Consider the following 57,671-nt stretch of genomic DNA (forward strand, 5'->3'; position numbering starts at 1 on the left):
ATAACTTACCAAAATTGGAAAATCTCTTTTCAAATCTTTGCAGACATATTGTTCATAGTATTGTTTGAAATTTTTGTAGTGAGAGTAGTGATAAAAAATCAAAATGGTCATAATCTCACCCATAGACATACAGCCAATTTTACGCTTGGGATACCAATTAATATTTGAGGCGAACCCTGCAATTTTTTCTAAGTAAAGTTGGTTAAATTCATCAACTTCGTAGTATATTTCGTCAAGCATAGCGATTCGATGGTTATTTGTTAAGTTTTGCAACTCTAAAATAGTCCCATTTGCAATCCTATGCTATTTTTTACCCCTAAAATCTGAAAAGCTCACGTTAAAAGAACAAGTTTCAGAACTTGAACGAAACCTTTTGGAAGTAAGAAAACGTGCATCAACGTCGATGGAAGGAACAAATTTGTTTACAAAATTTGGTGGCGATGAGAAGACAATGAAACTTAAATTCTCTTTCGAAATCAATCGTTTGCGAAAAAATACTAAAGAATTAGAACAAAATATTGCGGTACTTCGTGGACAAGAAAGTATGCGTAGATTTTTAAAAGATTTTGATAACGATTTTTATAATTAACCTAAGAAAATGACTCGTAAAGCCACCGAAGCCGACCTTGATTTTATCTACGATTTGTATATGCACCCGCAGGTAAATCCACATTTATTATACGAAAAATTGCCTTTGGAAGAATTTAAACCCATTTTTCAAGATTTACTGAAAGATGAAGTGAAATATATTTTTGAAGATAATCAACAAGCGGTGGGAATGTTCAAATTGATTCCACTAAAACATCGTAATGCTCACATTGCTTATTTGGGAGGCGTTGGTATTCACCCAAATTTTAGTGGACGTGGTTTGGGTGAAAAAATGCTTACAGAAGCACTGAATTTAGCTATTCAAAATGACTTCAAAAGAGTTGAACTGAGTGTTGGAACAGCCAATCAAAAAGCCATTAAGTTATACAAAAAAGTAGGATTTGAGGAGGAGGGAGTGCTTAGGAAATTCACGCACCTAAAAAGCGAAGGACGATTTATTGACGAAATGTTAATGAGTTATATTAGGGGTTAAATTGCTTAACGTTGGCAGGGTTTCAAAATCCTGCCAACGTTGAATATTCACCAATCGCTAATAACCACTCTATAAACTACTCAATCATATCTGCCTGTTCCAAGATGTAATTCATCTCATAAATATCGTCGGCATTGAGTTTTAATTTTCCTGTAAAAGTGTGCATTTCGTCAGTTTTATACTTTCTTACTTCACTTTTCTTAGGTTTCAATGACATGACAGATTCTGGCCCAGCACCGCCACAAAAGAAACATTGGCTATACGGAAATGCTGATAATACGTACATATTCGTAGCCACATCCACAGGAATTACATAGCCCTTAATGGTTACTTCTTTATTTTCTAATTTCTTTAATGGAGCTCCAAAAGTTGGGTATAACATAAAAATAGATTCTTGCGGATACCATTTTTTCTTGAAGGAAACGTCTTTCAACATATCCCAAGTGAGTTTTTCAGCAGGAGCGTTTTTTGCCGAAATAAAAGTTGAAACTATCAAACCTAATAAAATAAATGTCTTAATTTTCATGTGTTTATGATTTTAGTAGCACAGACTTTAGTCTGTGCTGATAACAGACTGAAGTCTGTGTTACTCGTCTGCTAATGTTTTTGAAATGTTGATGTTGTAAATTCCCAAAGAAGGAATGGCTGCGGCTAATATTCCGATGAATAATCCACCTAAAAACAACCAAAATTCTTCTTTGAGCAAAGATAAAACGTTGAAGTCGTAATGAAAATTTTGTTCTATATTTTCTGACATAATCCAAAGTCCTAAACGGCTCAAAATGATACCGATAACAAACCCCAAAACGCTGATTATCAATCCTTCTAATAAAAGTAATAGAAATAATCTCGTTCTACTCGCACCCATCGAAAGCATTAACGCCATTTCATATTTTCGTTCTTTCAGAGAATTATATAAAGATACAAAAACGCTCAATCCTGAAACGATAATAATCACCAAAGCAATCAATTTTAAGGCATCAATTCCGAAGCCCATCAAGGCAAATAAACGATTAATTTCGATAGCTGGTGTAGCTGTTTGCAGCGTAGAATTCAAATTGATACTTCTCGCCATCATCATTCCCATTGCTGGATTTCTGAATTTTACCAACATCGAAGTGATTTCTTTTCCTTCGTCCATCGGGCTATTCGCCTCTACGTTGTTGTTGTCTTCTTCCAATAATTTTAACGCATTTGCCCCTTTACCCACTTCTTCTTCATGATGTCCTTCGTCGTGAACTTCCCAAACACTTTCTAAAGGCGTTACCATCATTTGGTCAAGTACCGAATTGGTATTTTTCAAAATTCCCACCACCTTAAATTTCTTAGCATCGTGGGCGTGTCCTTCTTGGTCGTAACCATGTTGTGAGGCAAAACTATCTCCAACTTTTAAGCCTAAATTTTTAGCGACTTTTGCCCCTACCACAATTTCCATTGGGTTTTCAAATACTTTTCCTTGTTCGAATTCTGCTTGAAAATGCTCCAGATATTTAGGATTTGTTCCCACAATTCGGTAACCCTGATAATTATCGCCCATCGAAAGCGGAATGACAGATTTTACCAAAGGACTACGAGTTAAACGATTGGCTTCTTCCATCGAAATATTGCCCGTTGGTGCATCAATCTGGTAAATACTCGAAAGAATCAGTTGTAAAGGACTTCCTTTTGCCCCAACCACCATGTCGATTCCTGCTACATTTCGGGTAAATTTTTCTTCAATTTGTTTTCCTGCCAAAAGCAAGAGTGAAATAATGGCAATTCCCAAAGCCATCAATAAAATGCTCAGAAAACTGGTTAGTGGCTTATCTTTTAAATTGCTTGTTGATATTTTTAGTAAGTTCATTTTATAAATTATGAGTTATGAATTATGAGCAAATAAATATCATAGTTCAATTCGCTTTTCAACTACATCTTTCAATCGTTGGTCGTGTGTGACAACTACCAAACTTGCTCCGATTTCTTGGGTTTGTTTTTTGAGTAATTCAATCACTTTCAGACAATTATCGTCGTCCAAACTTGAGGTTGGTTCATCTGCTAAAATTACGGACGGACTGTTCATCAAAGCCCTTGCAATACTCACACGTTGTTGCTCTCCTTGCGAAAGTTGCGTCGTTTTCTTCGATAAATGTTCCGCAAAACCTAAACTTTCTGCCAAATGTTTGGCTTTATCTTTTGCCTGATTTTTCCCTGCTAAATAATTGGATAACAGCAAATTATCCAGCACCGAAAGAGCATGAACAAAATGGGGCTTTTGATAAACGATTCCTACGTTTTTGGCTCTAAAATCAGCCGCCGCCGAAACCGATAACTCACTAATTTCTTGATTGTTGATTTGAATTTTTCCGCCCGTAGGTTTTAGCAAAAGTGCCATTAAGTGCAGGAAAGTGGTTTTCCCTTTGCCAGATTTACCCAAAATGAGCATGGTTTCACGGTCAGCACAGGAAAAATCAGGGAAAGTAAATTGCTTATCAGTAGCGTAGGCAAAGCTTAGGTTTTGCGTTGCAATCATGGGTTTAGTTATCAGTTATTAGTTTTGACGAAAATCTGTTTCACAAATATACACAAAAACCTTCCTTCTCATGTCTCCTATTTCCTGTCTCCTCCGCCTGGTGTTTTGCCAAATTTCTCTTTGAAGGCTTTTATAAAATGTGAAACACTTTCATAGCCAATTTCCATGCTTATTTCCGACACGTTTTTATTGGTTTTCTCCAATTGCAAATAAGCGTATTCGAGGCGTTTATTTTTAATCCAAAGAGCTGGAGAAGTATGGAAATTATCTTGGAAATCTCTTTTAAAAGCGGATAAACTTCGCCCCGAAAGTCGTGAAAGTTCTTCTAATGATAGTGGTTTTAAGTAATAAGAATTCATTAAATATTCTAAATCAACTTTTTCACCTTTGTAAAGACGGAATAAAATGCTTTTAAAATGCCCAGAACCATCAATTTCAAGAATATGGAGTAATAATTCTTGCAATTTTAACCGTAAAAAATGGTTCAAATATTTTGTTTCATGGTGAAAATACGGAAAAATAGAGTCCGTGAATTTATTGAGGCTCTCTGTTATTTCAAAAACTAAAAGTGCAGAGGAATTTTCGTGGTTAAGTGGCACATTTTCAAATAATTCTAAATGTTGTCCCACAAATTCTTTTAACAGTTTTTCGTTAAAGAAAAACACCAAACTCCTATAATTGGTATCAATGGTTTCCTGCATGAGGTAATATCCCCGACGAATAAACACGATGTGTCCCTTGCGTACATGAATGGTTTGAGTAGGAGATACGAATTTCTTTTCTCCCTCTAAAACAAAAATAACAGCGTGTTCTTCAAAAAAAACTTCATTCTTTAACGGAGGGTCTTGATTTCGATACGCCACAAAAGTCATATCCTGAATTTTCAAGGACTGAAACTCGCCTGCGTGTATAAGAGAAGGGACTCGAATCATAATTTTATGATTTTTAGACTTTCATATTTAAGCTAAAGTTGGTAGCTCAAAGTCAATGACTTAGTGATTATTTTAAACAAAAGTATGAATTAATAATGAATTTTTATTGCAACGTTATTGCATTAACAGGAACTCTATTTATATTTGCAACATAATTGCATTAGTAAAACTCTAAAATATGGAATCAACAAAAAAAAGCCTTTTGATGGCAATGTTAGTAGTAGGATTAATGGGTGCTTGTAAGAAAGATGAACCTGCTCCAGTAGAAGACAATGAAAATTTGACGACTTTAAAATTGAAGTTTACCGAAAGTGGCACAACCTCAACTTTTATGTTTCGTGATACAGATGGTGACGGTGGAAATGCCCCGACGATTGATAAAATTGCTCTAAAACCGAATAAAACTTATACGTTGGCTGTGGAAGTTTTAGATGAAACGAAAACGCCTGTGGCTGATATTACAGCAGATATTGAGGCGGAAAAAGACGAACATCTTTTTGAGTATGTTACTAATCCAAGTAGTTTGTTGACCATCACACCAACTGATAAAGACTCTCGTGGATATAATGTAGGTTTGAAAGGTTCTGCTATTACTACGGCAACAGGAACAGGGAAATTACGAGTTGTCTTGCATCATCAACCACCAGTAGGAGGAGTTGCAGTAAAAAATGGTTCTTTTACGGTTGGAAGCACAGATATTGACGTTAGTTTTGATGTAGAGGTAAAATAAAAGGAAATTAAGATAGATAAGTGAATAATTTTGGGTGTAGTTTTGCGTTAGAGTTCAATAAATCTAAACAATTAAATAAATACATCTCGTGAAAAAAATTACTCTTACACTATCACTTTTTTGTCTCCCGATTGTTTCATTATTTTCTCAAAACCTTGCAGGAAAACGTATTATTAATGGAAATTTCTCCATGAATTTTACCAATATTAGCACTGAAGGAAATCCCGTTTTAGCTTCGGCAAAAAATTCTGATTTCACCTTAAATGCTACTTTTTTAACTGGAAAAGTCAGAGAAAATAATACCTACACAGCTTATGGGTTTAATGTTAGTGCTAATTCAAGAACTGTTCCTCAAACGATAGGAAGTACCGTTTTGAACATTTCGAGTTCGTTGTATTCGATAGGTCCTGCCATTCAGTTTGGTAAATTTGTGAAAGTTTTTGACCAGTTTTATTATGCTCCAAATTCAACTTTTAGTGTTTCTGGAACATTTGGTTCGACTGAAGCATCAAATGCTTCTGGTGCTTCTTTGAGTACGGGAGGTTTTGGGGCGAGAGCTAATATTTCTCCACTCAATTTTATTTATCAGGTGAATAATAATATCTTACTCAGTATGAATTTGGGAGCAGCAGGGTTGAGTTATGACTATTCAAAATCGTCGTCTGATAACTTAAAAATGACGACCAATAACCTTTCAGTTTATGGAAGTGTGACAAACTTCTCAGGAATTGGAGCTTATTATTTGTTCTAAAATTTAAAAGAAAATAGAATTTCTAAACAAAGTCAGCGTTCAAAACGCTGACTTTGTTGTTTTACCACTTTACAGAATCTCCTTTTTCAATTCCTTTTCTTTTACAATAACCTGCATTAACTTCCAAAACGTATTTGGCATTTTCGTAAGATGGAATTTGCTCTTCCGAAAACGGCGTTCTATTGGCTTGAATGGTTACAATTTTCTTGGATTCATCTAAAAATAAAATATCCAAAGGCAGATAGGTATTTTTCATCCAAAAATTGCGTGGTTGATTGTCTGGAAAAATAAATAACATTCCGCAAGAATCAGGCATGGAACGTCTGTACATTAATCCTTGCATGGTTTCTTGGTCATTATCGGCAATTTCTATGCTTAGTTTTTGTTGATTTTTCGTAAAAGTCAATTCTCCTTCCTTTTTGAATTGAGGCTCTTCTACCTTTGCTTCTTCGGTAGAATTGTTGGAAATTGGCTCTTCTGTTTTCTTAGAAAAATTTAAAATTCCTGTTGAAATCAAACCTCCGAAAAGAAGAACAACTACTAAAATGATGGCGACTATTTTTTTCATCTGATTATTGAAGATTATTTATGTAAATTTACCAATCTTCAAACTACCATTTATCATTCCATGAAAAAACTATTACTGCTTCTTATTTATTTGTTTGTTCAAAATACTTCAATCGCTCAAAAAATCTGTTTTTACAATGGCAAAATCTACACAGTTGACGCTCGGAGTTCAGTTGTCGAGGCAGTTGTGATTGAAAATGGAAAGATTTTATTCGTGGGTTCAACCCCAGAAGCACGTGCCGCATGGTCTGATAGTCGGACGAAAATGGTGAATTTGGAAGGTAAATTAATGCTTCCTGGATTTATTGATAATCATACACATTTTGCTGATGGTGGAATGTATTTGTTGGGAATTAATTTGAGAGGAGCAAAATCGACGACTGAATTCAAAGAAATCATAAAAAAATATGTTGAAAGTCATCGAGGAGAATGGATAAAGTCTGGAAATTGGGACCATGAATCTTGGGAAGTGAAAGAATTGCCAAGCAAAGAAATGATTGATGATTTTTCAAAAGATACGCCTATTTTCATCGACCGCTTTGATGGACATACGGCTTTGGCAAACTCAAAAGCTTTGTCTTTGGCAGGAATTACCAAAGATACGAAGTCCCCTGATGGTGGAGAAATTGTAAAAGACCCCAAAACGGGTGAGCCAACAGGTGTGTTAAAAGACGCCGCCATGAATTTGGTTTACAGTATTATTCCGCAATTAACGCCTGAGCAAAAGTTGAAATGTGTGCAACGTGCTTTGCAGGAAGCTCGTGAAAACGGGATTACTTCGGTACATGATATTACGTTTAAACCTGATTTGGTAGCATATCAAACTTTGGAAAAAGAAGATAAGTTGACTTGCCGTTTTTACACTCGTTTGCCCTTAGATTCTTACCAAAATTTAGTTGGAGCGGGTATTCAAGCGGGTTTTGGTTCTAATAAAATCAAATTGGGTTCGTTGAAAGCTTATGCGGATGGTTCTTTGGGAAGTAGCACCGCATTGATGTTTAAACCTTACGACCAAAATCCCAACACAAAAGGTTTAGCGAGTGATATTGTGATTAATGGAAAGTTGAATAATTGGGCAATGGATGCCGATAAAAATCATTTACAATTGTCGATTCATGCCATTGGAGATTCTGCTAATTATTTGATGCTTAAATTGTTTGAAGAAATTACCAAAACGAACCCGAAATGGGATAGACGTTTTAGAATTGAACACGCTCAACACGTCAGATTAGAGGATATTCCATTATTTGCCAAATTGGGCGTAATTGCTTCGGTGCAGCCTTATCATTGTATTGACGATGGTGTTTGGGCAGCAAAACGCATCGGGAATCGAGTTGATTATACGCACCCGTACAAGTCATTTTTGGACGCAGGAATCAAACTTTGTATGGGTTCAGATTGGTCAGTTGCTCCGCTAAACGCCATTTTAGGAATTTATGCGGCGGTAACTCGTCAAACGGTGGACGGTGGAAATCCAATGGGCTGGATTCCAAAACAAAAAGTATCCGTAGCAGATGCCATCAAAGGTTATACTATTAATAATGCGTATGCAGCTTTTGAGGAAAAAGAAAAAGGGTCGATTGAACCGGGGAAATTGGCGGATATGGTTGTCCTTTCAGACGATATTCTGACCATTAAACCAGAAAAAATACAAAACGTAAAGGTTTTGATGACTATTTTTGATGGAAAAATTGTTTATGAGAAGAAGTAGAAGTTAGGTTTTAGGGGTTGGGGGTTAGGTTTTAGTAGAATAGTGCCTAATTCTCAAATAATCCACTCTACTAAAACCTAAAATCAAATACCTAAAACCTTAAAATGGAAATATCCGAAATTATTAAATATCTGTCTGACTCAAAGGAAATTATTGGTTTAGGACTTTGGGCGGTTACTTTTGTGGTTTATGCCGAAAATGGGTTGTTTTTTGCCTTTTTTCTTCCTGGCGATTATCTCCTTTTTCTCACGGGTGTTTTTGTGGGAACGGGCTTTTTGAAATATACAATTGCCACAGTGCTTTTATACCTTTTTGTTGCGGCAGTTTTGGGTTCATTGACGGGATTTTTATTTGGTAGGTTCTTTGGAAGTACCCTCGAAAATCGTCCAGACCGATGGTATTTCAAGAAGAAACATATAGAGTCAACGCATGATTTTTTTGAAAAATATGGTAATCAAGCACTTATTATCAGTCGTTTTTTACCTTATATCCGTACCTTTGCACCCATTTTAGCAGGTATTAGCAAGATGAATTATCCTAAATATTTGTTTCTGAATGTATCAGGTGCAACACTTTGGGTGGGTTCATTAGTAGGTGGAGGTTATTTTTTTGGCGTACAATTTCCATGGATAATCAATTATGTTCACTACGTAATTTTGTTTTTCTTAGCCATTACGACTTTCACGGTTATAAAGGGTTATCTAAATATTAAAAAGTCTTAATTCGGCGGACAAGGCTGTCCGTGTTAAAGGGTTATCTAAATATTAAAAAGTCTTAATTCGGCGGACAAGGCTGTCCGTGTTAAAGGTTATCTAAATATTAAAAAGTCTTAATTCGACGGACAAGGCTGTCCGTGTTAAAGGTTATCTAAATATTAAAAAGTCTTAATTCGGCGGACAAGGCTGTCCGTGTTACATTTCATGCTTACAGATTTTGGTTACATATTACTTTTTATTATTTCAGCAATTGCTTTTACGGCATTGATGCTTTTTGTGGCGAAACTCATTCGTCCAAATCGCCCAAACGCTGAGAAATTATCAACTTACGAGTCAGGAGAAGAACCCGATGGAAATGCCAATGTGCGTTTCAATTTACGCTTTTATGTGATTGCCTTGATTTTTGTACTTTTTGACGTTGAGTTGATTTTCCTTTTCCCTTGGGCGACCGTCTTTGGTAATCAGCATTTAATAGAAATGACTGATGGTGTTTGGGGCTGGTTTTCAATCATCGAAATGTTCATTTTTGTGGGAATATTAGTGCTTGGATTGGCGTATGCGTGGGTAAAAGGGCATTTAGATTGGGTACGTCCCGAAATTCAAAAGTCTGATTATGAATCGAAAATTCCTGTTTCTCTCTACGACAATATTAATAAAAAATACAGTAAATAGTTATTCTTATCAATCCTCATTGGAACTTAATCTGCTTTCTTAATTTCCTTTAGGCATTTATCCTTTACCTTATTGGTATATTTACAAGGTATCTACGCTTATCAAAATATTATTAAACGGTTTGATACACGTACATTTATTATCTAACTTGCACTGAAATTAATAGTCAATCTATAAAATTACACTTAATGAACCTTCAACCTCTACGACCAGCTCCGTTCGGAAATTTCACCGTTAAAGTCATCAATCTTCTTGGGAAAAAGTATTTATTAGTACCTGACCAAGCCAAAATGCGTCGTGTATTATTGAAAGACATTGTTCGTTTAGAGGGTGTCCGAAATTATACATTAATTCATCTTACCAATGGCGAAGTAATGATTAGTTCAAGAACATTGAAAGTATATGATTATGTGCTGGAAGGTGCTGATTTTTTAAGAATTCACAAAGCCCATCTTATCAATATGAAATGTCTGCATCGCTATGAAGCAGAAGGAATGTTTGCCGTGATGCAGAACAAAGATAAAATCAGTATTTCGAGAAGAAAAAGGAAAGATTTTCAAGACAGAATAGCTATTAAATAGCTAAACAAGAATGGTTGATATATGGTTGAAAGTTTTTAAATTGACCCCAAAAATCAATCTATGTTGTCTCGTTTTCGCTTTTTTATTGTTCATCTACCTTTCATGCGTGTAAACGGCATGGCAATTTTTCCGTTTTTATTAATCAAACATAAATCTCCATCGAAGGTATTAATCAATCACGAAAGGATACATTTTAGACAGCAAATAGAATTATTAATTATTCCCTTTTATTTATGGTATGTCATTGAATATCTACTAAATAGACTGAAAGGACAAACCGCTAATCAAGCCTATCGAAATATCAGTTTTGAGCGTGAAGCTTATCAAAATGATGATGATTTGGAATATCTAAAGAAAAGAAAAATCTGGGCTTTTTTGAAATATGTTTAATTAGAGGATAGATTTTAGAGAATAGATTTTAGAGAATAGAGAATAGATTTTAGAGAATAGAGAATAGATTTTAGAGATTAGAGGATAGATTTTTCCCTTATTAGAATAATTACGGCAAATTGAGATAATTTGAAAAAAAAATATATATCGAAGGAACTATCCCAGCCAAATCGCACTTCCCTTTACCTCATACCTCATACCTCATACCTCATACCTCATACCTCATACCTCATACCTCATACCTCATACCTCATACCTCATACCTCATACCTCCTTACCACAAATTCTGAGGGCAAACAATACGGTGACGATTGTTTAGCATAATTCCCACTACAATTTCGTGCGAACCTTTTGAGCGTTCACGAAGGTCAGAAAGCGTATAATCATAAGAATATCCCAAATTGATAAACGAGCTAATATTTACGCCCAAAAGCCCAACAGCAGCATCTTTATGACGATACGAAGCTCCAAACCAAAAGCGGTCTTTATGTACAGCTTTGAGGTTAATATCAAAACTCATTGGAGCTTGATTTACCCTTTTTATTAACGTAGAAGGAATAATAACCCAATCTTCATTGATTTCAGCACGATAACCTGCCGTCAGGAAGTAGTGTGGATAAGCAGTTCCAATCCATGAATAGGTGCTGACACTTTTATTAGGATTTTCATAATTGTAGTTATCAAACAATAGTTGATTGGCAGATAAACCTAAAAAGAAATGTCGAGAATATAGCCACGCCCCTAAGTTGATGTATGGTTGCATGGCTGATAATTTAGAAACATCTACAATGGCTTGGTCTGGGTTATCCCTCACTTGAAGGTTGCTAAAATCTACGCTGTATTGTGTAATTCCACCAGAGCCACCAATCGCTAATTTTACATTTCCAGATACAGGAATATGATAAGCATAGCTGGCTGTAATGCTATTTTGCGTATTTGCCCCGACGTGGTCGCTAACAATGGCAATGCCTACGCCATGATGACCAGGTACACGTGGAGCTCCTCTAAATTCGGTTGAAAGTGAAAGTGGGCGACGAATGGTTTTGCTAATATTGGGCGTTGCTCCTGTGCTGGTACGGTCGGGCTTACCAATGGGCATATTAGCAGAAACATAATACGTTACAGGTGCTCCGGGAAAATCTGTCCATTGATTTCTGTAACCTGTCTTTATATCAACATAATCTTCAATACCCGAAATAGCGGGGTTAATCAGATAACTATTCATCATATATTGACTGTATTGGGGCTTGCTTTGGGCAAATCCAATCAACGCAAATGATGTCAAAAATATAATCAGTATAGTTTTTTGCATAGCTTTTTTGTGGTCATTTCATCAGCGACTATCCCACTAACGAAAAAACGAACCATAAAGATAAGTAGAAACGCTTTTTTTTTTGAATTTCGAGTATGATAATTATTATCCGTGTGCATTCTTTGGCTTTTTCTTCCCTACCAAATATTAATTCGTAATTTTGTAGTCTAAAATCAAAATTAAAGAAATGCGTAAAACATATTTTACCCCAGGCCCTGCTGAACTATTCCCAACTGTCGAGAGACACTATCAAGCTGCTTTTGAGCAACAATTAGGCTCAATTTCGCACCGTTCGCAGAAGTTTAGGGATATTTATAAACATACGGTTGAGCAGTTAAGAATTTTGATGAACGTACCAGAAACAAATGGTATTTTCTTTACAGGTTCGGCTACGGAAATTTGGGAACGCTTAATTCAGAATACCGTTGAACATGAAAGTTTTCACTTAGTAAATGGCTCATTTTCAAAGAAATTCTACGATTTTTCTGTTGATTTGAACAAATTTGCCCACAAATTTGAAAAGCCGTTTGGTGAAGGATTTGATAATGCAGAGGTGACAGTTCCAGAATATGCAGAATTAATTTGTACCACTGCCAACGAAACATCGTCGGGGGTACAAATGCGTCCTGCTGAAATTCATAAATTAAAAAGAGCCAATAAAGACAAGTTTATTTGTGTTGATATGGTGTCATCAGCTCCATATCCAGATTTAGATTTTAATATCATTGACTCTGCTTTTTTCTCAGTACAAAAATCATTCGGAATGCCCGCTGGTTTAGGTTGTTGGATTGTCAATCCTTCAATGTTAGAAAAGGCAGAACGCATGAAAACGCACGAAAATCAGATTGGAACATATCATAATTTACCTTCGTTGTTCAAAAACTTTTCAAAATTTGAAACGCCCGAAACACCAAACGTAATGGGAATTTATGTTTTAGGAAAAGTGGCGGAGGACATGAATAATATCGGTATTGAAACTATCAGAAAGCAAACCGAGAAGAAAGCAAAAGTGCTTTATGATTTTGCTGAAAAATGTGATTTCTTAGATATTTTCGTGAAAAACCCAGACCATCGTTCGCAAACCGTAGTTGTGGTAAATGTAAAAGAAAAATCAGCCGCAGATATTATCAAACAAGTACAAACAGACGCTAATATGGTGATTGGTTCTGGTTATGGCGACTTCAAAGCGACACAATTACGAATTGCCAATTTTGCTGCCGTGAATTTGGAACAAGTTGAGACGTTGGTTGAGGCTTTGCGTAAAGTATGAAAAGAGACGATGCCCTTTGGAAAGGAATTTTAGAAGACCTTTTTGATGATTTTCTACGCTTTTTCTTTAATAATGCTGATGAAATATTTGATATGAATCGCCCATTTGAGTTTTTGGATAAAGAGCTTGAACAGTTATTTCCAACGTCAGAAGATGAATTTTTCCCAAAGTACGTTGATAAATTAGTGAAAGTTTTTACCAAAGAAGGTAGCGAGCAATGGATTTTGGTTCATATTGAAGTACAAGGAGCAAAAGATAAAACATTTGCCCAACGTATGTACACCTATCATTATCGAATTTGGGATAAATATCAGAAACCAATAACTGCTTTTGCCATTTTAACGGATTCAAATAAGCACTTTTATCCTACTTTTTTTGAACAAGAGTTACTTGGAACTAAAATTAGATATGACTTTAATGCTTACAAAGTGTTATTTCAAAATGAAAAGGATTTAGACCAAATTGATAATCCTTTTGCTATGGTTATACTCACAGTTCTTACGGCTTTACAAAAAGGAAAAGTAAGTAATGAAGAATTGTTTAATTTGAAGATAAACTTAGCTAAAAGGCTGTTGTCTAAGAATATAACAAAAGAAAAAATCAGAGGTTTGATGAACTTTCTGAAACTATATGTGCGTTTTGGAAATGATGAATTTATTAGTAAATTTGATAAAGAAGTAGATGTAATTACAAATAAACCAGTTAAGACAATGGGAATCGAAGAATTTGTGTTAGACAGAGAAAGGAGAGTTGGCTTGAAAAAAGGCATTGAAATTGCCAATAAGAAAAAAGATACAATTTTTGTCAAAAACTTGTTAGAAAAAACTGATTTTAATGACCAACAAATTGCAGATATTGCCAATGTTACTTTAGAGTTTATTGCCAAAATCCGAAAGAATAAATAAGCCATAAGCGAATAATCGCTTTCTTTTAACAATATTTAATCCCCGAAAAAAACCTCTCTAACGCTGAGAGGTTTTTTTATTCGTAAATTTGTGGATTGTTCTTCATAGATACACAAAAAGAGAAAATGAAAATCCTTGATTTATACATTATTAAGAAATTTTTGACAACGTATTTCTTTGCGGTACTAATCATTGTTACCATCATTATGGTGATTGATTATACCGAAAAGATTGACAATTTCATTGATAATAAAGCTCCTTTGAGAGAAATTCTGCTTGACTATTACCTCAACTTTATACCATATTGGGCAAATTATATTAGTCCACTGATGGTATTTATTGCGACGGTTTTCTTCACGGCAAACTTGGCGGCTCGTACCGAAATTATTGCTATTCTGAGTACAGGGGTTAGTTTTAACCGCTTTCTTCGTCCATATATTATTGGCTCGGCTATTATCGGAATACTGACTTTTTTGATGGTGGGTTGGGTTATTCCAATCGCTAATAAAACTCGTATTGCTTTTGAGCGTAAATATGTGGAAGGTGGCTCGTATTATTTTAGTGGACGTGATGTTCATATTAAAATTGGACCAGAAGATTATGCTTATCTTCAAAGTTATGATACGGGAACAAATACGGGTTATAGTTTCGCTTTAGATAAAATTTCGGGGAATAAATTGACCTATAAATTATTAGCAGACCGTATCGTTTGGGATTCTACTCGAAGAAAATGGACAATTCAAGATTATAGAATTAGACGTTTCTTGGAAGATGGCAAACAAAAATTATCTTATGGCGTAAAATTAGACACAACGTTAAACCTTCTTCCGAAGGATTTTGACAGTAAATATCAATTGCACGAAACCTTCACCATGCCCGAATTGGAAGAAACTATCACCAAAGTACGAAGCAGAGGAGCGGATGGAATAGAGGTCTTTTTGATTGAAAAATATCTACGTTTTGCCAATCCATTTGCAGTGGTAATTCTTACGGTTATAGGCGTAATTGTGTCCGCACGTAAAGCACGTGGAGGGGTAGGTTTTCAGATTGCCTTGGGTTTTATGTTGGCGTTCTTATACATTTTATTTTTCATGATGAGTAAAGGAATTGCCCAATCGGGAGGAATGCCACCACTTTTAGCGGTTTGGCTACCCAATATTGTCTTTACATTAATCGGAATGGTTTTATATAGAGCTGTGCCGAGGTAGTTATTGGTTATTGGTGGATTGGTTTATTGGTTACTGGTGGATTGGTTACTGGTGGATTGGTTATTGGTGGATTGGTTATTGGTGGATTGGTTATTGGTATATTGGTTACTGGTGGATTGGTTACTGGTGGATTGGTTACTGGTGGATTGGTTACTGGTGGATTGGTTACTGGTAGATTGGTTACTGGTCTATTGGTTACTATTTAGGTCATGTTATAAAATACCAAATTCCATAACCAATTCTCAATAACCAGTAACCAATTTCCAATCTACCAATAACCAATTCTCAATAACCAATAACCAATAGACCAATAACCAATCCACCAATAACCAATCCACCAGTAATCAGTAACCAATTAACTAATAACCATTAACGAATAAGCAATGCAAAATCACAAATCAGCAATCACATTTAAAGATTATCTAACCTTACATTTTGTAGTGTTGATTTATGGTTTTACGGCAATTCTCGGACAACTGATTACTATTCATACACTTGGATTAGTATTTTTTCGTACTTTTTTAGCAACGGCTGGATTTTTTATCTACTTCAAAATCAGAGGAATATCCGTTAATATTGACACAAAAGGGAAATGGCAATTGTTGGCAACAGGCGGAATTGTGATTGCTTTACATTGGTTTACATTTTTCTATTCTGCGAAGATTTCAACGGTGGCAATTAGCTTAGCGGGGATTTCTACAACCTCATTGTGGACAAGTTTGATTGAACCATTCCTTAATAAAAAACGAATTAAACCCATAGAAGTTATGCTTGGTGGTGTGGTTGTGTTTGGGCTTTATCTTATCTTTTTGTTTGAATTTAATCATGTTTGGGGCTTAGCCTTAGGAATTGCTTCGGCAATAACGGGAGCTATATTTTCCGTTTTAAATGGACAATTTGCTAAAAGATATTCGCCTCAAATTATTACTTTTTACGAAATGTTTGGCGTGGCTATTACTACAATTATTCCCGTTTTATATCTGTTTTTCTTTGGAGATTCTACCATCAAAATAATTCCTGAAGGTTTAGATTGGCTCTGGATTGCCATATTGGCTTTTGTGTGTACAGTGTATGCTTATTCAAAATCGGTAGATTTAGTCAGGATTTTTTCGGCATTTACTTTCACTTTAACCATAAATCTTGAACCAGTTTACGGAATAATGCTCGCTTACTCAATTTTTGGTGAAAAAGAACGCATGACATCGGGTTTTTACCTTGGAACTTTGGTAATTTTGGGTTCAGTTTTGATTTATCCCATGTTACGAAAATTTAATGTATGAAATATAACCCACAGAAATACTTTTCACTCCTTCTTATTATTGCCCCCATTTTATTTTTTGTATTTTATGTTTGGCAATACACCATCAATGTTCCTTTCTTGGACGATAGTCTTTATTATACAAAATGTTTAGTTGATGTTGAGAAGAGTAATTCTGCGGTTGATTCGTTCTGGATTTTCATGAAGCAACATACCATTACAGAACACCGAACGCCCATTTCTAAGTTTACGGCTTGGCTGATTTATAAATTTACAGGTAAGTTTGACTACGTGATTTTGGCTCATTTGGGTAATTTAGCCTTGTTCGGAATGCTGTTTTTGTTTTGGAGATTCTTCAAAAAACATGGTTGGAGTTTACTGTATTTTACACCGATTCCATTCTTGATTTTTCAAATGCAGACTTACGAAAATCAATTTTGGACAATTTGTAACTGGACATATTACCCCATCGGTTTGTTACAAATGGTTGTTTTGTATTTTCTGAGCTACCAAAAACGCAATAATTTACTTTATGCCATCATTACGGCAATTTTGGTGACGTTCACTTTTAGCAACGGGATGTTTGTGTTTTTGCCTGTGGGTTTGTTGCTGATTTACCAAAAAAGATACAAAGCATTAGGCTTATTTATTATTGTTGGCATTGCCTGTGTAGCTTTGTATTTTAGTAATTATAAACCGTCGCCAATTGCTCCACATGAATTTTCTTTAACGCATTTATTAGGCGGTTTTGTCTTGATGTTAGGTGCGTATGTGGACGTACAAGGTTTGCATAAGTTTTCGGCAGTAACAAGTTCTATTTTTGGTATGATTATCTTGTCGCTAATGACTTGGGGAGGCATTACCTTATTGAAAGATTATTTTGAATCTGAAGAAATACCAAACAAAAATACAGAGAATAAAGACTTTCAATTTATTATTTCTTCGATGATTGTGCTGTGTATGTCGGCAGGTGCGGTGGCATATTCACGCTACTCGGGCGAGTTTGGTTTTGAAGAAATGTTTGTCAGTCGCTACCGTTTTATCAGCGTTACGCTTTTGTGTTTGGCTTATTCATTTGTGCTTTTATTAATTAAAAAAGACTCCATAAAACGCCTAATTTTAACCTTTTTCTTACCAATAACAGCCTTCTTGTACATATATTCATATTACTACATTCATGAATATAATGTCAATTTTCGGGAGAAATTAGTTGCCGCAACTTACAATTTTAAGCATCATAATAGTTGGGTTTTGTATCCTTTTGATAACGACTGGACGTACCAAGTTGATGTGGAAAACGTAGCAGCAATCAAAATGGGAATTTACCAATTACCAACTTTGCCTTTTACTGCCTTTCAAGAAGCTATCAATAAAGATTCGGTTCAAAATGTGCGTAATTTACCTTTGACGTTAGAAGAAAATAAAGACCGTTTTGTCTTGAAAAATGAAACCCTAAATGTTGAAAATCCTTTGATTGTGGAACAAAATGTGGTTTTGAAATCTAAACGAAATACCTATTTATTGCCACTAAAACGCCAAAGAAATAAGAGCCGAAGAGATTATCTTTTTCACCAAAACTATTTCTGGAAAGGCTTTGAAACAGATATTTTAAAAAATACTTTCATTCCTGACGAATACACAATTGGACTTTTGAAAATTCAGGATGGAAAATATAATATTCAATATAGTAATCTGAAGTTAAAATTGTAATCATTAGGAGTTGATGAGCGTATTAGTTTATGAGTAAAGAGTTTATGAGTAAAGAGTTTATGAGTAAAGAGTTTATGAGTTAAGGGTTTATGAGTTAAGGGTTTATGAGTTAAGGGTTTATGAGTTAAGGGTTTATGAGTTAAGGGTTTATGAGTTAAGGGTTTATGAGTTTAAAGTTTATGAGTAAAACAGATTTAATTACTCTCAACTTTAGACCTATAAAATTTTTACTCAAATACTCAAATACTCATATACTCAAATACTCATATACTCATATACTCATATACTCAAATACTCAAATACTCAAATACTCAAATACTCAATACTCAAATACTCAAATACTCATATACTCATATACTCATATACTCATATACTCAAATACTCATATACTCAACATTCTCAAATACTCATATTCTCAACATTGAAAAACTTTGCCAACATAGCCCTGTGGCTACTATTTTTAATTACCATTGTTCCAATTGGGATTTTGGCTTTTTATAATCATCCTTCCGTAGCAGACGATTATTGTTTTGCCTACATGACTCGTGATGTAGGATTTTGGCAAGCCCAAAAATTCTATTATGAAGGTTGGTCAGGTCGCTATATTTCCAACATGATTTTTCATGCTACGCCTTTGGCTTTTGGCGTATTTTGGTTTGTAAAAGTGATACCATTTTTGATTTTGGGCTTATTGTATCATGCCATGTATTGTTTGGTTGGCGAGATTTTAAAACCTTCACGTCAAAATCAATTATTAGTTTCGGCTACGCTTTTAAGCCTATTTGTGATATTTTCATCGAGTGTCGTTGATACTTTTTATTGGTACACATCGGTATTTATTTTCCCGACTTCCCTTTGCTATTTTCTGTATTTGATAGTTGTGATTTTAAGATATTATCAGCCTCAATATCAGAAGATTAAATATCCAATTGCTCTTTTGGCAGCCACTTTGGTATTTTTCATGGTGGGTTCAAACGAAGTAATGATGCTATTCATTCTTGTTTTTTTAGGAATGATTTGGTTATATATTTTGGTGTTTGAAAAACGATTTGACGGATTTATTTTCTTCTTAATGGTAGTCGGAGCATATTTTGCTTATTTCTGGGTAATTAAAGCAAAAGGAAATGAAATCAGAATGGCAGCGGCAGGTGGACAGGTTTTTGGCGGTGCTATTGTGCAGTCACTCATAAACGCCTTAAAATCAACCATTAGCAGTAGTATAAAATGGTTGAGTGCATGGATATTTTTAGGAGCAATGTATAACTCATTTCTTCATAAATTTATTCCAGAACGTCCACAAGCCATTTTTAAAATCAATATTTGGATAGCCATTTTAGCACTACTTATTTTAATTTTCTTCATGTTCTTTGTGATTCATTATGGCAATGATATGGGAGTGCCAGAACGTGTAAATAACATTATTTTTGCCATTTATTTAATTGGTGTTTTTTATATTGTTACGATTGCTCATTATGATTACCCTAATTTATTCCCTGTAAATAACCAAGTAAATAATATTGCTTCGATTTCGATATTATCCATTCTATTTGGTAGTTACATATTCATGTTTAATGGGAATATCAAAACCATGTATGCTGATATTCGTTTAGGAATTGCCAAACGTTATGACCAAGAAATGACGCAACGTTACAACCACATTATGACTTCAAAAACAGATACGATTTATGTAGCTCCATTGAAGAATATTCCAAAATCACTTTGTTTTGACGAAATAAAAACCAACGAACAACACCTTTGGAATAAATGTTATGCCACGTATTTTGGAAAGAAAGTGATAATTTTGAAGGAAGAAAAGTAAAATCAGACTTCTGTTTTCAATAATAGTACGGAACTATCAACTATTTGTCGCAGACAAATTTAGACCACAGGTTGAACTGATTTTACAGATTTACACTGGGACTCACAGTCTGGGACTCACAGTCTGGGATGCACAATCAGATAAAATAAAGAAAATCAGCGAAAATCAGTATAATCCGTTTCATCAGTGGTCTATCGTTTGTCTTGTGACAAACCCTTTATAAAAGGCTGATTGCCGTCTGCCGAAAGCCATAAAACAATGACAAATAAAGACTTATACATATCCATCATTATTCCTTGTTTCAATGAAGAGCAAGTAATTTTGCACACCTACGAGCGTGTTCATAAAACGATGAATAGCTTTGAGCATCGTGGTTATGAACTCATTTTTATTAATGATGGAAGTAGAGACAAAACGCTTGAATTGTTGCGAGGGATTGCCAAAAATGATTCAAACGTGAAGATTTTAAGTTTTTCTCGAAATTTTGGACATCAACCAGCCGTGACCGCAGGCGTTAATGCTTGTACAGGCGACGTTGCGATAATTATTGATGCTGACCTTCAAGACCCACCAGAATTATTTCCAGAGATGGTAAAAATCCATTTGGAACAAAATGCCAACGTTGTTTATGGATTGCGTGGTGAGCGAAAAGGAGAGACGTTTTTCAAGAAACTTTCAGCTAAATATTTCTATAAATTGATAAACTTCTTGTCTGATACACCACTTCCTGTTGACACAGGAGATTTCCGTTTGATTGATAAACACGTTATTGAAGCCTTCAAAAGTTTACCTGAGAAAAATAAATATATCAGAGGTTTAATCAGTTGGATTGGTTTTAAACAAGTACCCATTATTTACGTGCGTGAAGAACGTTTTGCGGGTGAGACAAAATATCCATTGTCAAAAATGCTAAAATTTGCTTCTACAAGTTTACTTTATTTTAGTAAAAAACCGCTCAAATTGGCTCTCAGCTTAGGTTTAGTGAGTGTTTTGGTGGGTATTGGCTTGGCAATTTGGGTGATTACAGGGCTACTTTATCGTCCTGATAGTTTAGTACCGGGTTGGGCTTCAACGATTATTGCTCTTATCTTTTTTGGCGGTATTCAGTTGTTGACGATTGGTGTTTTGGGCGAATATTTAGGAAATATGTTTGAGGAAATCAAGAATCGCCCAGAGTACATTGTTCACGAGAAAATTAACTTTTAAATTAGGATTTAGGGGTTGGGGTTTAGGATTTAGGGAACATTCCCTAACCCCTAAATTCTAACCCCTAACCCCTGCCTTTTCCCTTGAAAAAGACACTAACTCAGATAGGTATTATTTTACCTATCTTTTTTTTCATCTTAATGCTATTCACTTATGCCGTGAATGTGCCTTGGATGGACGATACCGATGCTTTTCCTGATTTTTTAGGACGATTTTTAGAAGCGAAAGACTGGAATGAAAGAGCTTGGCTATTGTTTAAACCCAATAATGAACACCGTATTGTGTATGCCAAATTGATGAATTTGTTGCATTACGCACTCACGGGTACGCTCAATATGCGGACACTCACGATAATGTCCAATATTACGCTTTTCGGGATATTATGGCTTTTTTGGCGAGTTGTCAAAGAGCAAAAAATCGCTCCAATGTATTTTTTGCCTGTTCCGTTTTTGCTTTTACAGCCTCAATATTACCTCACAAGTCTTTGGACGATTACAGGTTTTCAGTATCAACCCGTTATTTTCTTCGGATTATTGGGCGTTTATTTATTGTCGAGAAACACGCTTTTAACCTTCTTTGGAGCCGTTTTAGCCGTTTTCTTCGATAGTTTTACCATGAGTAATGGTTTATTCTATTGGATGGTCGGATTGGTAATTTTGGCTTTGCAAGGACGCTATAAAATGTTAGGCGTTTGGGCAGTTTTTGCGGTAGCAACTTTCAAATTATACTTTTACCGATTTGACACCGAAGCCAACGACCAAGGCTTCCAATATTTCTTCAAACACCCACACGAAAGTTTCTTTGGATTTTTTACTCATTTAGGAGGAAGTCTTGATTTTCAAACACTTAGTCCAATTCTGATTCGTTCCATTACTCCAACAATTGCGGGTTTTATCCTAATTGGCATTTGTATTTGGTGGATATTTTTGAAGGTAATAAACACAAAGGAAAAGTTCTCAATAATAAACTTTTGGGAGAAATTACAGTTACGATTTAATACCGAACCTTCCAATTATATCATTTTAGGTGGTCTTTTGTTTTTAGTCATTAACGCTTTAGTCATCGCTATTTTACGTCCAAGATTTGGATATTTTGTGATGATTGTGGGTAATTACAAGGTTTATCCTGCTACCATGTTGGTAGTTGTTTATTTGATGTTATTGACGGGTTGGTTGAAAAATATCAAAAATCAAACGGTATTTAGAGTATTATTGATTGGTAGCATTCTTTTCAATTTGGCTTCTTATATTAAGTTTTTGCCCGAAATTCACGAAAGAAGAAAGGATTTACTGGTTCGTGCTTTCAATCAGGAACATAATAAAATAGGTTTTGGACCTCACGTTGGCTCAGATTTTGACCAATATGTACAAAGCTCATTGGGGAGATTAATTCCGAAGGGAATATATCAATTTCCGACAAATACGGTTTTTAAGACCTCAGAAAAGGAAATTTTGAGTAATTTTGCTGATAATCAAAACCTTAAAGTCGATGTTTCAACGGTAAATAAGGAAATTTTCATTGCAAATAATGATTTACCAACAGGTTTTGGCTTGAATGATGGAGCATATTTGATATTGAAATCGCCCACAAAAACGTATTTGATTTACGAAAAACGTTTTTTGTATAATTTCAAAGACAGTGGCTTTTTCATCAAAATTCCAGAAAAATATTTAATCCCTGCGAATTATCAAGTAGGCGTTTTTTGGGTAAAAGGAAACGAACACAAAATTTATAAAACGGATAAAACGGTTGAGGTGAATTATTGATTGGGTTTTAGATAATTTGAACAAAAATAAAATTATGGTACATTCTCAAAAACTTACTAATCTTCAATTAGAGTTAATAAAACTTTTTAGCTACAAAATAGCTGAAAATCAGGTGCTTGAAATCAAACAATTATTAAGTAATTATTTTGCCGACAAAGCAACAGAAGAAATGGACAGACTTTGGGAGGAAAATAATTGGACAGAAGAAACCATGAAAGAGTGGTCAAATGAACATTTAAGAACGCCTTACAAATGATGCGAATCCTTTTAGATACAAATGTTCTATTGGTTTCAATTGGAAAGAAATCTCAATATAGACCTATCTTTGACGCATTCTTACAACAAAAATATACATTGATTATTAGTAATGATGTATTATTGGAATATGCTGAAATCATTGAATTTAAAACCAATGCTTTGGTAGCAGATAATATCATAGAATTATTACTATCAAAATCTAATGTAGAGAAAAGTGAAATTTACTTTAAATGGGAGCTTTTGAAAATAGATTATGATGATAACAAATTTGAGGATACGGCAATAGTTGGGAATGTAGATTATATTGTGACCAATGATAGACATTTTAAACCACTAAAAGAGGTTGATTTTCCCAAAGTAGAAATTATCCATATAGATGACTTTTTAGATATAGTGAAGAAATTAATTTAAAAAATAAAATGCAAGTTTGGAAATTTGGAGGTACTTCAGTCGGGAAGCCCGAAAGAATGCACTCTATCAAAAATTTGATTACCGAAGATGGTAATCGTAAAATTGTTGTATTGTCGGCTCTTTCGGGTACGACCAATGCCCTTATCTCCATTGGAGAATCTTTGAAAGCCAATAATGATGCAGATGCAGTTGAAAAAATCGACACTTTGTACGCTCATTATGAGGAGTTTATTGAAGAATTATATTCAACGCCAGAAGGATTGGCAGAAGGAAAATCGATAATTGAAAAGGAATTTTCATTCATTCGTTCTTTGGTAAGCATCAAGCCATTTTCGGTAAAACAAGAAAAAGAAATCGTTGCAGAAGGTGAATTACTTTCTACGCAAATGTTTGAGGCATATTGCCGTGAACAAGGTGTGAAATCTGCTTTATTACCAGCTTTAGATTTTATGTTGATTGATGCTGATAACGAGCCAGTTCTGAAATTTACAGAAGAAAAATTAGGCTCTATTTTGTCGCAATTAACTGATAAACAATTATTTATTACGCAAGGATTTATCTGCCGTAACCCACGTGGTGAAGTTGATAACTTAAAACGTGGTGGGTCAGATTATACGGCATCATTAATTGGTGGAGCAATTGTAGCAGAAGAGGTTCAAATTTGGACTGACATTGACGGAATGCACAATAACGACCCAAGAATCGTTAAAAAAACCTTCCCAATTCGTGAATTGACGTTTGAAGAAGCGGCTGAATTAGCGTATTTCGGAGCGAAAATTTTGCATCCAAGCACCATTACGCCTGCTAAAATGAAAGGCGTTCCAGTTCGTTTGAAAAACACGATGGAGCCATCAGCTTTTGGTACATTGATTGCCGATAAAACGTCTGACCGTGAAATTAAAGCCATTGCAGCCAAAGATAATTTGACGGCAATTTACATTCACTCAACCCGAATGTTGAATGCTTACGGTTTCTTGCGTAGAGTATTTGAGGTTTTTGAAAAATACAAAACGCCAGTTGATATGATTACGACTTCGGAAGTTTCCGTTTCTGTAACTATCGATAACGATGAGCATTTAGATTCTATCATGGCAGAGTTGCGTCAATTTGCTGATTTAGAGGAAGTTGATAAAGACCAAACTATTGTTTGTATCGTAGGAAATTTCTCGGCAGACAAAGAAGGAATTGCCTTGAAAGTATTAGAAGCGATGAAAAACATTCCAATTAGAATGATTTGTTACGGAGCTTCCGAACATAATATTACGCTTTTGATTCACGGTAAAAACAAAGCAGCGGCATTGAATGCCTTGAATGAAAGATGTTTCTTGTATGAAGATACAATGAAAGAGATTTTCTCGGCACCGTGATAATAAGCAACACCGTTTTAAAAGCCGTGTTGTAATCTGCAACACGGCTTTTTGTTTATCTTTGTGGGAAATAAACGATAAAAATATGCAAGCTGTAAAACAACCAATGACAAATTTGCAATTAGAACTCCTGAAACTATACACTCGTAAAGTCTCGGAACAAGATTTGCAATCCATCAAACAAATGTTAGCCCAATATTTTTCTAATAAAACGATGGATTTGGCGGATAAAATTTGGGAGAAAAATAATTGGAATGATGAAGATGCTGAACGTTTTTCAAACGACCATTTGCGTAAATCCTCCTAAAATATGAAAGTAGTTATTGATACTAATATTTTATGGGTTTCTATTTCTCGAAAATCAAAAACGCATTGGATTTATGAAAGTTTACTGCGAGGAAATTTCATTCTGTGTGTAACTACTGATATTTTAGAAGAATATGAAGAAATAATTGGTCAGAAAATGGGGGAAGAAGTTGCAGAAGCATTTATGCAAACGCTCATATATTTGCCAAATGTTGAGTTTATTACAAGATATTACGAATGGAACTTACTGAATGATATTGACCCTGATGATGATAAATTTGTAGATTGTGCCGTTGCTTCAAATTCCGATTATTTAGCTACGAATGATAGACATTTTAATATTTTAAATGAAATAGATTTTCCCAAAATTAACCTTATTAATTTAGACGATTTTAAGAAGATACTTGGTGTGTCTGATTTATAGAATATGCTACAAATACAACAAATAAAAGAAAACAAAGCCGCAACCATTGATGGCTTGAATAGAAAATATTTCAAAGGTGGAGAAGAAGCCGTTGAGCAAATTTTGGGTTTAGACGAAAAACGTCGTGAAACTCAGGTTGAATTAGACAATACTCTTGCTAAATCAAATGCTCTTGCCAAAGAAATTGGCGGTTTGATGAAGGCAGGTAAAAAAGAAGAAGCCGAAACTGCTAAAGCGGAAACGGGAACTTTGAAAGCTCGTTCTAAGGAGTTAGAAGAAGTATTAAAAGGCTTAGAATTTGAACTTTATGAGGTGTTGGTGACTTTGCCAAATCTTCCGCATTCAAGTGTGCCAGTAGGAAAAACACCTGAGGAGAATGAAGTTGTTTTGGAAAATGGTGCTATTCCAACGCTTCCAGAAGGAGCAGTTCCTCACTGGGATTTAATCAAGAAATATGATATTATTGACTTTGAATTAGGTAATAAAATCACAGGTGCGGGCTTCCCTGTTTACAAAGGAAAAGGAGCAAGAATTCAGCGTGCTTTGATTAATTTTTTCTTGGATGAAGCTATTAATGCGGGTTATATGGAAGTTCAACCACCGATTTTAATTAACAAAGAATCTGGTTTTGGAACGGGACAATTACCCGATAAAGACGGACAAATGTATCACGCAACGGAAGACGATTTATTCTTGATTCCAACTGCTGAAGTGCCCATTACCAATATGTACCGTGATGTAATTTTGCAAGAAAACGAATTACCTATTAAAAATGCGGGTTATACGCCTTGTTTTCGTAGAGAAGCGGGTTCTTGGGGGGCTCACGTGCGTGGCTTAAACCGTTTGCATCAGTTTGATAAAATAGAGATTGTCCGCATTGAAAAACCAGAAAATTCTTATGCAGCTTTGGAAGAAATGTCTCTTCACGTACAAAGTATTTTACAGAAATTAGAATTGCCTTACCGTGTGTTGCGTTTGTGCGGAGGTGATATGAGCTTTACGTCTGCTCTCACGTATGATATGGAAACGTATTCAGCGGCACAAGGGCGTTGGTTGGAAGTAAGCTCGGTTTCTAACTTTGAAACTTATCAAGCGAACCGTTTAAAATTGAGAATGAAAACCGAAGGGAAATCTCAATTATTACATACGTTAAACGGCTCAGCATTGGCTTTACCACGTATTTTAGCGACTATTTTGGAGAATAATCAAACGCCAGAGGGAATTAAAATTCCAAAGGTTTTAGTGCCTTATTGTGGATTTGATATGATTTCGTAAAAATTAAAAGGGTAAAAGACTTCAATCTTTTACCCTTTTAATTTTTCAAATTATGCCTAAAATTCGGTCTAATTCTCCATCAGAAATATCTGTTTGGTCTGATTTATCGTAAATTGAAACTAAATAGACTGTCTCTAAAACCACTTTCACACAGGTAATAACTCTTGCTCCTCCACTTTTCCCTTTTCCTTTGGATTTTATTTTTAAACGAATTTTGTAGAACCCATCTCTCATTGCTGTACCTAAAAATGGATTTTCTTCGAGGTCTTCAATCAAATCAAGAATTTCATCTTTTAAGGAAGGATATTTTTTCTTTAATCTTTTTGCTTCTTTCTCAAAGTTTTCGATACTTTCAACTTGATAACTCATAGCTCATTCAAAAATTCTCTCGCAGGTCTTGACTTCTTTATTCCCTGTTCAATTTGTTTCATTTCTTCAAGCCCATTTTTAATATTTTCGATAACTTGTTTATCTGTATCTTCTCCAAAACCATCTTCTTGCACACGAACAAAAGGGAAGTTTTGAATCAAGTCTTTGAAAAATTTAAGTTTTTTATTTTCGATTTCTAATGTTAGTATTGCCATTGAATTAATGTTTATGAAACAAATATAAACAAATTTCAGAAGAGACTTAATATCTGATATTTTAAATGCTCAACAATTTCATCTACAAAACATTCAATCTCAACTTCAAATACGTACTCGCCAATAAAACCATTTTTTGGAAGTCTGGGACTCTAATTCTTTCGTTTTGGATTCTTGAAGCGGGGCAATTTTTGATTTTATCGAATAATCTCAAGTAATATTTATAAGCTAAATAAACGCCTCCTTTTGCTTCTTTGGGTAATGCCATAATTCCACGAAGTGCCGCATCAAAATCCGCTTGAATATCATCTTCAATGGCTTTTTTATCAGCTAAGGTGAAATTCTGAAAATTTACATTTGGAAAATAAGTGCGTCCTCTTTCTTGAAAATCTGATTTAATATCTCGCAAAAAATTCACTTTTTGAAAAGCCGAACCTAAACGTTTAGCATCAGCTTTTAAAGCATCATATTGTTCTGAATTTCCATCACAAAATACTCTTAAACACATTAATCCCACAACCTCCGCTGAACCATAAATGTACTCTTCGTAACCATCTTGATTGTAGTCGGCGAAGTATAAATCCATTTCCATCGAATGCAAAAATGCCTCAATTAACTCATGGTCAATTTTATATTGATTGACAATCATTTGAAAAGAATGTAAAACTGGATTTAGACTCACGCCTTCTTCAATTGCCGTATAAGTATCTGCTTTGAAACGAGCCAACAAGGCTTTTTTATCAAAGCCATGAAAAGTATCCACAATCTCATCTGCATAGCGTACAAAGCCATAAATAGCATAGATAGGCAAGTGAAATTTCTTGTCTAAAGTCTTGATACCCAATGTAAAAGATGTGCTGTAATGCTCCGTGATGAGCTTACTACATTCAAGTGTTGTTTTGGTATATAAATCCATTTTTAAATATTAGATAATAGAGGTCAGAGTATAGATTTTAGATAATAAAGGTCAGAGCATAGATTTTAGACTTTAAACGAAAGGAATTAATCATAAATCTATTCTCTGTAATCTAATCTCTATTCTCTAATAAAACTTCTCCTGCTACCAAAAGCCCCGAAATTAAAGACGGCGGAACTCCGGGACCGGGTACAGTCAATTGACCTGTATAATACAAATTCTTTACTTTTTTACTCTTTAAAGTGGGCTTTAAAATTGCCGTTTGCATCAAGGTATTTGCTAAACCATAAGCGTTTCCTTTGAAGGCGTTATAGTCACTCTTAAAATCGTGGTGAGCATAACTTCTTTTGTAAATTACAGAATCTCTGATATTTTCGCCACAATATTTTTCCAAACGTTCCATGATAATATGGTAATATTTCTCTCGAATTTCTTCGGTATCTTCCAAATCTGGGGCAACAGGAATCAATAAAAACAAGTTTTCACAACCTTCTGGGGCAATGCTATCATCGGTTTTTGATGGAGCAGAAGCATAAAAAAGTGGTTTAGAAGGCCATTTTGGCTCGGTATAAATTTCGTGAGCATGAACTTTAAAATCTTCATCAAAGAACAAATTATGATGCTTTAATTTTGAAATTCGTTTATTTACGCCCAAATAAAACAACAACGACGACGGAGCCATTACTCGTTTATCCCAATATTTTTCGTCGTAATTTCTGTATTTTTCTCCCAATAATTTATCTTCAACGTGATGATAATCAGCACTTGCCACTACTACATCTGCCGTAAATTCTCCGTCTTCGGTAATAATTTTATTGGCTTTATCACCTTGAACTTCAATTTTTTGAACGTTTTTATTCAATAAAATTTTTATGCCTTTTTCTTCTGCCAAAGACACCATTCCTTTTACAATTTCGTGCATTCCGCCCATCGGGTACCACGTTCCCATTTCCATCTCGGCGTAATTCATTAGGCTGTACATGGCGGGTGTATTTTCTGGTGTTGCTCCTAAAAATAAAATGGGAAACTCCATGATTTTTAGGATTTTTTCATCCGTAAAAAACTTCCTGATATGAGATGAAAAAGACTGAAATACGTCTAATCGGGTTACGTCGTACAGTAATTTTACGCTCAAAAATTCGGTAATACTTCGTGAGGGTTTCCAAACAAAATTATTAATGCCAACATCATATTTATATGCTGCCTGACGCATAAATTCTTGAAATTTTGCCCGACTTCCTTCTTCCATGCTTTCGAATAAATCGCCTAATTTCTCCACGCCAGCAGGTAAATCAATCGTTTCATTTCCTTGTAAAATAACCGAGTAAGAAGGATTGAGGCGGACTAAGTTATAATAATCGGAAGTTTTTTTGCCAAAGGTTGCAAAGTAATTATCAAAAACATCGGGCATCCAGTACCAACTTGGTCCCATATCGAAAGTAAATCCTTGTTCGTAAAAAACTCTTGCACGCCCACCTGCAACGCTATTTTTCTCTAAAATAATAACTTCATGTCCTTTATCTGCCAAACTGGTAGCTGCTGCCAATCCCGAAAAACCTGAGCCGATTACGATTATTTTCATCTGTAATTGTTGAATATTTCTATGCGAATTATACGTAAATGTTTAACAAAGATAAGCAGGCTTTGTTTGATAAAAGCGTTAAGAATTTAGATAGAAATCTTGATTTTTAATGATATTTCTCTATTTTTGACTAAAAAATGATACTAAAATGGTAGCAACAAAAGATACATTAGCTCTACCCAAAACCTTAGAAGAGTTCATGGCTTGGGAACCAGAAGATGGTTTTAAGTATGAATGGAACGACGGAGAAATAATCAAATTTATCGGCATGAACAAAACACAAGTCTTTATCTACGAAGCACTTAATCAATTATTTATTGAAAAGGGATTATGGAAATTAGGTACATTTATCTCTGAGTATGATGTTCAACTAACTGGTATTCAGATGAGAAGACCAGATATTGCTTTTCTTTCAAAAGAGCAGATAGCATTAACAAAACAAGGTGAAGACGAAATTCCTGAGTTTGTAATTGAAGTAATTTCTGGTAATGATAAAGCCAATAAAGTAGAAGAAAAAACGGTTGAATATTTTAAAGCGGGTGCGGGCGGCGTTCCGCTGAAAGTTTTGTGGCTAATTTATCCAGATAATAAAACAGTTCAAGTTTACACATCTCTAAAACAAGCTCAGATTTGCTATGATGACGATATTTGTTCTGCCAGTCCCGTTTTACCAGATTTTGAAATTAAGGTGAATGATATTTTTGCATGATTTTTAGGTAGAGACGTTGCCCGCAACGTCTTTTTGAAATGCAACCAACGTCTTTTTCAAACGCAACGTCTTTTGAGAATATATCATAAAACAAAACCCCACAAGATATTAAAATCTCGTGGGGTTTTGTTTTTTATAAGTGTTGCAGGCAACATTTATAAAAAGACGTTGCAGGCAAATATGTCACAGGCAACATTTATGAAAAGACGTTGCAGGCAACGTCTCTACGCTAATGCCACTTTCAAATTCTCATCAATTGCTGCTAAGAATTCTTCTGTATATAAATAGTGTTCGCCATGACTCACTTTATTTCCGTGAATACAAACAGCTAAATCTTTTGTCATTTTTCCAGACTCAACCGTAGCAACACAAACTTTTTCTAAAGTTTGGCAGAAGTTGATAAGAGCTTCGTTTCCGTCTAATTTACCACGGAATTCTAAACCACGTGTCCATGCGAAGATAGAAGCGATTGGGTTAGTTGAAGTTGGTTTTCCAGCTTGGTGGTCACGGTAGTGACGTGTTACTGTTCCGTGAGCAGCTTCAGCTTCCATTACTTTTCCGTCTGGCGTAATCAATACTGAAGTCATTAAACCTAATGAACCGAAACCTTGAGCAACTGTATCTGACTGAACGTCTCCGTCATAGTTTTTACAAGCCCAAACAAAGTTACCATTCCATTTCAAGGCAGAAGCAACCATATCATCAATTAAACGGTGTTCGTAAACAATACCCGCTGCATCAAATTGTGCTTTGTAGTCTGCTTGGTAGATTTCTTCAAAAATATCTTTGAAACGACCATCGTATTTTTTCAAGATAGTGTTTTTCGTAGATAAATATAAAGGCCATCCTTTGCTCAATGCCATGTTGAAACATGAGTGAGCAAAACCACGGATAGACTCATCTGTGTTATACATTGTTAAAGCTACACCGTCGTTTTTGAAGTTGAATACTTCAAAAGTTTGTGCTTCAGAACCGTCTTCTGGCGTGAAAGTAACTGTTAATTTACCTTTTCCTTTTGTTAAGAAGTCAGTTGCTCTGTATTGATCACCAAAAGCATGACGACCAATCATGATTGGTGCAGTCCAGTTTGGTACTAATCTTGGAACATTTGTACAAACGATTGGCTCACGGAAAACAGTACCATCTAAGATGTTACGGATTGTTCCGTTTGGAGATTTCCACATTTGTTTCAAATTGAATTCTTTAACACGTGCTTCGTCAGGAGTGATGGTTGCACATTTGATACCTACGCCATACTTTTTGATAGCTTCAGCAGCATCAACAGTAACTTGGTCGTTAGTTTCGTCACGGTATTCCATTCCTAAGTCGTAGTATTTAATATCTACGTCTAAGTAAGGAGTAATTAATTTATCCTTGATAAATTTCCAGATAATTCGAGTCATTTCGTCGCCATCAAGTTCAACGACAGGGTTTGCAACTTTAATTTTTTCCATTGTGAAATATGCTAATTTTTGTATTTCGTGAGCAAGAATGCTCTGTTTTTTCAGATTTTAAAGTATCTGAGATTATTTTATTAAAATAATTTGGGGCAAAGGTACGGAATGAATTAATACGGTGTATTTCATTTTTTATCCCATTCTTCCCGAACCGTTAAATAAGTTATTAAGAATACATTATTTCCTGATTTAGATAATTTGTATCTTAAATTATTAAACTGTTTGTGTTTCCCTTTCTACTGATAATTCCGACTAAATTTCCGAAGACAAATTTTTCATTTTAAACCCTTTAATTATTAAACTATGAAACGTCCACTGATTATTATCTTCTTACTGTTTCTGATTTTTTCAATTTTCTTTTATTTTTCGTTGGGAACTGAACCTAAGATTGTTGGAGAGGAGGTTGCCAGTCCAAAGGGAACCAATTTTAATCCAATCCTTCAAAAAAATGCTTCGTATGTTTATGTTGAAGGTGCTGGTTACGTATTAAAAGACCGAAAAGTTGTATTATTTGTTGGGCAAGATACCGCCCAAGCTCAGCGGGCAGATGCCATAAAATCCATAGAAAAAGAATTAGAAAGCTATTGGAAGTGGCAAATTTTAATTGGTAAAAAAGATATTGAGGAAATAACGGATGAGGGGCAAAATGATAGAATAAAGACTCAAAGAAGCTACCCTGAAAAGAACTATCCAGAAAAAAATATTTTCAGACGGATTTTAGATGTGTTTAAAGTGGCTGATGCCATCAATGTTGTTCGTGATAATAGTAAAACCTGCGACTGTGATGATGCCTTGTTATTGCTGGCTGGAAAAGATTTACATTTAATCCAAACTACCTTAAATCCTGATGGTGGAGCGGTAGGAAATACCCTTGACGATGCTAAAAACGGGAAAGATATAGCAAGACAAGAGCAAATGTTGAAATTGCCACAGAAAGATACCGAAGTTGGAGGTGATGGAAAAGAAGCTCCTTTTTTAGTTGGAATTATTGATTCTGGATTAAATTTTGGGAATGCAATTGTCTCGCAAAATGAGTCTTTTATTACTCCTTTCGTAAATTCTTCATTAAATTATAATTTCTTGAAAAATAATGTAGATGTGAGAGATACGCTTGAACATGGGACAAAAATTGCCCGTATTATTCTTAGTAATGCAGGCGTAAGAAATGTAAAATTTGTAGGATTAAAAACGTTTGATACTACCAAAGTAAGTAATTTATATGATAATTTATGTGCGATTTTATATTCAATTAAACACAAAGTAAGAGTTGTAAATACCAGTTGGGGAGCGTTTAGTGAAAAACCAATTCCTGTTTTTGAGGAAGTTTTGAGGCGTGCCAAAGCTGCCAATATGGTAGTGGTTTGTTCGGCTGGAAATACTAATGTTGATATTGATTTGAATCCTTATTATCCTGCTTGTTATGCCGACCATCCAGAATTAGGTAGTCACGTAATAACCGTAACCAGTATTTTTAATAAACAGATTTGTCAAAATTATTCATCATCAGGTAAAAAAATAGATTTAACTTTTGATGCTATTAATGAAAATTGTGAACATCCGATTCCTGATAATTTAGGCGGAGCGACTGCCCCAACGGAATCGGGTACGTCGTATGCTGCTCCTTACGTTACGGCAGGAGTAATAAATTATATCAATGGCTCGTCTGCTGGGTATTCAAAAAGTGGATATATTGGGGCTATTCCAACGGGAAGTAAGATTCGTCCGTATTAGTCAGAAAATACAAGTTTTCTTTCTTTGATTCCTCTAAAAGTCTTAAATTGAGATTATTACCTCGTGATTATCTCAATTTAAGACAAAATGCCCAAATTAATACTCATATTTTTCTTCATCCTTCTTACTGATTTCTCTGCATTATCGAATTGCCCAAATTCGAGAGAAATTTGGCTCTCTTTTCAAAAAGTTAAGAATCAATCAGAACTTATTCAACTCAAAAATATTTGTCAAAAATGTAATATTCGAGACTCCACTTACGCCAATATTCTTCAAGAAATTGCCAAAATTTATCATGGAAAGCAAGATTTCTTAGCCGCTACTTTATTGGTTCAAGAGGCAATTGCATTAAATTCTTCGCATCAAAAAAATATCAATAAGTCAAATTTGGTGGACAATTTTAACTTATTAGCTAAAATAAAAGATGGGCAAGGCAACTATCAAGAAGCCCTCATAATCTATAATCGCTGTATTGAATTATCGGCTAATTTTCCAGAAAAAATAATTATTCAGCCGTACATATATGCCCAAAAAGCAAGTATTCTAAGCAGAAAAGGAGACTTTGAACAGGCAATCGCACAAGCTAATATCGGTATTAATTTGGCTCAACAAGGAGGGCAAGACTCGCTCATTACAAAATGCCTCATTGAAAGAGCCAAAGCCTATGTGCTTATGGGAGATGTAACCAAAGCCAATAAAGACTTGGAGACGGCGAAAAATAATTTGAAAAAAGAAAAATTTTCGGATTCATTACCCAAAGCATTTTACTTTTTTGCACAAACGGCTTCCAAAGAAAAGAAATATTTAGAGGCTATTAGTTTCTATGAGCAAGCTCAGCAAATGTATTTTAGAAGCAAAAACGAAGATAAATATGCTCTGAGTTTTGTGGATATTGGCATCAACTACTATTTTTTGAAACAATATGATAAGGCATTAGAAAATTATCAAAAAGGGCTGAAAATCATGAAACGCCCCTTTATGAAAGTTATTTTTTTTGATGATATTGCTGCCGTGTATTGGATGAAAAAAGACTATCCTAAAGCCTTTGAAAACTATCAAAAAGCCCTTTCTGTTGCCCCAATTGGGTTTAATGCCAAAACATTGTTTGATAATCCTACGGTGAATAATTTAAAGGGGGCAGATTTTAAGACTTATTTTCTCACGACACTCCAAGATAAAGCAGAAACTTGGCTCGAATATTACGAAAAAACTAAAGAACCTAAACATTTACAGATTGCTTTAAATACCTATTTGACGGCAGATAAACTCATTGATTTAATGCGGTTTGAACATTCTGGAACGCAATCAAAATTATATTGGAGAAACAAAACCCATCATCTTTACGAACAAGCGATTAAAACCTGTTTTTTGCTAAAAAATTATGATAAAGCCTTTTATTTTTTCGAGAAAAGTAAGGCGATTTTACTCAATGACCGCCTCAATGAACTGACCGCCAAACAACAACTTTCGCCTCAAGATTTGGCTAAAGAAGTTGATTTTCAACAAAAAATATTGGAGCTGAATAAAAAACTGTCTTCTGAACTTGAAAACTCTAAAAAATACGCTGATTTCCAAAGTCAATTGATTGAAGTTCAGGCAAATCAAGAACGATTTATTAAAGGTTTAGAAACCAAAAATCCAACTTATTTTAGATACAAATATGACACTACTTTGGTGACTTTGGAAAAGGTTAAAAAGTATTTGTCTTCAGACCAAACTTTGCTCGAATATTTTGTTGGAGATGAAGCTATTTATGCCTTACAGATTTCTAATCATAAAACAGATTTGTACAAAATTTCTAACGAAAAATATAAAGAAAAAGCTCAATTGTTTTTGTCTTATTGTGCTGATAATCAAAAGGCTAATCGAGATTATAAAGATTTTTTATTGGTTAGTAATCAATTATATCAGCAAATATTTAGATATATCAATATTCCAAAAGGAAGGTTAATCATAGCTCAAGATGGCTTTTTTCTTCCCTTTGAAGCCCTGTCAAAATCAGCGAAAAAAGCCGAATATTTATTGAATGATTATGCCATTAGTTATACTTATTCGGTACAATTTCTGTTGAAAAATTTAAGCGAAAGTTCGTTTTCCGTTGGGCATAAATTTATGGGAATGTCACCCGTTAATTTTAACCATAATTTGAACCAAACATCACTTTTAGGTTCAGATATTTCCTTGTCGGATATTGCCTCTAATTTCTTTTTTGGCAAAAAATATAATCAAACTGAAGCCACCAAAAAAGCATTTTTAAACAATGCTCATGACTATCAAATTGTACATCTTTATACCCATGCACAGGCGGATAGTACCGACCAAGAACCTATGATTTATTTTAAAGATTCTGTCTTGAAATTATCAGAATTATCCAACTTAGAACGCTTCAAAACGCAATTATTAGTGCTTTCTGCTTGTAAAACTGCCGTAGGAAAAAATGCGGTAGGAGAGGGCATTTTGAGTCTTTCTCGTGGTTTTGCTGCATTGGGTATTCCTGCTACTTTGACCACGCTTTGGAGTGTTGAAAATCAAGCCACTTATACACTCAATGAGTTGTTTTACAGATATTTATCACAAGGATATTCAAAAGATATTTCTCTACAAAAAGCCAAATTAGAGTTTCTTCAAAGCCAATCTGGCGAAAAACAATTACCAACCTTTTGGGCTGCTGCCGTTTTGGTAGGCGATGCCGAAGCCATCACTTTCAATAAATTTTGGGTTTATTTGCTTATAGGTTTCATATTGATTTCGGGAGGGTTTTGGTGGTATCAAAAAAAATAATTCATAACAATGCAACCCTTGACTTATTCGTTCTTGTCTAACAGTTGTAGCTGCAAAAAATTATTAAAACTTGATTATTAAAACTCTTGAAATTTAAAACATGAAAAAGCTTCTTTTTATTTGCTCAATGACCTTTGTAGGTTTGTTGACTGGCTGTACCGAAAAATTAGAAACCGTAATTGATTCTTCACAAACGGTTGATAATGCAACAACAGCCCGTATTTCGGCAGTGATTAAAACAGATTATCCATCGGCTACCAATCTTTCAGTTTCAACAATTGACGACAAAAAAGTCTATGGATGTGATTTCTCGGTTTCTGGAATATCTCATGAAGCGGCAGTATCGGCAACAGGTCAAATTTTGAGTGTATATCACTCTACCGATGACGTGACGCTTCCTGACGCTATCAAAACGTATCTTTCAACGACTTATGCAGGTTACAAACTTGAAAAAGTTGGTATCGGAAAAGATGCTTCTGGCAATACTTCGTATAAAATTTTGATTCAATACAACGACCAAAAAATTACGATAGTTTTTGATGCAAAATACGCCGTTGTAGCCACTTTTTCTGAACCCAAAAACAATGTTACGGGAGATAAAAACAAGGTTTTTGCTACTAAATTGGCTGATTTACCCGCAACTATCCAAACTCAATTATCTGGTTATGATTTTATTGGAGCAGTAGTGAAAACTAATTCTGAAGGGAAAAAAACATATTTTGTAACGGCTAAAAAAGATGGAATACTGTATGAATTTACGTATGATAATGAGGGTAAATTAATTAAAACGGTTTCTATCGACCCAAGTAAGAAAATTGAAGATAAGTCCTTGAAAGAAAATGAGTTGCCACAGGTTGTAAAAGACTATTTGCAGATAAATTATAAAGACTGGAAATACGAAAAGGGCGTTGTTTTGATGCAAGGTGGAGTTATCGATTCTTATTCTATTGTCATATCAAAAGATAAGAAAATAGCCCTTTTATTGTTCGATAAAGATGGCAAGTTTTTGAAAGTGGTAGAAACGCCAACTATTCAATTGCCTAAATTTGAAAATAAAGATTTGATTGTGGCAGATTTACCTTCTGTCATTACTGAATATTTAAACAAAACGTATGCAGGCTGGACTTTTACAAAAGGTAGTGTTACGCTGAAAGATAGTTCTCCAGAAGCGTATTACGTTTATATCACCGTTGGAGCTGATAAATACCATGTTTATTTTGATAAAAATGGTAAATTTTTAGCCGCCAAAAGAGGATAAAATACTTTTGGAAACTAAATAATAATCCAAATTTGAGATGAAATTGTGCGGGCTTAATACTTCCCTAACACAATTTCATCTTACAAAAACATGAAAAATGTAGTAAACATATTGATGTTTTTCGTACTGTGTATCTTGGCATCGTGCGATGAAATAAAACAAGTGCCTCCACCAGTGATTGTTAATCCGACTGTTGAAACACCCTTGATTAATACTAAAATTATTTATACACAAGCCAACAACTTTGTCGCCTTTGATACAAAAGATTTACTGTTAAAATCACAAGGATTTACCTCTCTCAAACTTGAAGTTTTGCCTCGATATGGTAAAATAAGTTTCAGTAAAACAGGTTTAATCATGTATAAATCTGATTCTGCAAAAGCTGAAACATCGGAATTATTGATTTATAAAACTATTAATACCGACCCTCTAAAAACGAAACAAGACACGCTTCTAATTATTGTAAGCCCCGACCTTAGTAAAATTCCTTGCAATGCAGGGGCAATTCCTGATTTTTATACGGTAAAAGTCAACACGCCTACCATTTTGAATGTCCTGAAAAACGACCGTTTTTGTAATTCTATTCTTGATTCAACAACACTTGAAATTGTCGAAAAACCAATTTTAGGTTCAGCTTCTGTTCAAAATAATCGTGTTTTATATATTCCTAAAACAGGTTTGAGTGCCGACGATGTCTTTCTCTATCGAATCTGCACAGGTGGCACCACGCCCAAATGTATGATTGCAGGTGTACGCATAGATGTTGAAGGAAATGTCTGTAAAACGTTCTTAATGCCCGATTTGCTTGTTATTAATAAAACCAACACGGCTACTCAGGTTATTAAGGTATTAGATAATGATAAACTTTGTGATAATTACGACAAAAAGAGCTTGAAGATTTCGGCACAACCACGTTACGGAAAAGCAATTGTAAATAGCAATAATGAAATTGAATATACCCAAACGGCAAATAAAACAGCCATTGATGCCTTAGAATATAGTATTGCGGATAAAGACGGGAAAAATCCTTTACGAATGATTGTTGAAATCTATATTAAAGAAGTTCCTGTTTGTAAAGCAGATGCCAAGAATGGAGAGATGGAAGTGTCTGTAAATCAGGCAAAAGAAGCTGAGTTTGAAATTCCATACAGTTTATATCTGACTGCTTGTGTAGAAGTGAAAGACGTAAATTTTGAATCACAACCAACTTTTGGAACATTACGAATTGAAGGCAAAAAAATATTGTATAAACTAAAGCCTTCTGACGGAAAAGAACATAATGACCAGTTTAAATACATTGTGAATACGGCTAATGGAGAGACTTTAAAAGCCAATTTTACCGTTAAGATTAAAAAATAATTATAAGTTTTAGCCATTGGTTTACCCAAAACTAAAACAAAAAACTTCTTTAAAAAGCCAAGCTTAAAGCCAATAGCCGAAAGCCCAAACGCATGGTAAACGAACAGGAATTAGTCAAAGCCTGCCAAAATAATGACCGCAAAGCCCAAACAGCCTTTTACAATTTGTACAAGGGTAAATTGATGGGTGTTTGTCGGCGTTATACCCGCACGCCCGATGAAGCCGAAGACATTTATCAAGAAGCCTTTGTAAAAATCTTCAATAATATCCATACCCTCGAAAAAGCAGGGGCTGTGGGTGCTTGGGTACGCAAAACGGTAATCCATACTGCTATTAATTATTATCACGCAAATCTCAAATTTCAACAGAATACAGATTATGAAAACACTTTACTAAGCAACGATGATTACCCCAATTTGTTAGCGAATCTTTCAAATGAAGAATTGCTGACACTTATCAACCAACTCCCTGACGGCTACCGTATGGTTTTTAACCTCTATGTGATTGATGGTTATAGCCATGCCGAAATCGGGCAAATGTTGGGAGTGAGTGAGAATACGTCAAAATCGCAACTCTCACGAGCAAAAGAACTGCTTAGAAAGCAACTAAAACCAATGGGAATTATCAGCTATGAACGCACTTGATAACGAAAATGACCCTTTTGAGGATGTTTTTAGAAATAGATTCGCCGATTTTGAATCTGAACCAGACTTTCAGCTCTGGAATAAAATAGAACCTCAACTCCCTGTGAAACCCACAAGGAAAATACCGTATTGGCAAATTTCAGCGATAGCATTAATCATGTTATTGTCGGGTTTGAGCGTGTATCATTTCTCACAATCTTCAGAAGAAAATACCACAACTTTGGCGGAGGTTTTACCAAAAGGAATGCCTAAAACTGAGCCTCAATTTGTGCCAACAAAAGGCGAAAAAACAAGCCTCAATAATAACATCGAGAACTCGAAAGGACTACCAATTAACATATCTTCTCCAGAAAAAAATAGAGAAACCTCAGATGATAATCAAACGACTCCACTTTTTGTAGCTCCACAGACTGATAAAATTTTAAAAAATGTAAGAAAAAATATTATTGCCGACAATTTTACGGGAGAAGCTAAAAATGAAATTTTTATAGAGCCAAATTCTGAGAAAAATGCTATTTATGAGATAGAAAGTGAGAATAAGGCAAAAAAATATAATAAAAAGAATAAAGAAAAATTAAACCTTTTTGCCACAAGAACATCTAATAAAGGCATTGTAGAAAATTATCATAAAATAAATGAGAATATTTTTGATGTTCAAGGCAATAAAAGCCCATTGTTTAATGTATTTAATAATAATCAAGGTTTTTCATTGACAACTTTAAACTCAAAAGATTATAGTTTATTATCAAAAGATTTTAGAAAACTAAAGTTGAAATATGTAACTTTGCCGAAAGAAGATAAATATTTTAAAGAATCAAAGCCGATTGATTTGTATTTTAGTGTAATGCCATTATTAAATTATTACACAATTACACCCAATGGCAACGATGCAAATTATGTACATGGAATTGCGGTAAATGATGATGGCGACCGTCTGGGATTTTATACCCAAAGTGGGGTGATTTTTACCCTATCAGAGAGGTTTAAATTACGCACAGGCTTAACATTTACCAATACCAATCATAGTATCAATTATCAGATTAGAACGGACTCATTGGTTGTGCAATCTCCTGACAATAAAGGAGTTGATGTGAGTTTTGCAGAAATAAATCAGACATATTCGCAGTCTGCCAATTATTTAGGCACAAAAATTGAGTTACAATATTTATTCCTGAAAGGAGAGGAACTCACACATTATGTGAATGTAGGAGTAGAGGGAGCTTATAGGCTCAATGGCAATCATCAGCTTAACGGTTTTGCCAATTTTGCTTATGGCGTAACTCGTCAAATTGGAGACAATGCTTATTTATTTGTTGAGCCAACCTTTAGTTATTCGCTCAACCAACAAAGTGATAGCAACGCCTTCTTATTAGTTAAACCTAATAAAATCGGTTTTAATATCGGGGTTAATTTTAAAATTAAATAATATGAAAAATCTATTGAGTTTTTGTTGGAAAACATTCGCTTGTGTGGCACTGATATTTGTGGGGTTAGCAATTGCTATTTTTGATGGAGATATTCATAAAATGTAAAATAACTGAGCCAACTTTCAAAAGATTTAGCAATTGCTACTTTGCTTAAAGAGTTTGGTCAATCCTATATCAAATTAACCAAAAAAGGCGAATGGAATACATTCGCCTTTTTCATTTCGGAACTATCTACTATTTGTCGCAAGACGAAATTAGACCACAGATAACACGGATAAAACAGATTTATACTGATTTTTCTTTAATTTTTCCGTGTAAATCTGTTAAATCAGTACAATCCGTGGTCTAATTTTATTCTACGTCAAATTGTAGATAGTTCCGTTTCATTTTGTGGTACTTCCTTTCTGAAGCGTCGGTTAATCCAACAACTAAATCCTAATCCCTACCTACTTGGAATAAGATTGCTTTATGATGATGTAAGGTATGATAAATAGTGAAATATAGCATTTCTCTGATTGTTAATTTCCCTAAAAGTGGGTGAGGTAAAAGATATTTGTCTAAATCTTCCTCTGTAAAATCATTAACCTTTTTCAAAAATATTTCATTTACCTTTCTGAATTGCCCTATCAAATCTTCTCTGTTTAGGAGTTCTTTTTTAGGCGTAAATTGCTCCGTTGAAACGCCACCTTCGGCTAATTTTTGATGGTATTTGTTAACCATTTCTTCATAGTTTCTTGGATTTCGATTCAATTTCCCAAAAAATAAAAGAGCAAAATTGGGTAAAGTGAAAGCAAGGTTCAAGGGTTTTACAGATAAAATCAAATGTTGAACATTTTGTACGGCAGACCATTTATTATCTTTTTGTTGAAAAATAATGTCATTAGATGATTGATTAATAGTCGTTTCAACAATATTAAACCCTTCTGAAAGTTTCTGGATGATTTCTTGTTTTGTCATGTTTTGAGATGGTTATGGATTGAAAAAATTGGGCAAATCCAACGAATTCACCCAGTTTACACTATTAATCATTGTATAAATTTTTTGATATATCTAAATTTATGTTTTGCCAAACGATTGTTTGGTAAAAGTGATAAATGATTTTGAAGAAAGCAAATTTTGCCGATAAGATTTTTTAGTAAGTAATTGTTTATTAGCATGATGCTCAAATTATTTATGTAGGTGAAACAACCGTTTTTTGCTATATTTCGTCCTTTATGTAACAATTTTTATCATTTAATAACTCTACAATGAAGAACCACCTAAAAATTTTGAGCGTATTTCTACTCGTAATTTGCAGTATTATGGGATTTTTGGCACTTTATTTTTGTGCAATCTGTGAATAGACTTCCTGTGAAAGTGTTTTAAGTCGTAATACAACATCTTTTCGGCTACAAATAGCGAAAATTTTTCAAGATTGGGCATCCCCCCATTTCTCTGCTATGCTTTCAAAATTCCCGCTATTTTCACTCGAAAATATACCATTTTTCAATCATAAAATACTTTCACAGGAAGTCTAATAAAACAAAAAGCTTCTGAGTATAGTACCCAGAAGCTTTTTTATGCAATAATATTTGACATTTGGTAGGAATCTTCATTTTCATCTTTTATTTCAAAACCTAAATTTTGATAAAATTGAATGGCTCGTTTATTGACTTTCAGCACCTCCAAACGTATTTCGGAATGCTGTTTTATTAAATCTTCAAGAATAATTTTTCCGATACCTTTTTCTTGAAATTCCTTCAAAATCATAATATTTGACAGAAAAATATGGTCAATTCGATTTTCAGTTTCAAGATAACCAATCGCTTTTTCTTGCAGTTCAATAATTTGAAAATGTGCTTTTTTGTAGTGTTCTCTGTGAAATTCATCTTGTGCTTGTTCGTTCCAACCCCAAAGCATTTCCAGATATTCATATAAAGCATTTTTCTTGATTTTATAAGTTAAATCAAGGTCATTTTCAGTTGCTTTTCTTAGTGAAAATATCATATTAAATGGTCATTCCTATTTGTCTAAGGTGGTGGTCGAGGTGGCGAACATAGTCGTTTGCAACAAATTCAAGCGTTACCAAATCATCTTTAAGCATAGGAGTGGTGGCACTGCCCCAATTGGTGATAGTTTTGTAATTTTCCAATGGTAAATTTCTTAGAATCTGACAAAAATGTTTGTTCAATAATACCCAAAAATCAAGTAAATCTTTTGAGGTATAGTTTTGATAATCAGCCGCTTTAACCCATTCGTTTTGATGATAAATGATATGGGCATTTTCCTGATATTGTCCAACAACCATTCTACGGATATTACTTTGGGCGGAATCAATTAAATGTCCTAAAATCTCCTTTTTTGACCAAACTTCGGCATTGTTTTTAGCTCGTAAATCTTCTTCTGAAAGGGCAGAGATGTAAGAATTTACTAATGAAATTCGATTGTTTAATTGATTGATTACTTCATTCATATTCATAAAATTTTGTGCTACAAACTTACACTAATTTAACCTCATTTACAGTTATTTTAGTTTATAAACTGAAGTCTGAGAAATTATCTTTGTTTCAAAAAAGTATATCTATAAATTTACGTAAGCCCGAATTGTAGAGTGTTATCTTTTTTAGCAAGGTGTAAAACCAGTCAGTTTGAGTACAATATTCATTAAAAGCTATCCAATTAAATTTATGAGTGTAATTTTCACGACCATCACGACAGACCGAGAAATCCAACAATTATTGGATTTACAACAAGTAAACTTAACCAAAAATATCTCCGAAGACGTAGCCAACGACCAAGGATTTGTTACCGTAGTTCACAATTTTGAATTGCTTTCACGCATGAATCAGGCTTATCCACAAATTATTGCCAAAGACGGCGATAAAGTGGTGGGTTATGCTTTGGTAATGCCCGAAAGTTTCAGATTTGACGTTCCCGTTTTGACGGCAATGTTCGAGATGTTGGATAAATTGGAATACAAAGGCAAGTTGATAAAAGATACCAAATACTATGCAATGGGGCAGATTTGCGTAGCGGAAGGCTACCGAGGACAAGGTATTTTTGACGGACTTTACGCCAAACATAAAACAGAATTATCCGACCGTTTTGAGCTTTGCGTAACCGAAATTGCCAAGCGAAATCTCCGTTCATTAGCCGCTCATAAACGAGTAGGTTTTGAAATTATCCACGAATATTTTGATACTACCTATCCAGAATTATGGGAAGTGGTGGCTTGGGATTTTTCGTAAAATAATTGGAACGCAGATTAAGAGGATTTTTAGATTTTGAAAATTGATAAAGTATATCAATAAGTTTACTAAAATCTGTTAAAATCTGCGTTGCGAAGCATCAGCGTAATCTGCGTTCCTTCATCCTCGCTGACCTTAGCGTCTTTGACGCATTTTAGGCTCTAAAATCAACAAACATGAACATCTCAAGAAATACCCTTTTAAAGTCCTTATTGGGTGGGCTGATTGCTTTGCCAAGTTTTGGAAAAAGACAAATTGAAAAAGACCTTTTGGGTTTTAAAGATGAATTTGCAACGGCTTGGAAACGCTCGGAGGAATATACTTTGACGGTTTTTAATCAGATGCCCGAGGAAAAATTGGAGTTTCGTTATACTCCCGAATCGTTTTCGTTCAGAACGCAATTTGTACATTGTATCATTTACACGGCTATGCAATTGTCTGGACGTTTGAATATTGCTAATCCTTATGAGAAAATCCCGCCATCTTTCTGGGCTAAATTATCAAAATCCGATTTAGAAAAAGAACTTCAAAAGTTTTACGCTTGGGTTTTGACGGTGGTAAATAATACTAAGCCAGAGCAATTGCTGAAACCTGAAGATTATGCGGGTGGAAGTCTGCCCGTTTGGCGATTTTTCTATGCTATGGAAAACCACATTATTCATCACCGTGGACAAGCAATTTGTTATCTGCGTCTCAATGAGATTATTCCAGAAGGATATGTTGGTTGGTAATTTGTAGCACGGGAATCTTTCCCGTGTATCTTCATTCAATGCACAGGAAAGATTCCTGTGGTACATGAAATCTCAATTTGCGAATTTTCGCTAAATGTAATTTTGCAATATTTGTAAAAATATTTTCTCTTGAATCTAATCTTTTTTTCAAAATAAAAAACACCAAATTTAACTATTTAAAGAATTATCTTTTGAATTTTAAGCATAATTCAAAAAATAATCATTGGCGAAAATGCCTATTAGTGAAATATTATTTGGTTTTTCTTTGCAATTAAGAAATAAACTCCTGTATATTTGTTCAGTATCGAATGATAATACAGCGAATTTTCGCTGTTAAATAATATAATTAATTGAGATGCTTCAAAATTCTGTAAATATTATTGTAGTCTTAATTCTGCTCTGCTAAAATGAGTGGGAGATAGGGCTTTGTATATATTAAAGACCTTTCTCTATTCGAGGAAGGTCTTTTGTTTGAGTTGTAAGACAGGTTTTCAACCTGTTATGGCTCAATTGACAGGTTGAAAACCCGTCTTACTATAAAAAAAACATCAAAACAATCAATCATGAGTACTGAAAATCAACTTAACAAATTCTCTCGTACACTTACTCAAGAAGTAACAAACCCTGCTGCAAAAGCGATGCTTTATGGTATCGGTCTGACAACAGAAGATATGCAAAAAGCCCAAATTGGTATTGCCAGTACGGGTTATGAAGGAAATACTTGTAATATGCACTTGAACGGACTTTCAGTTCATGTTAAAAAAGGTATCCAAGACAATGGAATGGTTGGTTTGATTTTCCATACGATTGGGGTTTCAGATGGGATGACAAACGGTAACAACGGTATGTCATATTCATTACCTTCTCGTGATTTAATTGCAGATTCAATCGAAAACGTAGTGGGTGCTCAATGGTACGACGGCGTAATTGCCGTAGTTGGTTGTGATAAAAATATGCCGGGAGCGATGATGGCAATTGCACGTTTGAATCGCCCAGCGATGTTAGTTTATGGTGGAACAATTCGCTCAGGAGAATACAAAGGGCAAAAATTAGACATCGTTTCGGCTTTTGAAGCATTAGGAAAGAAATTCGCAGGAAATATTTCTGATGAGGACTACGAAGGCGTTATCAGAAATGCAATCCCCGGAGCAGGTGCTTGTGGCGGTATGTACACGGCAAATACAATGGCAAGTTCGATGGAAGCAATGGGTTTGACTTTGCCAAATTCATCATCATATCCAGCAACGCACGAAGGCAAAAAAGCGGAATGTTTAGCGATTGGTGCTGCTATGAAAAATATGTTGGAGAAAAATATCCTTCCACGTGAAATTATGACTCGCAAAGCATTTGAAAATGCTCTAACTGTTGTAATGGCAATGGGTGGTTCTACCAATGCGGTGCTTCACTATTTGGCAATTGCACGTGCAGCGGAAGTTGATTTTACCTTGAAAGATGTTCAAGCAATTTCTGACCGTACTCCATTATTAGCAGACCTTAAACCTTCTGGTAAATATTATATGGAAGATATGTTGTCTATCGGTGGTGTGCCTGCGGTAATGAAATATTTGTTACAAGAAGGATTATTGCACGGCGACTGTATGACAATTACAGGAAAAACAATTGCAGAAAATTTAGCAGATGTTCCTTCATTAGATTTTGATGCTCAGAAAATAATCATGCCTTTGTCTGCTCCAATTAAAGCGACAGGTCACTTACAGATTTTATACGGCAACTTAGCAACAGGCGGTGCCGTAGCGAAAATCACAGGAAAAGAAGGAGAGAAATTTGAAGGGGTCGCTAAAGTTTGTGAATGTGAAGAAGAAGTAATTGAGTTTTTATCGAAAGGTGAAATTGTAGAAGGACAAGTGGTAGTAATTCGCAACGAAGGACCAAAAGGCGGACCGGGAATGCCAGAAATGTTGAAGCCAACTTCGGCAGTAATGGGTGCAGGTTTAGGAAATAAAGTAGCGATGATTACCGACGGACGTTTCTCGGGTGGTACGCACGGTTTTGTGGTTGGACACGTTACGCCAGAAGCTCAAGTAGGTGGAAATATTGGTTTGGTAAAAGACGGAGATTTAATCACGATTGATGCCGTAAATAATATTCTTCATGTACACGTTTCTGACGAAGAATTGGAAGAAAGACGTAAACTTTGGAAGCCAATTGAGTCTCCATTTAAGCAAGGAGTTTTGCGTAAATACGTGAAAAACGTAAGCTCTGCAAGTGAAGGTTGTGTGACGGATTTGTAAGAAGAAAAATATCTCAATTGGTTATGATGTTGATTTTTAATCAATTGAGATATTAATAAATATTAAAAATGGAAAGAATCGCTAAATGTGAAGATTTTATAAATGTGAGGTGAAATCAACAAACAATAAAGATAAAATTTATGAAATTCCTTAGTTCGAGCATTTTTACCTTTTTAGAGATTGTCATTTTTGCCTCATTGATTTTATATTTATTGGTTACCCAACTCAATGTTCCAACCATTGATGAATGGGAATTGGCAGGTTTTGTAAAACATTATTATGAAGGAACACTCAGTATTTCAGTTTTAAATGCTCCTCATAATGAGTGCAGAATGTTGTATCCGCACTTGGTAAATTTGTTCATTATTTTAATTAGTAAATGGCAATCGTTTTATCTGGTTTCGTTCAACATGGTACTGCTATTTGGGTTTTACCTGATTTTTAAAAGGAATATTTTTAGTGTTTTTACGAATAAAAGCACCGTCAGCCATATTATTTTAGTGATGTGTATGGTGATGATATTTTCATTTAAGAATTATGAAGGCATTATTTCTGGATTTATTCTATGTCATTATCTGATGATTTTCGCTACATTTTTATCATTAATTATTTTACAAAAAATTACATGGAGAAATGTTTTGATTAGTTGTTTATTGGCTCATATTGCTACTTTATCTTATGCAACGGGCTTCCTGACGTGGGTATGTATTCTTACAATAATTATATTAAATAGCTTAGAAATAAAGAATAAAATTGGTTTTATCTTATTTGTTTCGTTGTGTATGTTGGTTCAAGTGTTCTTTTACTTTAGTGATTATCATTCGACCAGTATTTTGACGGAAAGGACTTTGAATCCCTTAAAAATCGTTCCTTATTGTTTGAGTTTTCTTTCTAATAATATTACATCAAATAGTACGTTGGGAATTGTTTTTACCATTGGGCAATTAGGCTCAATTTGTGGAGCAACTTACCTGATTTTCAAATTTGATAGAGAAAAACTAAAGCATTTAATTCCTTATTTGATATTTGGATTGTTTGGTGTTTTAATTGGTTTAATGACCGCTTACGGAAGAGCATCGGAAGGGATTGAACAAAGTTTGGCGAAGCGATATTGTATTTTGAGTTTACCTTTTACGCTATTATTCTTTGTTTCAATTATCATTCATTTTGAATATTTAAATCGTTGGAATAGCCTAAAATTTGTCAAGAATGCTTTTGTATTATTAGTGTTGGCTTTTTTCTCCTATTTGATTTTTACACAAGGACGATACATTAAGCTGGCAAATGAGAAAAATACGGATATTCTTGTCGCCAAAGAACTGGTTTTACAGTCGGATTACTCAAATATTATGGTGAAAAATTTCATTTATCCATATCCAGAAAGACTAAAAAGCCACGTAGAAGTTTTGAAAAAATATAAATTTAGTTTGTATTATTCTGGGAGTAGTAAGTAAAGTGATAACCATCTACTTTTTTTAAAATACATATTCCACTATTTCTTAAATACTGTAAATCACAACATCTGATAAAACAATTATGAAAAAAATACTACTATTCTTTAAATTATTTTTATGTGTTATTTGCCTTATTAATACGTCAGCTTCTGCACAAAAATGGACACCGTTTTATAGTAATCTTTCAACAAATGCCTTTATTGAATATAGTGATGGAACTGTTTGGGTGGCAACTGAAGGCGGAGTAGTCTCGTACAATACTAAAGGAGATGTTCTTGCGAGTTATTCAACTAAAGATGGACTTCCTTCAAATTTAGTTACTTGTATTGCCGAAGATAAAGAAAAGAACATTTGGGTTGGAACTCCCAATGGAATTGCAAAATTTAATGGCAAAATATGGACTGTATTTAATAATAGTACAAGTGCTGAAATCAGAAATGGTATTAAATCAATTTTATGTGATAAAACAGGAGTAATGTGGTTTGGCTATGCTGATGGAATTTTCAACTATGATGGAAAAAATTGGAAATCTTCATTAGTTGTACCTCCAAATGGATTAGACCATACTGTTTTTAAAATGATTCAAGATAAAAATGGAAATATTTGGGCTGGTATTAGATGGGAATACTCCTATAAATATGATGGGAAAACGTGGGTAAAGTTTGGTGAAAAAGATATTCCAAACGCAAATGTGAATGCTATTTATGAAGATAAGAATGGCAAAATATGGTTTGGTACATTAGGTGGAGGAGTTGTTAATTATGATGGTAAAACATGGACGAAGTACAATGAAGAAAGTAAAACATTACCTTATAACTACGTAAATGCTATTTTAGAAGATAAAACAGGAAATATGTGGTTTGGGCAAGTAGATAAAGGTTATACAAAATTTGATGGTAAAACTTGGGTCTCTTTCAATGTGGCTCAAAAGAATATTGTAAATAATTCAGTGAATGACATTATTCAGACTACGGATGGAACACTTTGGTTTTCCACAAGAGGTGGTATCTCCAAATTGTCTAATACTGAATGGACTCCAATTGCTACTCAAATTGCCAGTTTACCAAGCAACTATGTTTTTTCAACCAGTATCAATAATTTAGGAAACCTTGTTTTGGGTACTGCTAATGGAGTTTCTATATATGATGGCAGTAAATGGAGTTGGATAAATAGTAGCAATAGTCAATTAGCTAATAATGAAGTTCGTAGCGTTTATCAAGATAAAGATGGAAACTATTGGTATGGTACGTATGCAGGAGTAAATAAATTTGATGGTAAGACTTGGACTTTGTATAATAAATCGAATAGCAAAATAGTAGGAGATATTATTACAACAATTATCCAAGATAAACAAGGGGCAATGTGGTTTGGGACTACTAATGGTCTATCTAAGTTCGATGGTAAAGATTGGGTGACCTTTGACACCCAAAGTGGTTCTTTACCTGATAATAATGTTAAAAATCTTATTCAGGATAAAGACGGAAATATTTGGGTGGCAACGCCTGGAGGACTCGCTAAGTATGATGCTAAAATATGGACTGTTTACAATAACAAAAGTGGAGCTCCTGCATCAACTTTTAAAGGGTTAATACAAGACCAAAGTGGCAATATATGGGTTGGAACTTCTTCGCTGGGAGTGTTTAAATTTGATGGCAAGACGTGGACTAATTTTGCTTATAATTCATCAACTGGTAAGGGAGAATTAACGAGTAATGAAGTAACAAGTATATTTCAAGATAAAAGTCAAAATATTTGGGTTGCTACTTATAACGGAGTCTCAAAATTTGATGGAAGCCAATGGATAAAATACTCAAGTAATAATACACCAACAACTATTGAGAGTAGCACTTCCACCTTATCAATAAGTGAAGATTCAAAAAATAATATTTGGTTTGGAACAGATAAAGGTTTGCATCAATTTTTTATAGAATGTACTTCTAAAACGCCTACTATCAATGGTCAACCCAAAACCCAAAAAATTAATGAAAATCAGGCTGTTACTTTTCATGTGACAGTGATTGATGTAACAAGTTATCAATGGCAACTTAGTAAAGACAATGGAAACTCTTGGCAAGACATAGTGGAGTCTGATAATGTATATACAGGGCAAATAACTGATAAATTAACAATTGTATCTGCCAAAATTTCACAAAATGATTATCAATTTCGTTGTAAACTTATCAATGGATGTGCATCAAATATATCGAATGTAGGCACTTTAAGTGTTTTGTGTACATCAAGTATACCAACTATTACATCTCAACCAATAAATCAAAAAATAAAAGAAAATCTGTCCGCTTCTTTTCAAACTTTGGCAACAGATGTAAGTGCTTATCAATGGCAAATTAGTATTGATAAAGGATTAACTTGGCAAAATATTAAGGAATCAGATGTTTTATACTCTGGACAAATTACTAATAAGTTGACAATAATATCTTCCAAACTTACTCAAAATGATTATCAATACCGTTGTGTGCTTGTAAATGGATGTGCTTCTACAGCTACTAACGTTGGTGTATTGAATGTAATATGTGCATTGGATAGTCCGATAATAACCAAATCCCCTGTAAAGCAAAGTATATCTGAAGGACAAACTACTACTTTTGAATTAGCCGCAAATGGTGCATCCAATTACGAATGGTTTTTGAGTTTAGACAAAGGTGTATCATGGAGAAGTATTATCCTTTCAGACACAATTTATACTGGAATATTTACTAATAAGTTAGTTATAAAGAACACACCTTTAACTTTTAATGGACTTTATTACCGTTGCAAAGTAGCTAATAGCTGTTATACAATATACTCAGATGTCGTTTCTTTGGATGTCTCATGTAATAGAAAAGCATCTGAGTTTACAGTACAAGCTACTAACCAGAGCATTTTTGAGAATCAAAAAGCAACTTTTGAAGTAACTACACTAAATGCAGTACAATACACTTGGATGCTTAGTAGTAATCAAGGAACAAGTTGGCAATATATAGATACCAAAGACACATTATTTGATGGACAGATTACCAATAAACTTACGATAAAATCTGCAAAGCGTCTTCAAAATAATTATATGTTTAGATGTGTAATTAGTAATGGTTGTTCCATATTTGGAGTAGTTTCTAATACTTATTCTCTTGAAGTAAAATGTGGACCACAACCTGTGATAAGTAAACAACCTGAAAGCCAGATTATTTTTGAGAAACAAAGTGCATTATTTCAACTAACTGCAAGTGATGCAAAAGCTTATCAATGGCAACAGAGTATTGATAAAGGTAATACGTGGGGAAATATTTTATCTAATGATGATACTTTTAATGGGCAATTATCAAATAGTCTAACGTTGAAATCAGCAAAGACAACACAAAATGATTATAGATTTCGATGTCAATTAGTCAATGGTTGTAGCTCAATAGTTACTAACATAATAAGCTTAACAGTTAATGTTATCCTTTCTGTTGACAATAATAAAGAGCATAGTTTCATTGTTTATCCCAACCCAACAAGTGAAACAATTTCATTTGAATTAGAAAAAGAAAAATTTAAGGTTTTAATTATTGACATGAAGGGAAATGTATTAAAAGAGGTTCTAAACCAAAAAAAGATAATTGTTTCTGATTTGAGAGAAGGTATGTATATTATCAACGTGGAAAGTAATGATGAAATACAATCATATAAAATAACAATAAAGAGATAGATTTTACACACCTATTGATTTAAAAAATATCAATAATTAGAAGCAAAATATGATGGACAAATCGGTGATATTCATGATGTTTTGAATGAATTATTAAATCCAGAGAATGCTCGTAAAGAGATTGGATTTAAGAAAGAAGATAAAGACACAAAACCACAAGAATAAAAATTATTCAATTAAAAAATTAACAACATGGCAAACACACAAACCATGACCGCAGAAGCGACCACAATCGAGCCTCCCAAGTTTTTGACAGGAGCTCAAGCTATCATGCAATGTTTGGTAGAGAATAATGTAAAAACCATTTTTGGTTATCCGGGAGGGGCAATTATGCCAACTTATGATGCCCTCTATGATTATCAAGACCGTATTAAACATATTTTAGTACGTCATGAGCAAGGTGCTGGACACGCTGCTCAAGGGTTTGCTCGTATGACTGGGCGTGCAGGTGTTGCTATGGTTACTTCTGGACCGGGAGCAACCAATTTAATGACTCCCATCGCTGATGCCCTGTTAGACTCAACTCCAATGGTTTGTTTGGTTGGGCAGGTAAAAGCTAATTTGTTAGGGACAGATGCCTTCCAAGAATGTGATATTATTGGTATGTCGATGCCAGTAACAAAATGGAATTACCAAATTACTGACCCAAATGAGATTCCTGAAATCATGGCAAAGGCGTTTTATATCGCTGAGTCTGGTCGCCCAGGTCCTGTTTTGTTAGATATTACTCGTACCGCACAAGCTGATTTTATGACACAACCATTTGTCTATAAACCTTGTGATGAAATTGTAAGTTATCGTCCGAGAATTACGCCTAAACAATCGCAAATTGAGGAGGCTGCCAAATTGATAAACTCAGCTCAAAAACCATATATTTTTGCAGGTCATGGAATTTTGATTGCTAATGCTCAAGATGAATTAGACCAATTTGCCCGAAAAGCAGATATTCCTGTTGCCACTACGCTTTTAGGAATGTCGGCACTACCGCATAATCACCCAAATTATATTGGTTGGTTGGGTATGCACGGAAATTATGGAGCGAATGTTTTGACAGACGAAGCTGATTTGATTATTGCCATCGGAATGCGTTTTGATGACCGTGTAACAGGCGATTTGTCGAAATTTATTTCTCAGGCAAAAGTCGTGCATATTGACATTGACCCTGCCGAAATCAATAAAAATATTGTAGCCACAGCTCCTGTGGTAGGTGATGCCAAAGAAGCATTGAAAGCCCTTTTACCATTAATCAAAGAGCGTAAGCATACTGAGTGGGTTGCAGAATTTAAGAAATATGATGATATAGAATTTGAGAAGGTTTCTAAACGTGATTTATTCCACGATGGTGACCAAATCAAGATGGGAGAGGCGGTTGCAATGCTTTCTAAAAAGACCAAAGGAGAAGCCGTTACGGTAACAGACGTTGGGCAACACCAAATGATTGTGAACCGTTATTATGAGTACATGAAACCAAATTCGTTGGTAACATCAGGTGGTGCTGGTACGATGGGCTTTGCTCTTCCTGCTGCTTTTGGGGCTAAAGTGGGAGCTCCCGACCGTGAAGTAATTGCTTTGATTGGTGACGGTGGTTTTCAGATGACCATTCAAGAATTGGGAACGATTGCTCAAAGCGGTTTACCCGTAAAAATCATCATTCTGAATAATAATTTCTTAGGAATGGTTCGTCAATGGCAACAGTTGTTTTTCGATAAGAGATATTCATTCGTAGAACTTCAAAATCCTGATTTTATTACTATTGCCAAAGGTTTTGGAGTTGATGCTCATAAGGTTTCTGACCGTGCTGAATTATCGGGAGAATTAGATAAAATGTTGGCAGCCAATACGCCATATTTGTTAGAAATTGTTTGTGAGAAAGAAGAAAACGTATTCCCAATGGTTCCTGCGGGAGCAAGCGTCTCGAGTATTCGTTTGGAGTAAGAGTTTCGATAATATGTAGGGACGTATGTGATAACAATGTTGCCAATTTAAGGATTTTTTAACTGTTCTAAAATTTAGATAATTCCAGTTTTAACGCAGGCAGGGTTCAAACCCTGCCTGCGTTAGGTGGATAAACTCCTCAAGTTGATAGCATTGTTATGCGATACACCTCCTACTACTAAACTATCTAATATTTTCTTAAAGTAGAAAGAGCAAAATTGATTTTAGCTTAAATTTTATTGCTCCGCAATCAAAACAATGACAACATACACATTATCCATATTCACGACCAATACCATTGGTTTATTGAACCGTATTACGATTATTTTTACTCGTAGAAGGTTAAATATTGAGTCCTTAACTGTTTGTGAAACAGAGCGTAAAGGCGTTTCTCGTTTCACCATCGTTATTCGTCACGAAAGCCGTGATGCTGTTGAAAAATTAGTACGTCAAATCCGTAAAGTGGTTGATGTTTTAGCCGTTTTTGGATACCTTGACCACGAAATTGTATTCAACGAAATTGCTCTTTTCAAATTGGCAACTCCACTTGGAGGAACACCATTAGACATCAAAGAAATCAACCTTGATTGGAACGCAAAAGTGGTTCATTGGGGACTTGATTACGTAGTAATTGAAAAGAACGGAACAGAAGCAGAAATTTCTGAATTCTACCAATACATGAAAAATTGGGAGATTTTGGAATATCTAAAATCAGGAAGAGTAGCCGTTGGAAAAACCGAAAAAGGCTTGGTAGAGTATCTGCCAGAGGCGGATTGGGAGACGGTGTAGGTGTATAGAATATCTGGAACAATTCTAAAATAAAGGTTGTCTCTCTACTGTTGGGGAGGTGACTTTTTTGTAATAGATTTTACAAAATCTATATTTGTGTAAAGTCTAAAATTAAATGACTTTAATGTTATGAAAATTGAAAAGATTAAGGTTAAGAATTACAAAGTATTTGAAGATACTGAAATAAATAATCTTCCAAGTATGTGTGTGTTTCTTGGAGCAAATGGGGCAGGCAAATCTACTTTGTTTGATGTTTTTGGTTTTTTGAGCGAAGCACTGCGTAACAATGTAAAATCTGCTATTAATAATCGAGGAGGTTTTAAGGAGGTAATTTCTCGGAATAAAAGTGGAGATATAGAGTTTGAAATAAAATTTAGAAATGATGATATAGATAGGAAAAGGCAACCCCTAATTACTTACGAATTGAGTATAGGTTTAGAACAAAATATGCCAATAGTGAGAAAAGAAGTCTTAAGTTATCGTCGAGGACAAAAGGGTAAACCTTTTAAATTTTTGGATTTCTCAAATGGAAAAGGAATGGCTATCATTAATGAAATTGAGTTTGAACAAGCTAAACAAGATTTTAAAGAAGAAAGAGAAGAGTTTCCATTAGACTCTCCCGATATTTTAGCGATTAAAGGTCTTGGTCAGTTTCAAAATTTTAAAGCTATTTCCGATTTTAGAAAATTGTTGGAGAGTTGGTACATTTCTAACTTTCAAATACCTGATGCAAAAAAAAGTCAGGATATTGGAGTAAGTGAACAACTTTCTCCAACAGGAGATAATCTTGCCTTAGTTACCGATTATATATTTGAAAACTATCCTAAAGTTTTTGAAGAAATCTTGGAGAAAATGAAAAAAAGAGTACCAGGTATTACCAATGTTACAGCGGCAAAAACAGAGGATGGACGAATTATTCTGAGATTTCAAGATGGGAGTTTTAAAGACCCATTTATTTCAAGATACGTTTCAGATGGTACTTTAAAAATGTTTGCTTATTTGGTATTGATGAATAATCCTCAAAAGCACCCATTACTTTGTATTGAAGAGCCTGAGAATTATTTACATCCAGAATTATTAAGACAGTTAGCAGAAGAATTTAGGGAGTATTCTCATAAAGGGGGACAAGTCTTCATATCTACACACTCTCCCGATTTTGTTAATGCTTTGGAGTTAGATGAAGTATTTTGGCTTACTAAAAAAGATGGTTATACAACCATAAAGAGAGCAAAAGATGATGAAACTGTGAGGAGTTTAGTAGAAGCTGGAGATAATTTAGGTTATTTATGGAATCAGAAATATTTTAAAGGAAGCGGACCACTATGAGAATTGAGTTTTTATTAGAGGAATCCTCAATGGAAAACTTATTGAAGATTATTCTACCCAAAATTTTACCAGAGGGCTTTGAGTTAGACATAAATTGTTTTCTTCGACCTCATAGCGGTAAAAGTGATTTACATAAATCTATACCGAAAAAGATCAGAGCCTTTTCTAACTTTAATGAAAAGGTTAAAATCATAATTGTTCAAGATCAAGATAGTAATGATTGTAAGCTTTTAAAGAAAAAAATCGTTGAATTATGCTCCGAAAATGGTGATTGTCCAGTGTTAGTCAGAATTGCGTGTAGAGAATTGGAAGCATGGTATTTAGGGGATATGGATGCCATTGAAAAAGTTTATCCCAAGTTCAAAGCTAAGAGTCATAGAAATTTAGCAAAATTTAGAAATCCAGATATTTGTAATCCTTACAACGAATTGGTAAAAATTATTAAGGATTTTCAAAAAGGGAAAGCGTCGAGAGAAATTCCAGAATACATGAATATTGATAATAATACGTCAGAAAGTTTTAATCAATTTGTCAAAGGAGTTGTAAAGTTCCTCGAATTTTCTGCATGATATAAAAAAGGACAGCTTCGCTCAAAGCGAAGCTGTCCTTAAAGTTCTAAATATCAATGAAATTACGCTACCGTAGCAATTGCTTTCATTGCACCCATTGCTTGACGTAATCTGTCACCA

At 34.5% G+C, this 57,671-nt stretch carries 55 protein-coding genes and 1 pseudogene (1 of these 56 running past the window's edge); 40 read left to right on the plus strand and 16 right to left on the minus strand.

What is annotated here, in order from left to right; translation table 11 throughout:
- Positions 1–240: pseudogene (locus tag LV89_RS25220) on the minus strand (IS982 family transposase); the annotation flags it as partial.
- A 133-nt stretch (positions 241–373) separates the two neighbouring features.
- Here LV89_RS25220 and LV89_RS15470 point away from each other — a divergent pair.
- Positions 374–589, plus strand: a complete 216-nt coding sequence (locus LV89_RS15470) for a hypothetical protein (protein WP_146199172.1) — start codon at positions 374–376, stop codon at positions 587–589.
- A 9-nt stretch (positions 590–598) separates the two neighbouring features.
- Complete coding sequence (locus LV89_RS15475) at positions 599–1,081, plus strand: GNAT family N-acetyltransferase (RefSeq protein ID WP_109743827.1); 483 nt, start codon at positions 599–601, stop codon at positions 1,079–1,081.
- Between the two features lie 76 nt (positions 1,082–1,157).
- Here the strand turns inward: LV89_RS15475 and LV89_RS15480 are convergent, their stop codons facing one another.
- The 4 genes from LV89_RS15480 to LV89_RS15495 form a co-directional block, all read right to left on the minus strand.
- Positions 1,158–1,607 carry a DUF3299 domain-containing protein gene (locus LV89_RS15480; RefSeq protein ID WP_109743828.1) on the minus strand — a complete coding sequence of 150 codons (450 nt, stop codon included), beginning with the start codon at positions 1,605–1,607 and terminating at the stop codon, positions 1,158–1,160.
- A gap of 60 nt (positions 1,608–1,667) precedes the next feature.
- Complete coding sequence (locus LV89_RS15485; protein ID WP_109743829.1) at positions 1,668–2,924, minus strand: ABC transporter permease; 1,257 nt, start codon at positions 2,922–2,924, stop codon at positions 1,668–1,670.
- A 39-nt stretch (positions 2,925–2,963) separates the two neighbouring features.
- A complete protein-coding gene (locus LV89_RS15490) occupies positions 2,964–3,590 on the minus strand; it encodes an ABC transporter ATP-binding protein (protein WP_109743830.1) in 627 nt (208 codons plus the stop codon).
- A gap of 77 nt (positions 3,591–3,667) precedes the next feature.
- Positions 3,668–4,522, minus strand: coding sequence for a helix-turn-helix transcriptional regulator (locus tag LV89_RS15495; protein ID WP_109743831.1), 855 nt, complete (start codon positions 4,520–4,522; stop codon positions 3,668–3,670).
- 178 nt (positions 4,523–4,700) lie between these two features.
- On the opposite strand from LV89_RS15495, the gene LV89_RS15500 reads away from it, so the two are divergent.
- Together LV89_RS15500 and LV89_RS15505 are read left to right on the plus strand one after the other, a co-directional pair.
- A complete protein-coding gene (locus LV89_RS15500; RefSeq protein ID WP_109743832.1) occupies positions 4,701–5,252 on the plus strand; it encodes a hypothetical protein in 552 nt (183 codons plus the stop codon).
- A gap of 88 nt (positions 5,253–5,340) precedes the next feature.
- Positions 5,341–6,003, plus strand: a complete 663-nt coding sequence (locus LV89_RS15505) for a hypothetical protein (protein ID WP_146199173.1) — start codon at positions 5,341–5,343, stop codon at positions 6,001–6,003.
- Between the two features lie 61 nt (positions 6,004–6,064).
- Here the strand turns inward: LV89_RS15505 and LV89_RS15510 are convergent, their stop codons facing one another.
- The gene (locus LV89_RS15510) at positions 6,065–6,571 is read right to left on the minus strand and encodes a DUF192 domain-containing protein (RefSeq protein WP_109743834.1); all 507 of its coding nucleotides are present in this window, start codon (positions 6,569–6,571) and stop codon (positions 6,065–6,067) included.
- 60 nt (positions 6,572–6,631) lie between these two features.
- Between LV89_RS15510 and LV89_RS15515 the strand changes: the two genes are divergently transcribed.
- The 5 genes from LV89_RS15515 (at position 6,632) to LV89_RS15535 (ending at position 10,640) form a co-directional block, all read left to right on the plus strand.
- A complete protein-coding gene (locus LV89_RS15515; protein ID WP_109743835.1) occupies positions 6,632–8,281 on the plus strand; it encodes an amidohydrolase in 1,650 nt (549 codons plus the stop codon).
- A gap of 104 nt (positions 8,282–8,385) precedes the next feature.
- Positions 8,386–9,003 (plus strand): DedA family protein, encoded by a 618-nt coding sequence (locus LV89_RS15520; RefSeq protein ID WP_109743836.1) that lies wholly within the window; start codon positions 8,386–8,388, stop codon positions 9,001–9,003.
- A 198-nt stretch (positions 9,004–9,201) separates the two neighbouring features.
- On the plus strand, positions 9,202–9,669 hold the full coding sequence (locus tag LV89_RS15525) for an NADH-quinone oxidoreductase subunit A (RefSeq protein ID WP_109743837.1): 468 nt from the start codon (positions 9,202–9,204) through the stop codon (positions 9,667–9,669).
- A gap of 188 nt (positions 9,670–9,857) precedes the next feature.
- Positions 9,858–10,250 (plus strand): LytR/AlgR family response regulator transcription factor, encoded by a 393-nt coding sequence (locus tag LV89_RS15530; RefSeq protein WP_109743838.1) that lies wholly within the window; start codon positions 9,858–9,860, stop codon positions 10,248–10,250.
- A 60-nt stretch (positions 10,251–10,310) separates the two neighbouring features.
- Positions 10,311–10,640, plus strand: a complete 330-nt coding sequence (locus LV89_RS15535) for a hypothetical protein (RefSeq protein WP_109743839.1) — start codon at positions 10,311–10,313, stop codon at positions 10,638–10,640.
- Positions 10,641–10,914: 274 nt separating this feature from the next.
- Here the strand turns inward: LV89_RS15535 and LV89_RS15540 are convergent, their stop codons facing one another.
- Positions 10,915–11,952 (minus strand): PorP/SprF family type IX secretion system membrane protein, encoded by a 1,038-nt coding sequence (locus LV89_RS15540; protein WP_109743840.1) that lies wholly within the window; start codon positions 11,950–11,952, stop codon positions 10,915–10,917.
- A 187-nt stretch (positions 11,953–12,139) separates the two neighbouring features.
- Here LV89_RS15540 and LV89_RS15545 point away from each other — a divergent pair, with 187 nt between their 5' ends.
- The 15 genes from LV89_RS15545 to serS all read left to right on the plus strand — a co-directional run bounded on the left by LV89_RS15545 (position 12,140) and on the right by serS (position 27,135).
- Positions 12,140–13,222 (plus strand): aminotransferase class V-fold PLP-dependent enzyme, encoded by a 1,083-nt coding sequence (locus LV89_RS15545; protein ID WP_109743841.1) that lies wholly within the window; start codon positions 12,140–12,142, stop codon positions 13,220–13,222.
- Positions 13,219–14,127, plus strand: a complete 909-nt coding sequence (locus LV89_RS15550; RefSeq protein WP_109743842.1) for an Rpn family recombination-promoting nuclease/putative transposase — start codon at positions 13,219–13,221, stop codon at positions 14,125–14,127. Before LV89_RS15545 ends, LV89_RS15550 begins: the two co-directional genes overlap by 4 nt.
- Positions 14,128–14,252: 125 nt before the next feature.
- The gene (locus tag LV89_RS15555; protein WP_109743843.1) at positions 14,253–15,335 is read left to right on the plus strand and encodes an LptF/LptG family permease; all 1,083 of its coding nucleotides are present in this window, start codon (positions 14,253–14,255) and stop codon (positions 15,333–15,335) included.
- A 26-nt stretch (positions 15,336–15,361) separates the two neighbouring features.
- Positions 15,362–15,541, plus strand: coding sequence for a hypothetical protein (locus tag LV89_RS25225; protein WP_158279602.1), 180 nt, complete (start codon positions 15,362–15,364; stop codon positions 15,539–15,541).
- Positions 15,542–15,718: 177 nt separating this feature from the next.
- The gene (locus tag LV89_RS15565; RefSeq protein ID WP_109743844.1) at positions 15,719–16,615 is read left to right on the plus strand and encodes a DMT family transporter; all 897 of its coding nucleotides are present in this window, start codon (positions 15,719–15,721) and stop codon (positions 16,613–16,615) included.
- A complete protein-coding gene (locus LV89_RS15570) occupies positions 16,612–18,303 on the plus strand; it encodes a hypothetical protein (RefSeq protein WP_109743845.1) in 1,692 nt (563 codons plus the stop codon). The genes LV89_RS15565 and LV89_RS15570 overlap by 4 nt, the downstream gene beginning before the upstream one ends.
- Positions 18,304–18,724: 421 nt before the next feature.
- The gene (locus LV89_RS15575) at positions 18,725–20,122 is read left to right on the plus strand and encodes a hypothetical protein (protein ID WP_109743846.1); all 1,398 of its coding nucleotides are present in this window, start codon (positions 18,725–18,727) and stop codon (positions 20,120–20,122) included.
- A gap of 258 nt (positions 20,123–20,380) precedes the next feature.
- Positions 20,381–21,328, plus strand: coding sequence for a glycosyltransferase family 2 protein (locus LV89_RS15580; RefSeq protein ID WP_109743847.1), 948 nt, complete (start codon positions 20,381–20,383; stop codon positions 21,326–21,328).
- An 83-nt stretch (positions 21,329–21,411) separates the two neighbouring features.
- A complete protein-coding gene (locus tag LV89_RS15585; RefSeq protein WP_146199174.1) occupies positions 21,412–23,094 on the plus strand; it encodes a hypothetical protein in 1,683 nt (560 codons plus the stop codon).
- Between the two features lie 34 nt (positions 23,095–23,128).
- Positions 23,129–23,350, plus strand: coding sequence for a DUF8507 family protein (locus LV89_RS15590; RefSeq protein WP_109743849.1), 222 nt, complete (start codon positions 23,129–23,131; stop codon positions 23,348–23,350).
- Positions 23,347–23,763, plus strand: coding sequence for a putative toxin-antitoxin system toxin component, PIN family (locus tag LV89_RS15595; RefSeq protein WP_229201530.1), 417 nt, complete (start codon positions 23,347–23,349; stop codon positions 23,761–23,763). The genes LV89_RS15590 and LV89_RS15595 overlap by 4 nt, the downstream gene beginning before the upstream one ends.
- Before the next feature lie 8 nt (positions 23,764–23,771).
- A complete protein-coding gene (locus LV89_RS15600; protein WP_109743850.1) occupies positions 23,772–25,130 on the plus strand; it encodes an aspartate kinase in 1,359 nt (452 codons plus the stop codon).
- Between the two features lie 85 nt (positions 25,131–25,215).
- Entirely contained in the window at positions 25,216–25,437 is a 222-nt protein-coding gene (locus LV89_RS15605) for a DUF8507 family protein (RefSeq protein WP_229201531.1), read from the plus strand.
- A 3-nt stretch (positions 25,438–25,440) separates the two neighbouring features.
- Positions 25,441–25,860: a putative toxin-antitoxin system toxin component, PIN family gene (locus LV89_RS15610; RefSeq protein ID WP_109743851.1), complete on the plus strand. Its 420-nt coding sequence runs from the start codon at positions 25,441–25,443 to the stop codon at positions 25,858–25,860.
- A 3-nt stretch (positions 25,861–25,863) separates the two neighbouring features.
- Positions 25,864–27,135 carry a serine--tRNA ligase gene (serS, locus tag LV89_RS15615; protein ID WP_109743852.1) on the plus strand — a complete coding sequence of 424 codons (1,272 nt, stop codon included), beginning with the start codon at positions 25,864–25,866 and terminating at the stop codon, positions 27,133–27,135.
- A 45-nt stretch (positions 27,136–27,180) separates the two neighbouring features.
- Here the strand turns inward: serS and LV89_RS15620 are convergent, their stop codons facing one another.
- The 4 genes from LV89_RS15620 to crtID all read right to left on the minus strand — a co-directional run bounded on the left by LV89_RS15620 (position 27,181) and on the right by crtID (position 30,217).
- Positions 27,181–27,504, minus strand: a complete 324-nt coding sequence (locus LV89_RS15620) for a type II toxin-antitoxin system RelE family toxin (RefSeq protein WP_109743853.1) — start codon at positions 27,502–27,504, stop codon at positions 27,181–27,183.
- Positions 27,501–27,719 carry a hypothetical protein gene (locus LV89_RS15625; RefSeq protein WP_109743854.1) on the minus strand — a complete coding sequence of 73 codons (219 nt, stop codon included), beginning with the start codon at positions 27,717–27,719 and terminating at the stop codon, positions 27,501–27,503. Before LV89_RS15625 ends, LV89_RS15620 begins: the two co-directional genes overlap by 4 nt.
- 82 nt (positions 27,720–27,801) lie before the next feature.
- Entirely contained in the window at positions 27,802–28,635 is an 834-nt protein-coding gene (locus LV89_RS15630) for a phytoene/squalene synthase family protein (protein ID WP_109743855.1), read from the minus strand.
- A 112-nt stretch (positions 28,636–28,747) separates the two neighbouring features.
- Positions 28,748–30,217, minus strand: coding sequence for a bifunctional phytoene desaturase/3,4-desaturase (gene crtID, locus LV89_RS15635; RefSeq protein ID WP_109743856.1), 1,470 nt, complete (start codon positions 30,215–30,217; stop codon positions 28,748–28,750).
- A gap of 148 nt (positions 30,218–30,365) precedes the next feature.
- Here crtID and LV89_RS15640 point away from each other — a divergent pair, with 148 nt between their 5' ends.
- Positions 30,366–30,926: a Uma2 family endonuclease gene (locus LV89_RS15640; protein ID WP_109743857.1), complete on the plus strand. Its 561-nt coding sequence runs from the start codon at positions 30,366–30,368 to the stop codon at positions 30,924–30,926.
- Positions 30,927–31,150: 224 nt separating this feature from the next.
- Here LV89_RS15640 and LV89_RS15645 read toward each other — a convergent pair whose 3' ends face one another.
- On the minus strand, positions 31,151–32,380 hold the full coding sequence (locus LV89_RS15645) for an isocitrate dehydrogenase (NADP(+)) (protein WP_109743858.1): 1,230 nt from the start codon (positions 32,378–32,380) through the stop codon (positions 31,151–31,153).
- A gap of 306 nt (positions 32,381–32,686) precedes the next feature.
- Between LV89_RS15645 and LV89_RS15650 the strand changes: the two genes are divergently transcribed.
- The 6 genes from LV89_RS15650 to LV89_RS15675 all read left to right on the plus strand — a co-directional run bounded on the left by LV89_RS15650 (position 32,687) and on the right by LV89_RS15675 (position 41,582).
- Positions 32,687–34,114 carry a S8 family peptidase gene (locus tag LV89_RS15650; protein ID WP_109743859.1) on the plus strand — a complete coding sequence of 476 codons (1,428 nt, stop codon included), beginning with the start codon at positions 32,687–32,689 and terminating at the stop codon, positions 34,112–34,114.
- A gap of 87 nt (positions 34,115–34,201) precedes the next feature.
- On the plus strand, positions 34,202–36,895 hold the full coding sequence (locus LV89_RS15655; protein ID WP_109743860.1) for a CHAT domain-containing protein: 2,694 nt from the start codon (positions 34,202–34,204) through the stop codon (positions 36,893–36,895).
- 100 nt (positions 36,896–36,995) lie between these two features.
- Positions 36,996–38,153 (plus strand): PepSY-like domain-containing protein, encoded by a 1,158-nt coding sequence (locus tag LV89_RS15660; RefSeq protein ID WP_109743861.1) that lies wholly within the window; start codon positions 36,996–36,998, stop codon positions 38,151–38,153.
- A gap of 90 nt (positions 38,154–38,243) precedes the next feature.
- Positions 38,244–39,512: an Ig-like domain-containing protein gene (locus LV89_RS15665; protein WP_146199175.1), complete on the plus strand. Its 1,269-nt coding sequence runs from the start codon at positions 38,244–38,246 to the stop codon at positions 39,510–39,512.
- A gap of 92 nt (positions 39,513–39,604) precedes the next feature.
- Positions 39,605–40,156 (plus strand): RNA polymerase sigma factor, encoded by a 552-nt coding sequence (locus LV89_RS15670; RefSeq protein WP_109743863.1) that lies wholly within the window; start codon positions 39,605–39,607, stop codon positions 40,154–40,156.
- Positions 40,143–41,582 (plus strand): hypothetical protein, encoded by a 1,440-nt coding sequence (locus LV89_RS15675; RefSeq protein WP_109743864.1) that lies wholly within the window; start codon positions 40,143–40,145, stop codon positions 41,580–41,582. The genes LV89_RS15670 and LV89_RS15675 overlap by 14 nt, the downstream gene beginning before the upstream one ends.
- 436 nt (positions 41,583–42,018) lie before the next feature.
- Here the strand turns inward: LV89_RS15675 and LV89_RS15680 are convergent, their stop codons facing one another.
- The 3 genes from LV89_RS15680 to LV89_RS15690 all read right to left on the minus strand — a co-directional run bounded on the left by LV89_RS15680 (position 42,019) and on the right by LV89_RS15690 (position 44,035).
- Positions 42,019–42,540, minus strand: a complete 522-nt coding sequence (locus tag LV89_RS15680; protein WP_109743865.1) for a DinB family protein — start codon at positions 42,538–42,540, stop codon at positions 42,019–42,021.
- Positions 42,541–43,140: 600 nt separating this feature from the next.
- On the minus strand, positions 43,141–43,569 hold the full coding sequence (locus tag LV89_RS15685) for a GNAT family N-acetyltransferase (protein ID WP_109743866.1): 429 nt from the start codon (positions 43,567–43,569) through the stop codon (positions 43,141–43,143).
- Position 43,570: 1 nt separating this feature from the next.
- Positions 43,571–44,035, minus strand: coding sequence for a DinB family protein (locus LV89_RS15690; RefSeq protein WP_109743910.1), 465 nt, complete (start codon positions 44,033–44,035; stop codon positions 43,571–43,573).
- A 214-nt stretch (positions 44,036–44,249) separates the two neighbouring features.
- Between LV89_RS15690 and LV89_RS15695 the strand changes: the two genes are divergently transcribed.
- The 9 genes from LV89_RS15695 to LV89_RS15735 all read left to right on the plus strand — a co-directional run bounded on the left by LV89_RS15695 (position 44,250) and on the right by LV89_RS15735 (position 57,551).
- Positions 44,250–44,810, plus strand: coding sequence for a GNAT family N-acetyltransferase (locus LV89_RS15695; RefSeq protein WP_109743867.1), 561 nt, complete (start codon positions 44,250–44,252; stop codon positions 44,808–44,810).
- A 176-nt stretch (positions 44,811–44,986) separates the two neighbouring features.
- A complete protein-coding gene (locus LV89_RS15700) occupies positions 44,987–45,541 on the plus strand; it encodes a DinB family protein (RefSeq protein ID WP_109743868.1) in 555 nt (184 codons plus the stop codon).
- Between the two features lie 563 nt (positions 45,542–46,104).
- On the plus strand, positions 46,105–47,793 hold the full coding sequence (gene ilvD / locus LV89_RS15705; RefSeq protein WP_109743869.1) for a dihydroxy-acid dehydratase: 1,689 nt from the start codon (positions 46,105–46,107) through the stop codon (positions 47,791–47,793).
- A gap of 140 nt (positions 47,794–47,933) precedes the next feature.
- Positions 47,934–49,247, plus strand: a complete 1,314-nt coding sequence (locus LV89_RS15710; protein WP_109743870.1) for a hypothetical protein — start codon at positions 47,934–47,936, stop codon at positions 49,245–49,247.
- An 82-nt stretch (positions 49,248–49,329) separates the two neighbouring features.
- Positions 49,330–52,932, plus strand: coding sequence for a two-component regulator propeller domain-containing protein (locus LV89_RS15715; RefSeq protein WP_109743871.1), 3,603 nt, complete (start codon positions 49,330–49,332; stop codon positions 52,930–52,932).
- Between the two features lie 192 nt (positions 52,933–53,124).
- Entirely contained in the window at positions 53,125–54,867 is a 1,743-nt protein-coding gene (gene ilvB, locus LV89_RS15720; protein WP_109743872.1) for a biosynthetic-type acetolactate synthase large subunit, read from the plus strand.
- A gap of 258 nt (positions 54,868–55,125) precedes the next feature.
- Entirely contained in the window at positions 55,126–55,656 is a 531-nt protein-coding gene (ilvN, locus tag LV89_RS15725; protein WP_109743873.1) for an acetolactate synthase small subunit, read from the plus strand.
- Positions 55,657–55,785: 129 nt separating this feature from the next.
- Positions 55,786–56,982 (plus strand): AAA family ATPase, encoded by a 1,197-nt coding sequence (locus LV89_RS15730; protein WP_109743874.1) that lies wholly within the window; start codon positions 55,786–55,788, stop codon positions 56,980–56,982.
- A 29-nt stretch (positions 56,983–57,011) separates the two neighbouring features.
- On the plus strand, positions 57,012–57,551 hold the full coding sequence (locus LV89_RS15735; protein ID WP_211321217.1) for a DUF4276 family protein: 540 nt from the start codon (positions 57,012–57,014) through the stop codon (positions 57,549–57,551).
- A gap of 62 nt (positions 57,552–57,613) precedes the next feature.
- Here LV89_RS15735 and ilvC read toward each other — a convergent pair whose 3' ends face one another.
- On the minus strand, positions 57,614–57,671 hold the end of the coding sequence (ilvC, locus tag LV89_RS15740) for a ketol-acid reductoisomerase (RefSeq protein WP_109743876.1). It continues 1,427 nt past the right edge of the window; the window shows 58 of its 1,485 coding nt (coding positions 1,428–1,485); its start codon lies beyond the right edge, outside the window; its stop codon occupies positions 57,614–57,616.

It is taken from the genome of Arcicella aurantiaca (assembly GCF_003148625.1).
GTDB classification, from domain to species: domain Bacteria; phylum Bacteroidota; class Bacteroidia; order Cytophagales; family Spirosomataceae; genus Arcicella; species Arcicella aurantiaca.

Bases quoted from the DNA above. Each gene is read 5' to 3' on its own strand.
- LV89_RS15610 (WP_109743851.1), top strand. From the start codon at position 25,441: ATGAAAGTAGTTATTGATACTAATATTTTATGGGTTTCTATTTCTCGA.
- LV89_RS15620 (WP_109743853.1), bottom strand. From the start codon at position 27,504: ATGAGTTATCAAGTTGAAAGTATCGAAAACTTTGAGAAAGAAGCAAAA.
- ilvD (WP_109743869.1), top strand. From the start codon at position 46,105: ATGAGTACTGAAAATCAACTTAACAAATTCTCTCGTACACTTACTCAA.
- LV89_RS15480 (WP_109743828.1), bottom strand. From the start codon at position 1,607: ATGAAAATTAAGACATTTATTTTATTAGGTTTGATAGTTTCAACTTTT.
- LV89_RS15595 (WP_229201530.1), top strand. From the start codon at position 23,347: ATGATGCGAATCCTTTTAGATACAAATGTTCTATTGGTTTCAATTGGA.
- LV89_RS15490 (WP_109743830.1), bottom strand. From the start codon at position 3,590: ATGATTGCAACGCAAAACCTAAGCTTTGCCTACGCTACTGATAAGCAA.
- LV89_RS15500 (WP_109743832.1), top strand. From the start codon at position 4,701: ATGGAATCAACAAAAAAAAGCCTTTTGATGGCAATGTTAGTAGTAGGA.
- LV89_RS15675 (WP_109743864.1), top strand. From the start codon at position 40,143: ATGAACGCACTTGATAACGAAAATGACCCTTTTGAGGATGTTTTTAGA.
- LV89_RS15555 (WP_109743843.1), top strand. From the start codon at position 14,253: ATGAAAATCCTTGATTTATACATTATTAAGAAATTTTTGACAACGTAT.
- LV89_RS15540 (WP_109743840.1), bottom strand. From the start codon at position 11,952: ATGCAAAAAACTATACTGATTATATTTTTGACATCATTTGCGTTGATT.
- LV89_RS15495 (WP_109743831.1), bottom strand. From the start codon at position 4,522: ATGATTCGAGTCCCTTCTCTTATACACGCAGGCGAGTTTCAGTCCTTG.
- LV89_RS15650 (WP_109743859.1), top strand. From the start codon at position 32,687: ATGAAACGTCCACTGATTATTATCTTCTTACTGTTTCTGATTTTTTCA.
- LV89_RS15670 (WP_109743863.1), top strand. From the start codon at position 39,605: ATGGTAAACGAACAGGAATTAGTCAAAGCCTGCCAAAATAATGACCGC.
- LV89_RS15565 (WP_109743844.1), top strand. From the start codon at position 15,719: ATGCAAAATCACAAATCAGCAATCACATTTAAAGATTATCTAACCTTA.
- LV89_RS15660 (WP_109743861.1), top strand. From the start codon at position 36,996: ATGAAAAAGCTTCTTTTTATTTGCTCAATGACCTTTGTAGGTTTGTTG.
- LV89_RS15520 (WP_109743836.1), top strand. From the start codon at position 8,386: ATGGAAATATCCGAAATTATTAAATATCTGTCTGACTCAAAGGAAATT.
- LV89_RS15485 (WP_109743829.1), bottom strand. From the start codon at position 2,924: ATGAACTTACTAAAAATATCAACAAGCAATTTAAAAGATAAGCCACTA.
- LV89_RS15710 (WP_109743870.1), top strand. From the start codon at position 47,934: ATGAAATTCCTTAGTTCGAGCATTTTTACCTTTTTAGAGATTGTCATT.
- LV89_RS15640 (WP_109743857.1), top strand. From the start codon at position 30,366: ATGGTAGCAACAAAAGATACATTAGCTCTACCCAAAACCTTAGAAGAG.
- LV89_RS15690 (WP_109743910.1), bottom strand. From the start codon at position 44,035: ATGAATGAAGTAATCAATCAATTAAACAATCGAATTTCATTAGTAAAT.
- LV89_RS15600 (WP_109743850.1), top strand. From the start codon at position 23,772: ATGCAAGTTTGGAAATTTGGAGGTACTTCAGTCGGGAAGCCCGAAAGA.
- LV89_RS15685 (WP_109743866.1), bottom strand. From the start codon at position 43,569: ATGATATTTTCACTAAGAAAAGCAACTGAAAATGACCTTGATTTAACT.
- serS (WP_109743852.1), top strand. From the start codon at position 25,864: ATGCTACAAATACAACAAATAAAAGAAAACAAAGCCGCAACCATTGAT.
- LV89_RS15570 (WP_109743845.1), top strand. From the start codon at position 16,612: ATGAAATATAACCCACAGAAATACTTTTCACTCCTTCTTATTATTGCC.
- ilvN (WP_109743873.1), top strand. From the start codon at position 55,126: ATGACAACATACACATTATCCATATTCACGACCAATACCATTGGTTTA.
- LV89_RS15525 (WP_109743837.1), top strand. From the start codon at position 9,202: ATGCTTACAGATTTTGGTTACATATTACTTTTTATTATTTCAGCAATT.
- LV89_RS15530 (WP_109743838.1), top strand. From the start codon at position 9,858: ATGAACCTTCAACCTCTACGACCAGCTCCGTTCGGAAATTTCACCGTT.
- LV89_RS15715 (WP_109743871.1), top strand. From the start codon at position 49,330: ATGAAAAAAATACTACTATTCTTTAAATTATTTTTATGTGTTATTTGC.
- LV89_RS15590 (WP_109743849.1), top strand. From the start codon at position 23,129: ATGGTACATTCTCAAAAACTTACTAATCTTCAATTAGAGTTAATAAAA.
- LV89_RS15510 (WP_109743834.1), bottom strand. From the start codon at position 6,571: ATGAAAAAAATAGTCGCCATCATTTTAGTAGTTGTTCTTCTTTTCGGA.
- ilvB (WP_109743872.1), top strand. From the start codon at position 53,125: ATGGCAAACACACAAACCATGACCGCAGAAGCGACCACAATCGAGCCT.
- LV89_RS15625 (WP_109743854.1), bottom strand. From the start codon at position 27,719: ATGGCAATACTAACATTAGAAATCGAAAATAAAAAACTTAAATTTTTC.
- LV89_RS15545 (WP_109743841.1), top strand. From the start codon at position 12,140: ATGCGTAAAACATATTTTACCCCAGGCCCTGCTGAACTATTCCCAACT.
- LV89_RS15475 (WP_109743827.1), top strand. From the start codon at position 599: ATGACTCGTAAAGCCACCGAAGCCGACCTTGATTTTATCTACGATTTG.
- LV89_RS15655 (WP_109743860.1), top strand. From the start codon at position 34,202: ATGCCCAAATTAATACTCATATTTTTCTTCATCCTTCTTACTGATTTC.
- LV89_RS15605 (WP_229201531.1), top strand. From the start codon at position 25,216: ATGCAAGCTGTAAAACAACCAATGACAAATTTGCAATTAGAACTCCTG.
- LV89_RS15515 (WP_109743835.1), top strand. From the start codon at position 6,632: ATGAAAAAACTATTACTGCTTCTTATTTATTTGTTTGTTCAAAATACT.
- LV89_RS15700 (WP_109743868.1), top strand. From the start codon at position 44,987: ATGAACATCTCAAGAAATACCCTTTTAAAGTCCTTATTGGGTGGGCTG.
- LV89_RS15665 (WP_146199175.1), top strand. From the start codon at position 38,244: ATGAAAAATGTAGTAAACATATTGATGTTTTTCGTACTGTGTATCTTG.
- LV89_RS15580 (WP_109743847.1), top strand. From the start codon at position 20,381: ATGACAAATAAAGACTTATACATATCCATCATTATTCCTTGTTTCAAT.
- LV89_RS15735 (WP_211321217.1), top strand. From the start codon at position 57,012: ATGGAAAACTTATTGAAGATTATTCTACCCAAAATTTTACCAGAGGGC.
- LV89_RS15680 (WP_109743865.1), bottom strand. From the start codon at position 42,540: ATGACAAAACAAGAAATCATCCAGAAACTTTCAGAAGGGTTTAATATT.
- LV89_RS15645 (WP_109743858.1), bottom strand. From the start codon at position 32,380: ATGGAAAAAATTAAAGTTGCAAACCCTGTCGTTGAACTTGATGGCGAC.
- LV89_RS15550 (WP_109743842.1), top strand. From the start codon at position 13,219: ATGAAAAGAGACGATGCCCTTTGGAAAGGAATTTTAGAAGACCTTTTT.
- LV89_RS15630 (WP_109743855.1), bottom strand. From the start codon at position 28,635: ATGGATTTATATACCAAAACAACACTTGAATGTAGTAAGCTCATCACG.
- LV89_RS15535 (WP_109743839.1), top strand. From the start codon at position 10,311: ATGTTGTCTCGTTTTCGCTTTTTTATTGTTCATCTACCTTTCATGCGT.
- crtID (WP_109743856.1), bottom strand. From the start codon at position 30,217: ATGAAAATAATCGTAATCGGCTCAGGTTTTTCGGGATTGGCAGCAGCT.
- LV89_RS15695 (WP_109743867.1), top strand. From the start codon at position 44,250: ATGAGTGTAATTTTCACGACCATCACGACAGACCGAGAAATCCAACAA.
- LV89_RS15730 (WP_109743874.1), top strand. From the start codon at position 55,786: ATGAAAATTGAAAAGATTAAGGTTAAGAATTACAAAGTATTTGAAGAT.